The organism is Micromonospora sp. C81 (assembly GCF_018070425.1).
GTDB lineage: Bacteria > Actinomycetota > Actinomycetes > Mycobacteriales > Micromonosporaceae > Micromonospora > Micromonospora zamorensis.
Window position 1 is genome coordinate 113,245 of sequence record NZ_JAGPXS010000009.1, and the last position, 57,671, is coordinate 170,915.

Consider the following 57,671-nt stretch of genomic DNA (forward strand, 5'->3'; position numbering starts at 1 on the left):
CTCGGTGTCGAGTGCAGCGCCGCCGGAGTGGGCCGCCTGTACGGAGGCCGGCCGGACGGCGGCCTGCTGGACGGGTGGCTGGTGGCCGAGGAGGACGCCGGCGCGGTGGTGCCCGGGGTGACGGTCCGCGCGGTGCCGCTGCGGATGACCGACGAGGCGGCGACTGCGGCCATGGTCCGCGCCGCGGTGGAGTTGACGTGAGGCTGGAAATCCTGCCGGTGCTCGGCATCGGCCACGTGACCGAGGGTGACGATCTGGCGGCGGTGATCGCGACAGCGGCGCCGTGGCTGCGCAACGGCGACGTCCTGGTGGTGACCAGCAAGATCGTCTCCAAGGCGGAGGGGCGGCTGGTGGACGTCCCGGCGGACGGTCCGGAGCGGCTGACCGCGCGGGACGAGGTCCTGGCCGGTGAGACCGCCCGGGTGGTCGCCAGCCGGGGGCCGACCCGGATCGTGCAGACCCATCACGGCTTCGTGATGGCGTCCGCGGGGATCGACGCGTCGAACGTGGACAAGACCCAGCTGGTGCTGCTGCCTGTCGATCCGGACGCGTCGGCGCGGGCTCTGCGCGAGGCGCTGCGGGAGCGCTACGACCTGGATCTGGCCGTGATCATCAGCGACACCATGGGCCGGCCCTGGCGCAACGGGCTCACCGACGTGGCGCTCGGGGTGGCCGGAATGCCAGCCATCCGGGACCACCGTGGCGAGGTGGACCCGTACGGCAACGAGTTGCAGTTGACCCAGATGGCCGTGGTGGACGAGCTGGCGGGCGCCGGCGAGCTGATCAAGGGCAAGTGTGACCAGGTCCCGGTCGCGGTGGTCCGTGGCTACCTCTCCACGACCACCCCGGATGACGCCGGTGGTGCGCGGGCGCTGATCCGCGACGCCGCGCAGGACCTCTTCTCGCTCGGCACCGCCGAGGCCCGTGCCGCCGGGCTCACCGACGCCGCCACCCTGACCGACGCTCTCGGCTCGACGCCGGCCGACGTGACCGCGGTGCAGCGGGCGATCGACGCGGTCGCCGAGGTCGTCGCCCCCGGCACGGTCTTCACCCTGGTCGACGAGGCGGAGGTACGCGCCGGTCTGGTCGCCGAGATGCCGGGCTGGCCGGAGGGCGCCGCCCTGGTGCTGGGCTCGGCCCCGACGCCCGTCGAGCCGATCGGCCTCGTCCGCTTCGGCGCCGACCTGCACCGACTGCGCGTCGCCCTGGCCGCCGAGGGTGTCGGGTCGACCCTGTTGCCGCCACCGCCGGGCAGCCCGGCGAGCGCCGCGCTCGCGCTGTGAGAGACGGCCGGGTCAGGCGTCCAGCATGGCCCGGCCGAGCGGCGTCAGCGTGTGCAGCACGCTGTTGCGCTCCCGGTGGCTGACCAGCAGGCCAGCGTTGCGCAGCACCGTAGCGTGCTGGCTCGCTGCCGCCGGTGAGATGTTGAGCTGACGGGCGACCTCGCCGGTGGTGGAGCCCTCGTCGGTGGCCTGCAACACCGCCGCCCTGGTGCGGCCGAGCAGCGCGGCGAGCGAGTCGCGGGGAGCACCCGACGGGATCGCCGCGGCGCGGTCGGCCGGTGCCAGCCCGCCCAGCCGGTCGACCGGGTAGACCAGCACCGGTGGCAGCGCCGGGTCGAGCAGTGCGACCGGCGTGCTCGCGCAGAAGAACGACGGCACCAGCAGCAGCCCTCGGCCGTCGAGGTGCATCTCCCGGCTGTGCGGGTAGTGGCGGACCTCGAGCACCCTGTCCTCCCAGCGCATGGCCGGCCGGAGGCTGGTGAGCAGGCCCTCGACACCGCCGTCGAGCAGTGCCCGCGCGCGGCGGGCCCGGTCCGCCGCCACCGCGGCCTGGATCCTGCTCCAGTACGGGTTGATCGCCAGCGATCGGTACTGCTCCATCGACTCGGCGAGGTGGTGCAGCACCGCCACCTCGCCCCGGGCCAGCGCGGCGGCCGAGGAGGGCAGCTGGGTCTCGGTGGCCAGCACGCTCAGGTCCCGGTGCAACAGCTCGGTGGGGGTGCGGCGGAGCGCGTCCAGCCCGGCCTCGAAGCCGTCGACGCTGTCGTACGGGGTGAGGAAGTCCGGGAAGTAGCCGCGTGGCGGGTTCAGCGCGAACAGCAACCGGAGCTGCTCGGAGGCGACGTCCTGACGCAACGCCTGGGACACGGTGCGCCGCCAGTTGGCCGTCAACGGGTCGCGGTTGCGGCCCTGCAGCACGTGCAGGCTGAGGACCAGCTCCCAGATCGGGTCCGCAGCCGGCGCCAACCGGGTCCGGAGGATGTCCTCCCCAGAAAAGTGGATCTTCAGCATGGAGCACTCCTGAGTCCCCGGCAGGGGGATGCCGGATGACCGTTCGACTCTACCTGGACGGCACTAATCTCCATCTTTAAGCCTGGGATGAAAAACCTCGACGTCAACGGGGCGGGTTCGGCATGCTCTCAGTGCCCGAACAGGTGCCGGCGCGTCCTCGACGCTCCCGGCGCCAGGGCGCCGGGCCATGGGGAGGCCCCGGTGATCGGGCGGCACCACGAGGGTCTGCGGCCCTTGCTCCGCAGAGGTGCCGTCCGGTCATCCCGCCCCCGCATCATCCCGCTCAGCCGACCCAGAGCGCGACCCGGTGGTCCTCGTCCGTGACGTAGAACGGCCGCCCGTCCAGCTCGGCCACCCCCTCGACGTGGTGGAACGGCGCCAGGTCCGCCACCAGCTCCCCGCCGAGCCGGCACGCGTCGTCCGACCCACCGTCCGGGAGACGGAAGCGGACGTGTCGGGAGGTGACGTCACCCCCACCGGGGTGGTCATCGAGCAGCACCGATCCCTTGCCCAGCGCGTCGATCGAGCCGATCACGGCCGCGTACGCGCCGTCCGCCGTCGGGGTGATCGCCCGGAAGCCGGTCAGCTCCCCGGGCGGGGTGACCCCGGTCAACACGTACGTGCGCAACGCCCGTGGCCACGAAGGCTCCGCCGTGAACATGCCCGGCACGTCGGCCACCTCGACCAGGATCGGCTCACCGGCCTCGGTGACCGGGAAACGCAGACCGAGCAGCACCGTCCCGGCCGGGGTGAAGGCCGCCGCCTCCACGTTCAACGGCAGGTCGTCCGGGGTGAGGCGGCTCACCCAGCTCTTCTCCCGGGCGGTCCCCCTGGCCAGGGTTTCCACGATGAACCGGGCCCGCACCCGTTCCCCCGGAGGCAACAGGACCAGCGGCGACCCGGCCAGGGCGTCGTTCACCGCCCGGTGCAGCCGGAACGAGTTGCGCACCACGTGCACCGGGATCGGCCCGGCCGCAGCGTCGTCCTCGCGGAACCGGGCCACGAAGGCACGTCGGGGGCGCAGCGGGCCACCCTTCGAGCCGAAGTGGGAGCCGAAGACGTACACCCAGCCGTCGTGGTGGGCGAGCGCCTCACCGTCCTCGGTCCGCCCGTTCTCCGCACCGGCGTCCGCCAGCACGTGCCGGGCCGTCCACTCGCCGTCGTCCAGCTCCAGCAGCAGGGCGAGGCAGCGCTCCACCGGCCCCTCGTCCAGCACGGTCCAGAAGCCCCGCCGGGCGCCGTACGCGCGCAGCAGGGCCGCCGACCGCACCGGCAGGAGATCACTGGCCTCGTTGCCGGCCACCACGAATTCGACGAGTCGCAGGGTCACCGGGCCAGCGTACGAAGCACCCGCTCGTACAGTGACGGGGTGCCCGACACCGCGATCACCGGACCGACCGCCCACCCGACCGACCCCGAGACGTACGCGACGCTGCACGCCGACGCCACCGCGCTTCTCGAAGGCTGGCAGCCCACCAGCCCGGACGCGGCAGTAGCGCGGGACCGGACCCTCCGCCTGCTCGGCGCCGGCCCGATTGCGATGAGTCGGCAGCACCGACCCGGGCACGTCACCGCGAGCGCACTGGTCCTGGACGCCACCGGCTCGCGGGTGCTGCTCTGCCTGCACGTCAAGTTCGGGCTTTGGGTGCAGCTCGGCGGGCACTGTGAGCCGACCGACCAGACCCTGGTCGCCGCCGCGCTCCGCGAGGCCACCGAGGAGTCCGGGATCGCCGGCCTGCGCATCGACCCGGTGCCGATCGACGTGGACGTGCACCAGGTGCAGTGTCAGGGCGGGTCACTGCACCACGACGTCCGGTTCGCCGTGCTGGCCCCGCCCGCGGCCGTGGAGCAGGTCAGCGACGAGGCCGAGGAGCTGGGCTGGTTCCCGCTGGACCAACTGCCCGAGCCGCTGGCCGGCGGGACCGCGCAAATGGTCGCGCCGGCCCTCGCAGCCCTCAGACGTAGCCCTCTTCGCCTCGCGCCTTGAGCTCGTCGACCAGGGCCTTGACGTCCTGGGCCCGGTCGCGGGGGCAGACCATGACCGCGTCCGGGGTGTCCACGACGATGAGGTCGCGCAACCCGAGGACGGCCACCAACCGCCCCGACTGCGGCACGACCACCATGTTGGCGCTGTCGCGCAGCAGCACACCCGGCTTGGCGTCGGTGCCGAGCACCACGTTGCCCGCGTCGTCGGTCGGCAGCACCTCGCCGAGGGTGTGGAAGTCGCCGACGTCGTTCCAGCCGAAGTCGCCCGGCACTGTCGCGACGCGACCCGCCGTGGCCGCGCCCTCCATCACCGCATAGTCCACGGAGATCTTCGGCAGGGTCGGCCAGATCGCACCGAGGACCTCGTCCTGCTCCGGGGTGCCCCAGGCGGCGGCGATCGCTGCCACACCGGCGTGCAGCGCCGGCTGTTGGCGGGCCAGCTCGGCGAGGAAGACGTCCACCCGCCACACGAACATGCTCGCGTTCCAGAGGTACCGGCCCGAACGGACGTACGCCTCGGCGACCTCGGCGCCCGGCTTCTCCTTGAACTCGGCCACCGGCCGCCACGGCGTGCCCTCGGTCGGGTCGCCGGTCTCCAGGTAGCCGTAGCCGGTCTCCGCCCGCGTGGGGGTGATCCCGACGGTCATCAGCATGCCCTGCTCGGCCCCGCGAACCGCCTCCTGGACAGTGCGGACCCAGCTCTCCGGGTCGCGGATCAGGTGGTCGGCCGCGAAGCTGCCCATCACCGCGTCCGGGTCGCGTATCGCGATCACGGCAGCGGCCAACGCGATCGCCGCGCAGGAATCCCGGGGGGAGGGCTCGACCAGGATGTTCTCCTCCGGCAGACCGGTCAGTTGCCGAGCCACCGCCGCGACGTGCGCGGCACCGGTGACCACAAGGGTCCGATCCGGTGTGGTCAGCGGGGCGAGCCGTTCCACTGTCGCCTGGAGCAGCGAGGCGCTGGTGCCGGTGAGCGGGTGGAGGAACTTGGGGTGGCCGGCGCGGGACAACGGCCACAACCGCGTGCCGCTGCCACCTGCTGGAATGACCGCATAAAGCATCCGCACATCATGCCCGACGTGCCTGCCGGGAGTGGCATGGGTCACCAGCCGGGCTCCGGAGGGTCAGGAACTGGCGCGACTCCAGGCGGCGATGTGCACCTCGGCGCTGGACTCCCAGGTGAACTCCTTCGCCCGGTCGAACCCCGCCTTCGCCAGCGACAACCGCCGCTGCTCGTCGTCGAGAAGCGCGGCCAGGTCGGTGGCGATCTGCTCCGGGTCCTCGGAGGTGTAGGCGACCGCGTCGCCGCCCACCTCGGGCAGCGAGAGCCGAGGCGTGGTCAGCACCGGGGCGGCGCACGCCATCGCCTCCAGGATCGGCAGCCCGAAACCCTCGCCGTAGGACGGGTAGGCGGCGACCAACGCGCCACCGAGGAAGCCGGGCAGGTCGCCGTAGCGCAGGTAGCCGGGGCGCAGCAGGCGCAGGTGCGAGGGGACCTCGGCGACAGCGCGGTCGATGTCGTCGTCGTGCCCCTGACCACCGGCGATCACCAGGGCCGGCGGGTCGACGCGGTCGGCCACCGCGTGCGCCCAACCACGGATCAGGTTGGGGACGTTCTTCCGTGGCTCCTTGGCCCCGAGGAAGGCGACGTAGCTGCTGTTGCCCAGCCCCAGCCGGGCCCGCACACGGGCCTTCTCCTCCTCGGTGGGCGCGTGGAAGGCAGCCTGGTCGACACCGTGGTAGGCCACGTCGATGCGTGTCGGGTCGGCGTCGAGCAGCCGGATCAGCTCGTCCCGCGTGGCCTTGCTGGGCACGATCACCCGGTTGGCGCGGCGCAGCGAGGTCTTGATGGCACTGCGGAAGAACGTGCGGCGGGACTTGTCGTAATGCTCCGGCTCGGTGAAGAACGTCGCGTCGTGCACGGTGACCGTGACCGGGCACCCGGCCCGCAGCGGGCAGGTGTAGAAGGGCGAGTGCAGCACGTGCGCGCCCACCTGCTGCGCGAGCAGCGGCAGGCCGGTCTGCTCCCACGCGAGCCGGGCCGGGCGGTGCGCCACGGCGGCCGGAGCGGGGATGATCTCCGCGCCGGGCAGCATCCGGGTGTAACGCTCCAGGTCGGTGCGAAGACTGACCACCGCCAGGTCCACCCCCGACCCGCACACCTTGCCGAGGGCTCCGAGCAGACCGTCGACGTATCGACCGACACCACCACGGTCGGCGGGGACACTCGTGGCGTCGATGAGCACGCGGGGCGGGCGACCGGCGGTCACGGGGCGACTCCTTGCACTGGCGTCTGTGGGGAACAACACTCCGGGGGTCAAGCCTACGCCGGGGCGCGGCAGCGGCGCTGACTGCGACCCGACGGTACGCCGACTTGTCATCGTCAACGAGTACGGCCGGCGGGGGCGTATCGTTCGCGCCGATGGCCGACAACATTGCCCGGGTGTTCGCCGACGCGATCGCGACCGACCCGACCAGACCGCTGCTCACCTGGTACGACGATGCCAGTGGTGACCGCACCGAACTTTCCGGCACCACTCTGGCGAACTGGGTGGCGAAGACCGCCAATCTCCTCGTCGACGAGGTCGGCCTCGCTGCGGGCACCCCGGCCGGTGTGCTGCTGCCGCCGCACTGGCAGACCGCGGCGGTGCTGCTGGGTTGCTGGTCGGCCAAGTTGAACGTGGTGGACACACCGGGTGACGTGGACGTGCTCTTCGCCGCCGCCGACCAGCTCGACGAGGCGCAGTCCTGGTCCGCCGACGAGCGGTACGCCCTCGCGCTGGCCCCGCTCGCCGCCCCGCTGCGGCAGGTGCCGCCCGGGTTCGCCGACTACGTGGTGGAGGTCCGCCGACACGGCGACCACTTCACCCCGCAGCCCGGTCCGGGCCCCGCCGACGCGCGGCTGCTGACCCGCGCCGAGGCCCGTGCCGCGGAGTTGGGCATCGAGCCCGGCGCGCGGGTCCTGGTCGACGCCAGCCGCCACCCCGACCCGGTCGACTGGCTGCTGGCCCCCCTGACCCGGGCGGCCACCGTGGTCCTCTGCGCCAACCTCGACCCGGCCCGGCTGACCAGCCGCGAAGCCACCGAAAAGGTAACCCAAACCCTCCCGTAACCTGCCCGCCCGGCGGGCCGGGCTGTCAGGCGTGCGTGTTGTCTGTTGCTCGGCGTTGGGCCAGGGCGGCGAAGGCTGTCAGGGACTCGGGGTTGGCCAGGGCGCCCTTGGCCGCGGCCTGGTCGACCGGGACGCCGGTGAGGATCTTCTTGACCGGCACCTCCAGCTTCTTCGCCGACAGGGTGCGGGGCACCGAGCGCACCTGGTGGATCTCGTCGGGCACGTGCCGGGGTGAGAGCGCGGTCCGCAGTTCGCGACAGATCCTCGCGCGCATCGGGTCGTCCAGCTCCAGACCCTCGGCCAGCACCACGAAGAGCAGCAGCTCACCGGCGCCACCCTCGTCGTCCTCCAGGTGCACGACGACCGAGTCGAGCACCTCGTCGAGCCCCTCGACCACCGAGTAGAACTCGGCGGTGCCCAGCCGCACCCCACCGCGGTTGAGCGTGGCGTCGGAGCGGCCGGTGATCACGCAGCCGCCCCGCTCGTTGATGGTGATCCAGTCGCCGTGCCGCCAGACGCCCGGGTAGACGTCGAAGTACGCCTCGCGGTAGCGGGTGCCGTCCGGGTCGTTCCAGAAGCCCACCGGCATGCTCGGCATCGGCTCGGTGATGACCAGCTCACCCAGCTCGCCGATGACCGGGGTGCCGTCGGCGGAACGGGCCTCCACCTTGGCGCCCAACGCGCGGCAGGCGATCTCGCCGGCGTAGACCGGCAGCAGCGGCACACCGCCGACGAAGCCGGTGCACACGTCGGTGCCGCCGGAGAGCGACTGGAGCTGGAGGCGGTCGCCGACCGTCTCGTACACCCATTCGAAGCCCTCGGCGGGCAGCGGCGCACCGGTGGAACCCACCCCGCGCAGCGCCGACAGGTCGGCGATGTCCCGGGGCACCAGCCCGGCCTTGCGGCAGGCCAGCAGGAACGGCGCGGAGGTGCCGAAGTACGTGGTGCCGGTCTCCGCCGCCAGCCGCCACAGCCCACCCAGGTCGGGCTCGGCCGGCCGGCCGGGCTCCGCCCGGACCGCCGGGTTGCCGTCGAAGAGCACGATGGTCGCGCCCACCGCCGGCCCGGAGACCAGGAAGTTCCACATCATCCAGCCGGTGGTGGTGAACCAGAAGAACCGGTCGGCCGGGCCCAGGTCGTGGTGCAGGGCGAGCATCTTCAGGTGTTCCAGCAGGATGCCGCCGTGGCCGTGCACGATCGGCTTGGGCAACCCGGTGGTGCCCGAGGAGTAGAGCACGTAAAGCGGGTGGTCGAACGGCACCGGCGTGAACGTCGACGGCTCGTCGGTGGGCGCGGCCAGCTCGGCCCAGCCCAGCACGCCCTCGGGCACGGGGCCGGTCGGGTCGAGGTAACCGATGCTGACGGTGTGCCGCAGCGACGGCAGGGCCGCCCGGATCGCGGCGACCTCGGCGCGGCGGTCCACCGGCTTGTCGCCGTAGCGGTAGCCGTCCACGGCGACCAGCACCGTCGGCTCGATCTGCTGCCACCGGTCGGTGACACTGCGGGTGCCGAACTCGGGCGCGCAGGACGAGAAGATCGCGCCCAGGCTGGCGGTGGCCAGCAGCAGGACGTACGTCTCAGGGATGTTCGGGGCGTACGCCGCCACCCGGTCACCGGCGGTGACGCCGAGCCGGCGCAGCCCGGCCGACACCCGGCGGACCTGCTCGCGCAACTCCCCGGCGGTCAGCGTGACGGGCGCTCGGGTCTGCCCGTGTGCGATCACCACCGGGTCGTCGTCGAGCCGCCCCGGCATCCGCAACACGTTCTCGGCGTAGTTGAGCGTGGCGCCGGGGAACCAGCGTGCGCCGGGCATCCCCCGCTCGGCCAGGGTCGCGGTCGGCGGGGTATGCGCGACCACCTCGAAGTGGTCCCAGATCGAGCGCCAGAACGCGTCCAGATCGGTGGTCGACCAGCGCCACAACGCGTCGTAGTCGGCGAAGTCCAGCCCGCGGTGCTCCCGCAGCCAGCGCAGGTAGCCGCCGATCCGGGAATGCTCGCGTACGTCCGCCGGCGGCGCCCACAGCATGTCACCCACTGCTTCACCCTCCCCTGGCCCGGCACGACATTGTGAATGGGCCGTGGCGCCATCTTGCCCTACCTCGAAGCGCCATTCTGCGCACCGGGTGCGCCAACCGACGCGTGCCCGCCCCACACTGCACCCGCCCACCTCATGTGGGTCAGCCCGCGCGGTGTGCCTGGATGGCGCGACGGCGGGCGAGGCGGTGGGCCCGGCGGATCTCCGCCTCCTTGTACCGGCGCTCGTCCTCCGCCGTCTCCGGCAGCACCGGGCGGACCACCCGCGGCGCCCCGCCCACGTCCACACCGACGAACACCAGGTACGCGGTGGCCACCCGAACCGCCGCGTCCTCGGCCGAGTCCCAGCGTTCGGCGACCACCCGTACGCCCACCTCCATCGAGGTCTGGCCGGTCCAGTTCACCTGCGCGTGGGCGTGCACGAGGTCGCCGACCCGGACCGCCTCGGAGAAGACGATCTCGTCGATCGCCGCGGTGACGGCCGTTCCGCCGCTGTGCCGGGCCGCGGCGGCACCCGCCACGTCGTCGACGAACTTCATCAGAACCCCACCGTGCACGGTGCCGTACAGGTTCACGTCGACGGCAGTCATGATCTTGCTCAGCGTGACGCGCGAGTACGACGTCGGCTTGCCGATCGGTGCGGCGGAGAGGTGCTCAGTCATGTCGAAAACGGTACGGTGCGCGGATGCGACATCTCTGGAGCTTCCTCGCCGGGCTGGTGGTGGCGCCCATCACCTGGGTGCTGGTCACACTGGGGCAGGACGGGTCGAGCCGGACAGTCGACCGCTGGGTGGAGACTGGCACGTTCAACACCGCGAACCTGATCGAGCCGGCCGTGTACCTCGCCGTCGGCGGAGTCCTGCTGGGCCTGGTCGGCACGCTGCGCTTCTCGCCGCTGGGCCCGCTGGCGGCCGGGTTGCTGCTGGTCACGCCGTACGTCGGAATGTTCGTGGCGCCCTTCGCGGTGCGGGACGCGATCCCGCACGAGTGGAAGATGCTCGGCGATCCGTTGCCGCTGCGTCTGCCGGTGGAGAACGGCACGCTGTTCGTGATCGGTCTGCTGCTGCTGATGGCGACCTTCAGCGGGCAGCGGTGGCGGCAGTGGCCACGCCCGGCGACCGAGCCGGCCGCGACGCCGACCCCCGTGCCCGACGGAGGCCCCCGCAACGACGACTTCACATTGACCGACTGGCCGTCTCCCACGCCCGCTGAGCGCGACACCGCGCCCCTCACTCTCGGTTACCCGGGCGATTCGACACCGACCGAGCCGCTGCCGCGCCGGGTGGGCGGCGAGTCGCCCTGGTCCGCCCCGCCGCGCGGTCAGTCGCGCCCCGAGGACACCACCGAGATCCGCTGAAATCGTCGGGCGGGCCGGTCACCCGGCCCGCCCGCTGTCTGCCCGCGGCGAGCCCTAGTGCAGCGCGACCGCGAGGTCCGGGTCGACAGTGCCCAGGCTGGCGCGGGGCACGACGAAAAGCATGACGAGCAGCGAGGCGGCCATGCCGCCGGCGATGACGACCGCCATCGGCACGCTCCCGGTGCCGAACAGGCCCGCCAGTGGCGCCGACAACGCACCGATGCCGAACTGCACGGCGCCGAGCAGCGCAGCGGCGGTGCCTGCGGCCTCGCTGTGCCGGCTCATGGCCAGCGCCGGGGCGTTCGGCATTGCCAGGCCGGTGGCGGCCAGGACGAGCCACAGCGACGCGAGCAGGGTGCCCAGACCACCGAAGCCGGTCGCGGCGAACATGACCAGCAGCAGCCCCGCCGCTGTGCCGGCGATCAGAGCGCTGACCAGGATCTGCTGCGGGGTGAAGCGGCGCAGCAGCCGGACGTTGAACTGGGTGGCCGCGATCAGGCCCACCGCGCCGGCCCCGAAGGCCAGGCCGAACTCCTGCTCGTCGAGGCCGTACTCCCGCTGGAGAACGAACGACGACCCGGAGACGTACGCGAACAGGGCCGCCATAGCCAGCCCGGCGACCAGCACCAGGCCGACGAACGCCCGGTCGTTGAGCAGCCCCCGGTAGTCGCGCATGGTGGCGCCGATCCCTCCGTGTCGCCGACGCGCCACCGGAAGGGTCTCCGGGAGCTTCAGCGCGGCCACGACGATCAGCAACGCGCCCAGCACCGCCAGCGCCGCGAAGACGCCCCGCCAGTCGGTCCAGCTCAACAGGCCGCTGCCCAGGGTCGGCGCGAGGATGGGCGCCAGACCCATGACGAGCATCAGCCGGGAGAAGATCCGGGCGAAGGAGGCTCCGCTGAACAGGTCACGGACGACGGCCGTCGCGACCACTGTGGCGGCCGCCACGCCAAGACCCTGGAGTACGCGCAGCGCGCCGAGCACTTCGATGTTGGGCGCGAAGACGCACAGCACGGAGGCCACGATGTGCGCGACCAGCCCGGCCAGCAGCGGCACCCGTCGTCCGACCACGTCGGAGAGCGGCCCGATCAGCAACTGGCCCAACGCGAGGCCGACCAGCGTGCCGGTCAGGGTCAACTGAACCGCGGTCTCGGTGGTCTGCAGCCCGGTGGTGATGGCGGGCAGCGCCGGCAGGTACATGTCGATGGTCAACGGCCCGATCGCGATCAACGCACCGAGCACGAGGACGAGTTGTGCCCGTTGACGGTTGGTCATCAGGTCACCGGGCAGGACCTCCTCGGTGGGGTCTCCCACCTTGGTGCCGGGGCCGGTCTTGTCCACCAACTGCTTCATCATCTCGGTCTCTCTGCGGAAGCGGGTGCGTCGTCACGTGCGGTGCTGGGGCGTCACCGCGTCCACAGATCTCGGCGGGCGCGGTGCGGGGTGCCCGCCCATGGAGGCGAGGAAGTGACGAGGCAGGGGTCGTGGTGGGGGTGGCCGGGTGCGGCGCTCACCCGAAGGTGATTCTCTCGCTCGCCAACGCCCCGCAGGCGAACGACGTTCCCGGTGTGTGGGGTGTCACGCCGCGCCGGTCGGGCACGGACACGGCGGAACTGTGACGACGGCCACAGCCAGGACAGAACCGGAGCGGGGGTACGCGTCGTCTTGCCTGACGTGAGACGAAGTCTGGACGGACTCGACGAGGGCGAGCTGCTCCGCCGGGTCGCCCGGGGTGACCGGCGCGCGTTCGACGCGCTGTACCGGCGTACCTCCCCCTGGCTGACCACCCGACTGCGTCGGCGCTGCGCGGACGAGGACATGGTGGCCGAGGTGTTACAGGAGACGTACCTGGCGGTCTGGCGCTCGGCCGGCAGTCAGGCGCAGTCGTCCTCCACCTCCGGCAGCGCCGTCGGCTGGCTGTGGACGATCGCCGCACACCGGTTGATCGACGCGTTCCGCCACCGGGCCCGACGCGAGCGGATCCCGTCGGTGCAGACCTTCGAGACCGTGGCCCCGGCCGCCGAGGACGAGGCACTGGCCGGCGGGATGGACGCCAACCTCGAACGGGCCCTGCACGCGCTACCCCCGGAGCTACGCCAGGTGCTCCGCGCGATGGTCCTCGACGGGTTGACCGCCCGGGAGACGTCGCTGCTGCTCGGCATGCCGGAAGGGACCGTGAAGACCCGCGCGCGACGAGCCCGCATCGCACTCCGGGAGGCGCTGTCATGACCACTCATCCCACGCCCGCTCTCATCTCCCGGTACGCGTCGGGCGGCGCCGGCGTCGACGACGCGACCGTCTGGGCGGTGGAGGCACACCTGGAGGTCTGCGCCGAGTGCCGGGCGGTGCTGACCGGTGCCGTCGACCCGGGCACCCGGGACCTGCTGGACCGGGTGGCCGACGAGCTCGCCGCCGGGATCACCGCCGGCCCCGGCCCGGTGCGTCGTCGGCGGCGCAGGCGTACCGGGGTCGCCGCACGGGTCCTGCCCTGGCTGGCCACCGCCGCCGGGCTGATGCTGGCCGCGGTGCTGTTCGAGAAGACCTTCGCCAGCCTGCCGTCGCTGGTGCTGCTGATCGCGCCGGTCGCGCCGCTGGTGCCGGTGGCCGCCGTCTGGAGCCGGCGACTCGACCCGGCCTGGGAGCTGACGGCCACCACTCCGCGCACCGGCCTGCCGCTGCTGATGCGCCGCACGTTGGGGGTCTTGATCGCGGTCGTACCGGTGCTGGCGGTGGCCGGGTGGGGCACCGGGCACTCCGTCGGCCTCTGGTTGCTGCCGGCGCTGGGCTTCACCGCCGGGACGTTGGCGCTGGGCACCGTGGTGGGCGTCGACCGGGCCGCGCTCGCGCTGGCGGTCACCTGGTCCGCGGGTGTGGTGGCGCCGAGCCTGGCCGGCGGGCAGCTCCCGACCGTCCTCACGGGCAACAGCCTGCCCGGGTGGGCGGTCACCACCGTGGTGTTGACGGCCGTGCTGCTCGTCCGGGCCCGACGACGGCCACGGGAACTCACCAGGACCTTCCGATGACGACACCGAGCCAGGACCGAATGGAGACCTCATGATGCGTACGGTCAGCGTGGCGGAGACCAGGCCGTCGACCCATCCGTGGGCGGTGCACGCCGAGAAGTTGCAGGTCCGGGCCGGCCGACACCTGGCGGTCAACGAGCTGGACCTGACGTTGGGCACCGGTGTGCACGGGCTGCTCGGCCCCAACGGCGCCGGCAAGACGACGTTGATGCGCGCCCTGGCCACGGTGGTCAAACCGTCCGCCGGGCGACTGACCCTGCTCGGCGAGGACGTCACCGCCGGCGCGGACCTGCGCCGGGTCCGACGTGGCCTGGGTTACCTGCCGCAGCACTTCGGTTTCTACCCGCGCTTCACGGTCCGGGAGTTCGTCGAGTATCTGGCCTGGCTCAAGGAGATGCCGAAGACGGTCATCCCCGCTGCGGTGCAGCGGGCCATCGAACGGGTCGGCCTGGCCGACCGCGCCGACACCCGGATGAAGACGCTGTCCGGCGGGATGCTGCGCCGCGCCGGCATCGCCCAGGCGATCGTCAACGACCCGGAGGTGCTGCTGCTCGACGAGCCGACGGTCGGCCTGGACCCCGAGCAGCGCCTCGACTTCCGCGAGCTGTTGCGCGACATCGGTCTGGACAGCTGCGTGCTCGTCTCCACCCACCTGGTCGAGGACGTCGCGGTGGCCTGCACCGACGTGGTGCTGGTCAGCGAGGGTCGGCTGGTGTGGCAGGGCAGCGCCGGCGAACTGGCCCAGCAGGGCGGCACCGACGACGCCGGTGACAGCGCCACCGAACGCGGTTACTCGTCGCTGCTGCGCGCCCACCGGGGCCGGGTGTCGGCATGACGGGGCGCATCCTTCGCATCGAGCTGCGCCGTTCGGCGGCGCTGAGCATCGGCCTGCTGTCGCTGGTGGCCGGCACGGTGCTGCTGCTCACGTCCACCCAGTTCTTCGTCGGGCGGTGGATGCAACTGGCGATCTTCTCGCGGTCGATGCTCATGGTGTCGCTGCCCTTCGCGCTGGCCGGCGGAGCGTGGCTGGGTCAGCGTGACGCGCGTTACCGGGTCAACGAGTTGTTCGCCAGCACCGTCCGGCCGCGCTGGCAGCGCGTCGTCCCGACCGCCAGCGCGCTGGCCGTCGCGGTGGCGACCGCGTACGTCCTGGTGTTCCTCATCGCGGCCGGATGGGTGGTGCCGACGGCGGGATACTTCCCGGCCAGCGCGATCGTCGTCGCCGCGGTCGGCGTCCCGGCGCTGGTCGCCGCTGGTTGGCTCGGCATGGCCGCCGGCCGCGCCGTGCCCCGGGTGGTCACCGCGCCCATCCTCGCCGTGGTCGGCTTCGTCCTGGTGGGGTTGGTCCCGGACCTCGTCACGATGGCCCACACCGACGCGAGTTTCACCAGGGTCCGGCCGGAGCCGTCGGCGCTGCTGCTCATACCGACCTTCAACGGCCTGGACGACTTCCAGACGATCGCGACCCGGGTCAGCGTGCTCCAGACGCTGTGGCTGGTGTCCCTCGCCGCGACCGGGCTGCTGCTGCTCGGCGCGGTCCGCCGCCGCGCCATCGCGTTCGCCGTGCTTCCGGCGGTGCTCGGCGGCGCGGTCGCCGTTCCGCTCCTGCCCGTCGGCGGAACGCGCGGGGCGGCGGTCGTCGACCCGGTCGCCATCGAGCTGGTCTGTGACGACGACGGCCCGCAGGTCTGCGTGGCACGGGCGCACGCCGCGTTGCTGCCCGACGTCGTCGGCCCCGCCCGCCAGGCACTCGGAACTATGGCGGCGAAGCTGCCCAACGCACCCGTCCGGGCGGTGCAGTCCCGACAGATCGCCTACTGGGGGCGACTGGGCGCGAGCACGACACCGACCCGGCACGCCGACGACACGATCGTCTTCGACACTCCCGCGATCGACCCGGCCGGCCGCGCCGACCTGTCCGACGGCTACTTCCTGCCGTCACTGCTTGAGGCCGCCTGGCGGCAGGACTGCGGCGACCAGCCCGAGACCGACGAATTCCTGGCCCGGACAGTCGCCACGGCCTGGCTGAGCGGTCAGCCGCCAACCCCGCAGCGATGGTGGGAACCGGCGGACATCGAGCGGGTGCGGAGCGCCTACCAGGCGCTGGTGAGCCTGCCGCAGGCCGAGCAGCGAGATCGGATGGCGGCGGCCCGCGCGGCGGCGATGGGCTGTCGCAGCGACGGCCTCCTGGCGATCCTGGCGGAGAAGAAGCCATGAGATGGTTCCGGCTCCACCTACGGTCGCGCCGCGTCCCCCTCGCGCTCGGCAGCGCGGCGGCGCTGATCACGCTGGCCTGGGTGTTGTCGCTGGTCTACACGGACTCGACCACCATCAACGCCCGCACCGCGAGCCTCACCATCATGTTGGCGGTGGTCGCGTTCGGCGCCACCCTCAGCGGCGCGGACGACGCCCTCGACCACACCGCGTCGGTCAACTGGCCGCTGCGACGTGCCGTGCATCTGTTCCTCGCCGGTGCCGCGATCACCGCCCTGCTGTCGCTCAGCACGCTCACCGACGCGCGTTACGAGCCGCTCGCCCTCGTGCTGCGCAACACCGCCGGCCTGCTCGGGCTGACCGCCCTCGGCGCCGCCCTGGTCGGTGCCGCACTGTCGTGGGTCGCCCCGCTGATCTGGACCCTCATCGCGGTCCTGCCCGTCATGGGCCCCAGCAGGGACGTGCGGACGCAGGTCGCCAGTTGGCTCATCCAGCCCGCCGGCACCACCGCCGCCACCATCTGCGCCACCGTGCTGGCGGTGACGGGCCTGCTGGCGTACGCGCTGCGGGGCGGCCCGCTGCGACCCGTCACCGAGACGGCCCCCGACCGGTGAACGACGAACCCGTCGGTGGCCCGGCGCGCCGGACCACGGGTGGCGGTTGCCCGGTGGCCTGACCGGCGGTACGTCGCGTCCGTCGGCTGCCCGTAGCATCAGGGGATGGATGCCTCGCACGTTGCTGACGACGGGCGCCACAGGTCCGAGGACGACCAGCGCGACGTCCCTCTGCTGGGGTTGAGCCCGCTGTCCCGGGTGCGTCTGGACGAGTTGTTGCAGGAGATGCTCGTACGGGTCGGCGAGGTCGTCACCAGTCGTGAGCGGCTGCGTGCTCTGCTCGACGCGGTGGTGGCGATCGGCTCCGACCTCGATCTTCGCACCACATTGCGCCGCATCGTCGAGGCCGCGTGTGAGCTGCTCGACGCCCGCTACGGCGCGCTCGGTGTGATCGGCCCGGACCGGCTCCTGACGGAGTTCATCACGCACGGCATCGACGCCGAACTGCACGCCCGGATCGGCGACCTGCCGCACGGTCGAGGTGTGCTCGGCCTGCTGATCGCCGACCCGCGGCCGGTGCGGATGCCGGACATCACGAAGCATCCCCAGTCATACGGTTTTCCACCGAACCATCCTCCGATGCACAGTTTCCTCGGTGCTCCGATCCGCATCCGGGATCAGGTCTTCGGCAACCTCTACCTCGCGGAGAAGCGGGGAGCCGCCGAGTTCACCGAGGATGACGAAGAGATCGCCGTCGCGTTGGCGGCCGCCGCCGGCGTCGCGATCGAGAACGCCCGGCTGTACGCCGTCGCCAACCGTCGTGAGCGTTGGCTGGCCGCCACCGCCGAAATCACCAGTGTGCTGCTGGGCGAGGTCCGCCGCACCGACGCGCTGGGCCTCGTCGCCCGCCACGCCCGCGAGGTCGCGGACGCCGAACTGGTGCTGGTCCTGCTCTACGACGAGGAGGCCGGCCAGTTCACCATCGAGGTCGTCGACTCGATCGACGGCGCGGCTCCCCCGCTGGTCGGCACGGTGCTGCCGGCCGCCGAGACCACCTTCGCCGCCTCGGTGACGGACCGCCGGCACACTGTCGTCGAGAGTCTGGCCAAGGCGGCACCCTGGCTCGCCCCGGTCACCGACGGCCCGGCCGTCGTGTCCCCGCTGTCGGCGGGCGAGACCCTGCACGGCGTCCTGGTCGTGGCGTACCCGGCCGGTCAGGTGCGGCAGAGCGACGACGACGTGCCACTGCTGGCCAGCTTTGCCGCGCAGGCGGCCCTCGCCATGGAGCGCGCCCGGGCTCAGGAGGAACGGGAACTCCTCGTCGTCCTGGAGGACCGTGAGCGGATCGCCCGTGACCTGCACGACGTGGTGATCCAGCGGCTGTTCGCCACCGGGCTGCAGTTGCAGAGCAGCGCGCCACTGATCGCCCGGCCCGAGGTCAGCCAGCGGATCAACGCCGCAGTCGACGAGCTCGACTCCACGATCCGGGACATCCGGCGAGCCATCTTCGAACTACGGACCCCGATGAGCGCGGCCCTGCGGACCGAGATCCGCGACGCCGTGGACGCCGCCGCCAGGTCACTGAGGTTCCGCCCGGCACTAGAGATCTCCGGACCGATCGACAGTGCCGTGCCGGACGCCGTACGCCCGGACCTGCTCGCGGTACTCCGGGAAGCGTTGTCCAACACGATCCGACACGCGCACGCGAGCCAGGTCAAGGTGCTGGTCGAGGTCAGCGGACCACGGCTCACCCTCACCGTCGACGACGACGGGGTCGGCACGAGCCCCGACGCCGCCCGCGGCGGCCTGGTCAACCTGCGCGAGCGTGCCGCCGGCCTGGGTGGTGAATTCGCTGTGGAACCAGCGGAACCCCGCGGGACGCGCCTGTGTTGGAGCGTCCCGCTCGGCGACTGACGGTCAGGGGTGCGGGCGGAGGAGCCGGGTGGCCAACACCGCAGCCTGCGTACGCCGTTCCAGCCCCAGCTTCGCCAGCAGGCTCGACACGTAGTTCTTGACGGTCTTCTCAGCGAGGAACATCTTTCCGGCGATTTCCCGGTTGGTCAGCCCCTCGGCGACGTACCCCAGGATCCGGCGCTCCTGCTCGGTCAACATCTCCAGCTCGCGCGGCTGCTCGACGCCGTTGCGGATGCGCTCCAGCACCCGCTGGGTCACCGCCGGGTCGAGCAGCGACTGGCCGGCCGCCACCCGGCGGACCCCGTCGACGAGGTCGGTGCCGCGGATCTGCTTGAGCACATATCCGTCAGCTCCCGCCATGATCGCCGCGAACAGCGCCTCGTCGTCTTCGTACGAGGTGAGGATCAGACCCCGGATCGACGAGTCGACGGTGCGTACGTCCCGGCACACGTCGATGCCACTGCCGTCGGGCAAGCGTGCGTCGAGGATCGCCACGTCCGGCCGCAGTGCCGGGATGCGCGCCGTGGCCTCCCGTGCCGACCCTGACTCACCCACCACTTCGATGTCGCCGGCGGCGTGCAGCAGGTCGGTCAGACCACGGCGGACGACCTCGTGGTCGTCGAGGAGGAACACACGGATCATCTCCCCTTTCTACAGGTGCGGCTCCGGTGGACACAGGGCCGAAGGTCCCGTCACCCGCGGGTGGACAGGGACCGGGGGCCCGCACCCTTGGGACGTCCGGCCCTGCCGGTCCGGCCCCGGCTGACGCGATGGTGAGGGCTGGTCCCACACCGGGACCTGGCCGGGCTGACCTGCATCTCTGCGCCGTGAAGGATGTGCCGCGATGATCAGCACCACGTTCACACCTGCCGGGCTTCGCGCTGCGGTGGCCGCAGCGATTCGGGCGCCGTCGCTGCACAACAGTCAGCCCTGGCGTTTCCGACTCTCCGACGGTGGCATCGAGGTGCGGATCGATCCGGACCGGCTGCCGCAGGTCGGTGACCCCAACCGCTGGGCGGCACGGCTCAGTTGCGGCGCCGCCGTGTTCAACCTTCGCCTGGCGCTCGCCGTCGCTGGCACTCCGGCGGAGGTGCGGCTCCGTCCGCATCCACATGATCTGGATACCGTGGCCCTGCTGGTCCCCGCCCGGCCACGGCCCGCGACTCCGGCCGAGCAGGACCTGTATTCCGCGATCCCCCGACGGCACAGCAACCGCAGGCCGTTCTGGCCGAACCCGGTAGCGGCGGACGCACGGTGGCGTCTGATCGAGGCCGCCCGGGCCGAGGGCGCATGGCTGGAGATGGTCATTGGAGCGGGCGCGGTCCAGACGGTCGCCGAGATCGCCCGCAGCGCCAACCGGGTGCTGGAACGCGACTGTGCCTACCGGGCGGAGCTGACGCGGTGGATCCGCACCTCGCCCGCCGTTGACGGCATCCCGGTCGAGGCCGGCGGGCCGGTCCCCGAACCGCAGGACCTGCTACCCCAACGGGCCTTCGGGGTACGCACCCGCGCGCCCGGCCGGGACTTCGAACCTGAACCACTCGTCGCTGTGCTCGGTGTCCAGGGCGACAGCGCCACCGACCAGATCACCGCCGGCCAGGCGCTGCAACGCGTGCTCCTCACCGCCACCGACAGCCGCCTCGCCGTCTCCATGCTGTCCCAGCCCATCGAGGTACCCCGAGCCCGCGAGCAGCTGCGACTGGCCCTCGGCAGGTACGGCACGCCTCAGATGGTCATGCGGATCGGGTACGGGCAACCGGGTGGGCCTTCCGCCCCTCGCCGCGACGTCGACGAGACGATCGACCTCGCCTGACCGCAGGACCCCGATCTCGTGGGAGCAGGACAGAGGTCCCACCGGACAGGGATTTGGTCCCGTCGCATCGATGCCCTGTGGTCCTACTGGCACCGCGCCGGTTGCCGTGAACTGTAGTTGAGCGCCGGTCGACCAGGCTGGCGGCAAAGATGGAGGATGCCATGAACGCCATCGTCCCCCCGCGTCTCGACCGGACTCCCCGCAGCGCGTCGGGGACCGAGCCGGCGGCAGGCACCACCGACACGCCGGCCACCGGTGGCGGCACCACCGCCCGGACAGTGGCCAGGTACGCCTGGTTCGCCGCCCGAATCGGGATGGGCTTCACCTTCCTGTGGGCATTCGTCGACAAGCTGTTCGGCCTGGGCTACGCGACCCCGGACGGTAAGGGCTGGGTCGACGGCGGCCACCCCACGAAGGGCTTCCTCGCTGGAGCGGAAGGGCCTTTCGCCGGCTTCTACCACAACCTCGCCGGCACCACGTTCGCCGACATCGCCTTCATGGTCGGCCTGGCCGCCATCGGCGTCGCCCTGCTGCTGGGCATCGGGATGCGAATCGCCGCCGGAGCCGGCGCGCTGATGCTCATCATGATGTACACCGTCGTGCTGCCTCCCAAGACCAACCCGATCATCGACGACCACCTCATCCTGGCCGCGCTGCTCATCGGGATCGCCGCCGCCGGAGCCGGCGCCACCTTCGGCCTCGGCCGCTGGTGGGCCAACACTCCCCTGGTCCGGAGACTGCCCTGGCTCACGTAGTCACCACGGACGAAGGCCGGCACCGCCAAGGCGGTGCCGGCCTTCGTCATGTCACGTCAGTCTGGGCGGAGCCAGGCGGGAGAAGAACCTAGACGAGACCGTTGAGCAGCTGCCGAGCCATGACGATGCGCTGCACCTGGTTGGTGCCCTCGTAGATCTGCGTGATCTTGGCGTCGCGCATCATCCGCTCGACCGGATAGTCCCGCGTGTAGCCGTAGCCGCCCAGCAGTTGCACCGCGTCGGTGGTGATCTCCATGGCGGCGTCCGAGGCGAAGCACTTGGCTGCCGCGCCAAAGTAGGTCAGATCCGCGTCGCCGCGCTCCGACTTGCCGGCCGCCGCGTACGTGAGCTGCCGGGCAGCCTCCAGCTTCATGCCCATGTCGGCGAGCATGAACTGGATGCCCTGGAACTCGGCGACGGCCTTGCCGAACTGCCGGCGCTCAGCCACGTACCCCTTGGCGTAGTCGAGCGCGCCCTGCGCGATCCCGACGGCCTGCGCGGCGATGGTGACCCGGGTGTGGTCCAGGGTCTTCATCGCGGTCGCGAAGCCGGTGCCCTCCGCGCCGATCATCCGGTCGGCGGGGATCCGCACGTTGTCGAGGTAGACCTCGCGGGTCGGCGAGCCCTTGATGCCGAGCTTCTTCTCCGGCGCGCCGAAGCTCACCCCGGCATCGGACTTCTCGACCACGAAGGCCGAGATGCCCCGGGACCGCGCGGACGGGTCGGTGACGGCGAAGACGGTGTAGAACTCCGACACGCCGGCGTTCGTGATCCAGCGCTTCACCCCGTTGAGCACCCAGTGATCCCCGTCACGCACCGCCCGGGTGGTCATCGACACCGCGTCGCTGCCCGCCTCCGGCTCGGAGAGGCAGTACGAGAACATGGCCTCACCCGCCGCCACCGGCGTCAGGTAGCGGCGCTTGAGCTCCTCGGAACCGGACAACAACAGCGGCATCGTGCCAAGTTTATTCACCGCCGGGATCAGCGAGGAGGACGCGCACGCCCGGGCGACCTCCTCGATCACGATGGCGGTGGCCAGCGCGTCAGCGCCCGCGCCGCCGTACTCCTCGGGAATGTGCGGTGCGTGGAAGTCGGCCCCCCTCAGCGCGTCGTAGGACGCCTTGGGGAACTCTCCGGTCTCGTCGGCCTCGGCGGCGTGCGGCGCCACCTTCGCCGTGCAGACCTCCCGGACCGCGTCCCGGATCGCCACGTGCTCCTCGGGCAACCGGTAGACGTCGAACGACTCGCCTGCGGCCATGTCGGCCCCTCCCCTTCACCGCTATCATGCGCAGTCTGTGACGACTCCTGACCGCCGACCGCGCAGACTGAAGACTAGCGACTGCAGTTCAGGTGATGTTACCGGCGCGTAGGCATGGGCCATGCGGGTGCACCCACGCCGCTGGGCGATGATGGAGGACAGACAGTGAGCCACCCCTTCGGTGCCCCGCTTAGGCGCCCCGGCAGAATGCGACGCGACGACGCGCCGCCAGTGCGAGCGGAGATACAGGCGTGACGATCCCCTATCCCACCATCCAGCCGACCCCCGCCATCGCCGCGGTGACACCGCCCTCGGGCGCTCCTCGGCCGCGGGTGACGTTCCTGGGGACTGGCTACCTCGGTGCGACGTACGCCATCTGCTACGCCGAGCTGGGCTACGACGTGCTCGGTTTCGACGTCGACGCGGACAAGATCGCGATGTTGAACGCCGGCCAGGTGCCCATCCACGAACCCGGCCTGGACGAGCTGCTGCGGCGCAACCTCGCCGCCGGACGCCTCCGGTTCAGCACCGACATCGCCGAGACCGCCGAGTTCGGTGACGTGCACTTCATCTGCGTGGGCACCCCCCAGCGGGCCGACGGGATGGGCGCCGACCTGTCGTACGTCGAGGCGTCGGTCACCAGCCTCGCGCAGCACCTGACCCGCAAGGCACTGATCGTCGGCAAGTCCACAGTGCCGGTCGGCACCGCGGACTGGGTGGAGCAGCTCGTCGGCAAGCACACCCCCGGCGACCTTGACGTCGAGGTGGCGTGGAGCCCCGAGTTCCTCCAGGAGGGCTTCGCCGTCGACGACGTCCTGCGCCCCAACCGCATCGTCGTCGGCGTGAAGAGCGAGTGGGCCAACGGCATGCTCTACGCCGCGCACAAGGGCGTGTTCGACCTGGCCGCCACGGAGGACCGCGAGGTGCCCCTGGTGGTCACCGACTTCGCCACCGCCGAGCTGGTCAAGGTCGCCGCGAACGCCTTCCTGGCCACCAAGATCTCCTTCATCAACGCGATGGCCGAGGTCTGCGAGGCGTCCGGTGGCGACGTCACCCAACTGGCCCGCGCGATCGGGTACGACCCGCGGATCGGCAACCGGTTCCTCCAGGCCGGCCTCGGCTTCGGCGGCGCCTGCCTGCCCAAGGACATCCGCGCCTTCCAGGCCCGGGCCCAGGAGTTGGGCGCCGGCGAGGCGCTGCGCTTCCTGCACGAGGTCGACCTGATCAACCTCCGCCGCCGTACCCGCGTGCTCAACCTCGCCGCCGATCTGCTCGGCCGCCGCTCCGGGCCGGCCGGCCCGGACTTCTCCGGCACCCGGATCGCCGTGCTCGGTGCCACGTTCAAGCCCAACACCGACGACGTCCGGGACGCCCCGGCGCTCGCCGTCGCGGCGCTGCTGCACAAGGCCGGCGCGGAAGTGCACGTGTACGACCCGCAGGGCACCGAGAACGCCCGCCGCGCGGTCCCCGAGCTGACCTACGAGGCCGGCATCAACGAGGCGGTCGCCGGCGCCGACCTGGTCTGCGTCCTCACCGAGTGGGCCGACTTCCGCAACGCCGACCCGGTCGCCCTTGGCGAGCTGGTCAACGGCCGCATGGTGGTCGACGGCCGGAACTGTCTCGATTCGGCACTGTGGACCCAGGCCGGCTGGGAATACCGGGGCATGGGCCGCCCCTGACCGCACGACCCCAACCGGCCGGCCACCGAGCATTCGGTGGCCGGCCGGTGTCGTTGTTTGCCCCGGACCCGCCGACAAGAGTCGAAATCCGCGCCAGCTTTGGGCATGCTGCGACAGTGGAAGTCCACAGTGCGGGTGGAGGGGTGTGTCGTGGCGACCTTTCAATGCTCCTCGTGCGGCCGGGAGATCAAGCCGGCCGTGCGATGCCCGCACTGTGGGGCTGATCAGCCGCAGTGGGTCGAGCACCTGGCGGACATCGAGCGTTCGATCGCGGAGATGAAGGCCCGCGACGCCGCCATCGCCCGCGAGCAACGGCAGATCGCCGCCAAGATGCAGGCTGCGCTCTTCCAGCGCGACATCCTCGCCCACGCCGGCGAGGAGCGACTCAAGCAGGCCACCCGGCCACGTCGTGTGCTGCGCCGCCGTGCCGGCCGGCGGCCACCGACCGCCACCAACGGAGCGCCACCCCGGGTGCCCCGGCAGAACACCCCGCCCACCCCGGAGGACCCGCCGCCGCCCCCGCCCCGGGCGAGGTGGCTGGACGCGGACGACCCGGAGCACCCGCCGGAGGCGTCGTCGCGCGAGGTGCAGAACATCCCCCTCGGGCTGGGCGCGCTGCTGCTCGGGGTGGCCGCGGTGGTCTTCGCCGCGGTGGCGACCAGCTCGATGGACGCGGTGGCGCGGCTCGGCATCCTGCTCCTGGCCACCGTGCTGATGCTGCTCGCCCCGCCGGCACTGGCCCGGCGCGGGCTCACCTCGACCGCCGAGACCATCGCCGCGGTCGGCCTGCTGCTGGTGCCGCTCGCCGGCAACGCCCTCTGGGCGGTGGACCGGATCGGCACCGGCGGCGGCTCCGCCACGGTCTTCAGCGGGGTGATCTTCGCGGTCACGGCAGCCGTCGCATTCGGCTACGCCCGTTTGACGGGCCTGCGGGCACCCCGTTTCGCCACCGTCCTCGCCGCGCAGCCGGTGCTGCCGCTGCTGGCGTACGACCGGATCACCGGGCCGGGCGGCTGGGCGCTGGTGCTGACTCTGGTCGCCCTCGTCGACCTCTGGCTGGCCCGCTCCGGCGTGGCCCTGGAACGCCCCGTCCGGCAGGACCTGCCGGTGCCGGGCACCCCGTCGGCGCCCCGCCAGCGCAGCGCTGAGAGCCGACCGGAGGGCGACCCGGAGGAGGCCGGCGAGCTGATCGACGCCAGCGCGGGTTCCGCCGACACCCTGCCGCTGCGCCCGGTGCCCGGGCTACGCGAGCTGACCTGGTTGCTGCACGCGGTGGCGGTCGCCGTCGCCCTGGCGTACGCGGTCACCGCCCTGCTGCGGGCACAGACCGTGCCGACCGCGACCGGCGCCGGGATGGTGCTGCTGCTGGCCGCCGCGGTTGGGCTGGCCGGCGCGCTGGTGCTGCGTCGACCACCGCTGCCCGACGTCGCGGCCGGCATCGTCACCCTGGCCGTGATCGGCGCACTCAGCCGAATCGCCTCGGTGGCGCTGCCCGACCGGGCGTTGCTGCTGATCGCTGTGGTCATCACGGTGACCGGGCTGGCAGTGCGCGCCGTCCCCGAGACCGCCCGGCGTGGCCCACAGATCGCCTCGGCGGTGGCGCTGACCGTCAGCGGTGTGGTGGTCGCCGGAGGCGCGCTACGCGCCGGGGTGGCGCCGGTCCGGGCGTCGCTGCCCGCCTGGGGTGCCGACCTCAGCCGGTACCCGGCCGAGCTGGCCGCCGCGGTCGGGCCGAACACGTGGCAGCTCGCGGGCGCCGCATTCCTGCTCACCATCGCGGCGGTGCTGGCGCTGCCCCCGGAGATCCGCCGCGAGTTCGCGGTCGCCGGCGCGGCGCTGACCGCACTCGCCGTTCCCGCCTCGTTCGGTCTCGGCTGGGCGGCGGCACCCTGGCCGATGGTGGCCACCTCGATCGGCATCGGCGTCATCGGGCTCTCCGCCCGCACCGACCGAGCCGCGGTGGCACACGCCGTCGGTGCGGCCGTGGTGGGCCTGTTCGGCGCTGGCGCCAGCCTCGCCAGCCCCACCCTCACCGCCGCGGTCCTGCTCACCCTGTTCGCGGCCGGCACGCTGGTCGCCCTGGCACCCCGGGTCCGGATCGCCTCGGCCGCCTCCGACACCGTCACCGCCTGGGCGGCCGGAGGCGCCGCGTTCGCGCTACCCGGGGCCGTGGCCGCGTTCGTGGCCGCCACCATGCCGACCGACCCGACCCCCACCCCGGCCAGCCTCCGGGAGGTGACCGTCCCGGTCCTGGCCGCCAGCTTCCTGGCGGTCTGCGTGACCCTCGGCTACGCCGCCGTCGTGCAGGTCTCCCAGCGCCGCATCCCCGCGCCGCTGTCGGTCGGCACCGGGCTGGGCGCCCTGGTGGTCACCGCCGCCGCGTTCGGCGCACCCGGTGCGACCGTCGCCGACGCCTGGGTCGGCGCGCTGCTGCTGGTCGCGGCGGTGTTGCTCTTCCTGGCCCCGTCGATCGACGCCGGCCGACGCGCCGACCTCACCCTGGACGGCTCGGACCTGGCCGCCGCCGCGGTCACCACCGCCCTGATCGCCACCCTGGTGCGGATCGGTGCGGTGCTCGCCCCGGGCGGGCAGTTGGCGGTGGCCGCCGCACTGGTCCTGGTGGTCGCCGTGGGTGCACGCACCATGCCGGAGGAGTGGCGACGCGGGCCGATCCTCGGCCTCGCCGTCGGCGGTGCCCTCATCGGCGTACTCGCCGGCTGGTCCGCGGTGCGCGGTGGCGTCGGTGTGCTCGCCACACCCGGTCCGATCTGGAAGGGCGACCTGATCGGTTGGCCCGCCGCGCCGGTCGGCGGCTCCACCTGGCAGGCTCCGGTCGCGCTGGCGCTGTTGGCCGTCGCGGCAGGCATCCTGCTCCCGCCGCCCTGGCGGTGGGACGTGTCCGGCGTGGCGGCGGTGCTCGCCACGATCGGCGCGCCGGCCGCGTTCGACCTGGCCTGGTGGTCGCCGGTCCTGATCGGCGGGATGGTCGCCACCGTGTACGGCATCGCCGCGGTTGCCACCGAGGAGGCCCGCGCGGCCCTGTCCCGGGCCACCGTCGCCGGGGTGGTCGCGTTGCACGCCGCCGGAGCCGGCCTCGTCCGACCCTGGACCACAGCGTTGGCCCTGGGCAGCATCGCGCTGATCGGCGTGGTGGTGGCCGCGCTGGCCCGTGTGCTGGCTGGCCCGCAGGTGACCGACATCGAGACCGAGGGGATGCCACCGCACCTGGCGCAGATCGGCGGTGCGGCGATCGGTGCCGCATTGCTGGCCCTCCCCGGCTCGGTGGCGGCGCTGGCCGCAGAGTTCGACCACTCGGCGGAGGTGGTGCTGACCGCCGCGCTGGCCGCGTCCAGCCTCGGCCTGGCCGCCGTGGCCGCGGTCCGCCGGGAGGTGCCGCAATATCTGCCCTGGGTCAGCGCGGCGGTGGTCGGCGGTGCCAGCATCAGCGCCCTCGCCGCCATCCCCACCGGCCTCCCCGCGGGCGTCTACGCGGCCGCCGCCGCCCTGCTCGGCGTGCTGGCCGAGCTGATCCGCGCGGCCACCGTGCCGCCCACCGGCGCCGCCCAGCCGGTCCGGCGTTGGGCGGTACGGCTCGACGGGGCACTCCGTCGACTGCCGGACGACCCCGAGCGACGGCGGTGGCGGTTCAACCCGGCCGCCGGCGCGTTGGCCGCGGCGGCCCTTCCGACCGCCCTGGCACTCGCCTCGATCACGCCCGCGCTGGTCACCGCACTGGTCGAGCCGCACCGCACACTGACCCGGATCTGGCAGGGCCCGCCACCGGAGCTGCTCACCCCACCGCCGGACGTGGTCAACCCGACCCACGTGCTGACGGCCCTGCTGCTCACCGCGACCGCCGCGCTGGCCGCCACCGGGTTCAGCGGTGGGCGTCGTTCCCGGGCCGTCCCGGTGGTGCTGCCCGGAGCAGCCGTCACCCTGCTGATCGCGCCCACCGCGCTGGGCCGGGGCTGGCCGGCCAGCAGCGTCGCCGCGCTCTCCGTCTTCACCATCGCGATGCTCGGTCTCGCGCTGACCCCACCGCCGCCGCTGGCCGAGCGGGCCCGCTCACTGCGGCTGGCCCGGGTGCTGGTGTTCGCCATCGGTCTTGCCGGTGGCAGCGCCGGGCTCGCCGGCAGCCTGGCCGACCGGCAGTTGACCCTGTTCACCCTCGGCAGCGCCGTCGGGGTGGGCGCGGTCGGTGCTTTCTTCGGCACCACCCAGCGGGCACGCATCCTCGGCTGGCTCTTCGCCTCGCTCATGGCGCAGCTCTTCGTGCTCACCGCCGGCCTGGTCGCCGGGCTGGCAGCGGTCTGGTCCGCGTTCGGGGTGCTCGCCGTCGGAGCGGTCCTGCAGGTGCTCGCCGCGACCCTGCCCCGGCTGCGCCGCCCCGAGGCGCAGCGCGAGGCCTCCACAGTCGAATGGAGCGGCTACGCTGCCGCGCTGATCGCCCTGGCCCTCGCCTTCGACTCGCCCCGACACATCGCCGCCCTGCTGGCGGCCTGGGGTGCGGTCCTCGGGGTGGCGGCGACCCGACCCGGTCGCCGGCCGGTGGAACGCCGCATCCTGTTCTGGGCCGTGGTGGTCTGCGAGATCACCGCGTGGTGGATCCTGATGCGGGTCGCCGACGTGGCGCTGCCCGAGGCGTACACGCTGCCGTTCGCCGCCCTGGCCCTGCTCGTCGGGGTGTTGGAGCTGCGCCACCGAGCGGACCTGAGCAGCTGGGTGGCGTACGGGCCGGCGCTGGTCGCCGCCTTCGTACCGACGCTGGCCATCGTGCTGGCCACCGAGTCCAGCACGCTGCGGCAGATGCTGTTGTTGCTCGGCGCGGTCGCGGTGCTGATCTTCGGCTCGTCCACCCAACAGCAGGCACCGGTGATCGTCGGCGCGTCGGTGACCGCGATCACCGCGATCCACGCCCTGTTCAGCCTCGGCCCGTGGCTCGCGCTCATCCCGGTCGGCATCCTGCTGCTCGTGCTCGGCGCGAGCAACGAGCGCCGACGCCGCGCCCAGGAACGCCTCCAGACCGCGCTACGCGGCATGAGGTGAATCGGAGGGGCCCTGCGGCGTGGGTGAGTGGGCGCGGTGAGTGGCCCGGGGTTCGCGGCTGGGGTCGATCATGGAGTTGTGGTGGGTGACAAAAGCCCCCAAGGTGCCTTCTTATCGGCACCACAACTGCATGATCGACGAGGCTGGGGTCTGACGCGAGCTACGGGAGGGTTGCCTGGAGGGCGGCTTCCTTGCTCGCCACCAGCTTCTCCAGGTCCTCCTGGTAAGTCGTCATCCTGGCGCGCAGGCCGTCGTCGCTCGCGCCGAGGATCCGTACGGCGAGCAGGCCGGCGTTGCGGGCATTGCCGATCGACACGGTGGCCACCGGGATCCCGGCCGGCATCTGCACGATGGACAGCAGCGAGTCCATGCCGTCCAGGTGCTTCAGCGGCACCGGCACACCGATCACCGGCAGTGGCGTCACCGAGGCGACCATGCCCGGCAGCGCGGCGGCACCTCCAGCCCCGGCAATGATCACCTTCAGGCCCCGGTCTGCGGCGTCCCGCCCGTACTCGATCATCGCGACCGGGGTCCGGTGCGCCGAGATCACCCGCACCTCGTACGCCACGCCGAAGTCGTCCAGCACCTCGGCGGCGGCCCGCATGGTCGGCCAGTCCGAGTCGCTGCCCATGATCAGCCCGACCGTGGTCACTGGGGTCTCCTTCTCGACCGAGGTGGTCACTCGTGCCCCTCACGCAGCCAGCGCGCGGCCCGCGCCGCGCGTGCCCGTACGTCATCCAGGTCGTCGCCGAGCACCGTGACGTGCCCGACCTTCCGGCCGGGTCGCACCTGCTTGCCGTACAGGTGCACCTTGGCGCCCGGCTCGGCGGCGAAGAGGTGGTGCAGCCGCTCGTCGATCGACATTCCGCCCGGCTCTCCGCCGAGCACGTTCGCCATCACCACCACCGGCGCGGTCAGCGAGGTGTCGCCCATCGGGTAGTCCAGCACCGCCCGCAGGTGCTGCTCGAACTGCGAGGTGCGGGAGCCCTCGATGGTCCAGTGCCCGGAGTTGTGCGGCCGCATGGCCAGCTCGTTGACCACGATCGCGGGCCGACCGGCCTCGTCGCGCACCTCGAACAGCTCCACGGCCAGCAGGCCGATCACGCCGAGCGCGGTGGCCAGGTCGATGGCGAGCTGCTGGGCGGAGACCGCCAGCTCCTCGTCCAGGCCGGGCGCCGGGGCCAGCACCTCCACGTTGATGCCGTCCCGCTGCACCGTCTCGACCACCGGGTACGCGGCCACCTGGCCGAACGGCGACCGGGCGACCTGCACGGCCAGCTCCCGACGCAGCGGCACCCGCTCCTCGACGATCAGCCGGGTGCCGCCGGCGAGCAGCGTTGCTGCCAGCTCGCCGGCCTGGGTCGCGTCGTCGACCATCCACACGCCCCGGCCGTCGTAGCCGCCGCGCGCCGCCTTGAGCACCACCGGCCAGCCGACCTGCTCACCGAAGTCGACCAGGTCGGCGGGCTCGCCGACCGGCCGCCACAGCGGGTTGGGGGCGCCCAGCTCCGTCAGGCGTTCCCGCATGACCTGCTTGTCCTGGGCGTGCAGCAGCGCGTCCGCCGGCGGGTAGAGGGTCACCCCTTCCGCCGCCAGCGTGCGGATGTGCTCCGAGGGCACGTGCTCGTGGTCGAAGGTGACGACGTCGCAGCCCTTGGCGAAGGTGCGCAGGGCGGCCAGGTCGGTGTGGTCGCCGTACTGGACGTCGGCGGCGACCAGCGCCGCGCCGTCGTCGGGGGCGGTCGCGAGCACACGCAGTGACTGGCCGAGGGCGATCGCGGCCTGGTGGGTCATCCGGGCCAACTGGCCGCCACCCACCATGCCGACAACAGGCAGACCGGTACGGGAATCCATAGCGCGGCCAGCCTATCCGGGCCATCGGCACGCCCACCCGGAGGGCCGGCACCCGCGCCGCCGGCCCGGTCCGGAGACGGGCGGCGCCGGGAGCGCGGGCACTACAGGGCGTGGCGGGGCGCTCAGCTGAGCTCGGCGACCAGCTCCTCGACCGAGGTCACCGGCCGCTGGCAGACGAACCCCCGGCAGACGTACGCGGCGGACCGCCCGTCGACCAGCGGACGGTCGGCGAGCAGCGGCACGCCGGGCTGGTCCGGTTGCCCGGCGACGACCACGGCCCCGGGCGGGGCGTGCCGTCGAGCCGCGGCCACCAGGGGATCGCCAGCCGGATCGTCGGTCACCACGGCGATCTCGTACGGCCCGGAGAGCAACGCCTCACCGACCATGGCGGCGTAGCCGGTGAATCGGGGGTGCTTACCGACGATCGGCGCGACAGTGGCGAGCGCCGCCTCGGCGGCCTCCCGGTAGCGCGTCTCCCCGGTCAGCGCCGAGTACGCGACCAGCCCGGCGATCAACGCCGACCGGCCGGACGGGGTGGCGTTGTCGGTCGGGTCAGCGGGCCGGGCCACCAGCCGTTCCGCGTCGTCGGCGGTGTCGTAGAAGGCACCACCGGGCGCGGCGAAGTGCGCCAACGCGGTGTCCAGCAGCTCGCCGGCCAGCGTGAGCCAACGGCCCTCGCCGGTGAGCTGGTGCAGCGAGCAGAAGGCCTCGGCAACGCAGCCGTAGTCCTCCAGGACGCCGGCCGGCTCGCCGACCTTGCCGTCCCGGGAGACCCGGCGCAGCCGGCCGTCCACCAGGTGCACGGCAGCCAGGTGCTCGGCCGCGTCGCGCATCGCGCCGTCGGCGACGATCGTCACGCCGTCCATCAGGTTGGCGTCCTCGTCCTGCGGAGACGCGTACAACGCGGCCACCTGGAGGAATTCGACGATGGCGGTGATCGCCAGGCCGTTCCAGGCGGCCACCACCTTGTCGTCGCGGGCCGGCTGCGGCCGGGTGTCCCGGGCACTGAGCAGCTGCCCGACGACCTGCTGCCAGCGGGCCCGCACCTCGGGTGCGGCGTCGTCGACGTCCCGGGCGAGCTTGAGCACGCTCATGCCGTGCTCGACGCCCTTCTTTCCGTCCGGAGTGCCGTCTTGCGGCGCGGAGGCGGAATGAGGGGCGAAGGTCCCCTCGTCGGTGACGGCGAAGAGGTCGGTGGCCCAGCGGCCGTCCTCCTCACCCAGCGCCTCGACGAGCTGCGCGGGTGTCCAGGCGTAGGTGAGCCCCTCGACGCCTTCGGTGTCGGCGTCCAGCGCTGACGCGAAGCCCTCGCCCGGCCGGTGCAGCTCGTCGGCGAGGAAGCGGGCGGTGTCCCGCGCCACCCGCCGGGCCAGCGGGTCACCGGTGAGCCGCCACAGCTGGGTGTAGAGCCGCAGCAGCAACGCGTTGTCGTAGAGCATCTTCTCGAAGTGCGGAACCGTCCAGTGCGCGTCCACCGAGTATCGGGCGAAGCCGCTGGCGAGCTGGTCGTAGATGCCGCCACGGGCCATCGCCTCGGCGGTGTGCCGGGTGATCTCCAGGCTGCGCGGGTCGCCGGTGCGCTGGTGGTGGCGCAGCAGGAAGAGCAGGTTCATGTGCGGTGGGAACTTCGGGGCGCCCCCGAAGCCGCCGTTCGTGGCGTCGTACTCGCTGGCCAGCCTGCCGGCCGCGGCGTCGAGCAGCGGCGCGTCCAGCGGGGCGGTGGGGCCACCCACGGCCTGCGCGCCGCCGATCGCCTCGACCACCGCGGCGCCCTGGCGCACGACCTCCTCGCGCTGCTCCCGCCAGGCGGTGGTGACCGACTGGAGCAACTGGACGAAGTTGGGCCGCGGGAAGTAGGTGCCGCAGAAGAACGGGGTGCCGTCCGGGGTGGCGAAGACAGTCATCGGCCAGCCACCCTGGCCGGTCATCGCCTGCGTCGCGGTCATGTAGACCGCGTCCACGTCCGGGCGCTCCTCACGATCCACCTTGATCGACACGAATTTGTCGTTCATCAGGGCGCCGACCTGCTCGTTCTCGAACGACTCGTGCGCCATGACGTGACACCAGTGGCAGGCCGCGTAGCCGACCGAGATGAGCACCGGGACGTCCCGCCGTTTCGCCTCGGCGAACGCCTCGTCCGACCAGGGCCACCAGTCGACCGGGTTGTCCGCGTGCTGGAGCAGGTACGGGCTGGTGGCGTCGACGAGTCGGTTCACGCCCACGACCATAACCAGCCCTGGCGCGGACCGCGCGGGCTCCACCCGGATGGTCCGGCGGCCGGAGCCTCAGGACCGGGTTGCGGCGGCCCGGGCCTCCGGCCCGGGCCGGGACCCGTCAGCCCTTCTTCAGCCGGACCACCACGGTGTCGGCGTCGGGACCGACTAGTGCGGGAGGGTCAGGAGGCACCGTCGGCGCGCAGCCGGAACACGTTCGACTCCGCCGAGTCGCGCAGCGTACCGAGCACCGCGCCGATCTTGTCGGCCGGCATCGGCTTGAAGAAGTGGTAGCCCTGCGCGGAGGTGCATCCCAGCTCGGCCAGGGCCATCCGCTGCTCGGCGGTCTCGACCCCTTCGGCGACCACCCGCAGGCCCAACTCGTGGGCGAGCCCCACTGTCGTCCGTACGATCGCCGCCGCCTCCGGCGAGTCCGTCATCCGGATCACGAACGAGCGGTCCACCTTCAACTCGTCCACGGCGATCCGGGTGAGGAAGGTCAGTGACGAGAAGCCGGTGCCGAAGTCGTCGACCGCGAGCTGCACGCCCATCGACCGGAGCGTGGCCAGCACCTCGTCGATGACCTCCAGCTCACTCATCACCACCGTCTCGGTGATCTCCAGAACGAGCCGGTGCGGCGGCACCTGGTGGCGGCGCAGCGCGTCGGCGATCTCCGCCGGCAGCCGGGGGTCGAGCAGGCTGCGGGCCGACAGGTTGACCGAGATCGGGACGTCCAGCCCCTCACGCGCCCAACTGGCGGCCACGCTGAGCGCCTTGTCCAGCACGTACCGGGTGAAGGTGCCGAGCTGCTCGCTGTTTTCCACCGGCCGGATGAAGTCGGCCGGGCTCAGCCACCCGCGCCGGGGATGCTGCCAGCGGATCAGCGCCTCCACGCCGGTGGGCGCACCCGTGGCCAGGTCGACCGCCGGTTGCAACGCCAACACCAGCTGGTCGTCGACCAGGAGCGCCTCGCGAAGCTCGGCCAGCAGGGCGAGCTGGTCGGTGCTGGCCGCGTCCCGGGTGCCGTCGTACACGGCGACGTTGCCGCCGCCCTCCTTGGCCTGGTACATCGCGATGTCGGCCCGGCGCAGCAGCTCGGTCAGGTCGGCGGTGCCGGCGTCGGCCACCACCACCCCGACGGAAACCTCGATCGACATCCGTACGCCGGCCACCTCGGTCGGCGCGGCAAGCCGTTCGGCGATCTCGCGGGCCTGGCGCAGTGCATGGGCCATCGGCGCGGCCCGGTCACCGAGCACCGGCACCGCCGTGAGCAGCATGGCGAACTCGTCGCCACCGAGCCGACCGAGCAGGTCACCGGGGCGGACCAGCGCGTCGAGCCGGTTCGCGGTCAGCCGCAGCAACTGGTCGCCCGCGGCGTGGCCGAGGGTGTCGTTGCCTTCCTTGAACTGGTTGATGTCCAGCAGGAGCAGCGCCACCGGGTGATCGTGCGCGAGTTGCCGCAGCGACTGGTCGCCCTTGCCGAGCATCGCCGCCCGGTTGGCCAGCCCGGTGAGCGGGTCGTGCACCGCCTCGTACGACGAACGGGCGGTCACCAGCCGCAGCTCGCGGTGGGTCGCGGCGTCGTGCAGCGCGGCGGCGAGCGCGTCGCCGAACGCGGCCACCGCGTCGCGCTCCCGCGCGGTGGGCGGGGCCGAGCGGGGGAACCGCACCCGCAGCCGACCGACCGGCGCGGCGCCGACCGACAGTGCCCGGCTCAGCTCGTGCTCGTCGGGCTCCGACTGGTCCGGTGGGTCCGTCTCGCGGTCGACCAGTTGACCGCCGGCGTCGCCCCGGTACCGGTGCCACCGGCCGTCGGCCCGCGCCACGTCGACGTCCACCAGCTCGGCGTTGAACAGCGTCAGCCCTCCGGTGACCGCCGCGGTGGCCACGCCGCGCTCGTCGAGCTGGTTGAGGGCCGCGGTGGCCTCGGCGAACGCTCTCCAGGTGCGGCGCTCCTGATCGGAGCGCAGCCGGTAACCGTAGGTCTGTTGCAGCAGCCAGAGCAGCGGCGGCAGCAACAGCAACCAGCGCGGGTCGAGTTCCAGGAGGGCGACCACGACGAGGCCGACCGCCACGTTGCCGACGAACATCAACAGCTTGCCGCGCAGCGCGGCGAGCAGCGGCGGCCCGATCGGCAGGCCGTGCCGCAGGCCCAGCGTCACCCCGCCCAGCCAGGCGGTCACCAGGAGATAGGTCACCGACCCGGCGATCAGGGCCAGCGCGAGCTTCGGGGTGGGCGGGGCGAGCAGCGGTCGCCCGAGTGCGGTGGTCACGGAGACGGCCAGTGCCGACGCGGCGGCCAGCGACGCGGCGATCCGGACGAGCTCCAGGACCGGGCGGCGGTCGTTGTGCAGCGAGAGCATCGTCCAGGCCAGCCCGGTGCCGAGCAGCGTGGCGGACGGGAGCCAGCCGGCGGGAGCCAGGTAGAGGCAGACGATCAGCGCGGCCTCGCCCCAGGTGATGCTGACCATGCCCGCGGACGAACGGAACCGCAGTCGGGCGAGCTGGGCGAGAGCGAGGACGGCGACGGCGATGCCGAAGCGGGCCGGACCGCCGAGGGGGTCGTCGACCGGCAGCTTGACCGGCAGGGTCAGCCCGACTGCGGCGGCGGCCACGGCGGTCAGCGCGACGGCGGCGGTGAGCACGAGCAACCGGACCGGTGTGCCCCGCACACCGAGCCGGTCGAACGAGCCACCGGCTGGACCGGAGGTCATCGACCTCCCCCGTCAGCCGACCGACCGAGGTTACGGTGGGCGGCCGCTGCTGTGCTGGTCATCGGCGCCCCCTCCCGCACACGGCTCGGGGACTTTTGGTCCCCCCGGCGGAAGGCTAAGCCAAACCGGGTGGCCGCAACAGGGGGCGACCAACCGGTTCGGCGTGATTCATGCGCGGACTACCCGTTCCGCTGCTGCTGGTGCCCATTGGGAGTGGGCGTGGATGAATCACGCCCCCCGGTCCCGTCTGTCGGATCGACGACTGCCGCATCGGCCCTGGTCGGGTCGGTCGGCCCCGCCTGCTGCGGAAACCGGTCGGGCAGGCGGCGCAGCCGAGCGTTCATGTTGCGGATCAGCAGGATGGTCGCGGTGGCCAGCAGCAGGATGAGGAACAGGCCCATCGGCCCGGCCAGACCACCCGTGCGGGTGTCCCCGAAGTTGTTCTCCGCGAGCACCTGGGCAGCGGTCAGCATGGCGTTCCTCCGATGTGCGGTTGGTAACCAGGGTAGACCCGACGGAAATCAGCGTGCGTGGGCCGTCTCCCGCACCCCGGCGAAGAGATCCGACTCGGGCAGTGGGCTGTCGACCATCGAGCGGGCCAGCTCGTAGTCCTCGGTCGGCCAGGCGCGCTGCTGCAGCTCCATCGGAACCTGGAACCAGAAGCCGTCCGGGTCGACCTGGGTGGCGTGGGCGCGCAGCGCGTCGGCGCGAACCGTGAAGTAGTCAGCGCACTCCACCCGCGTGGTGATCCGAGGGCCCTTGTCGGGCCGGTCTTCCCACCGCTTGAGCCACTCCTCGTAGGGCGACTCCAGACCGGCGGCCAGCATGCCCTCGTGCAGGGCCATGATCTTGCCCTTGGAGAAGCCGATGTCGTAGTAGAGCTTCAACGGCTGCCAGGGCGCGCCCAGCTCCGGGTAGCGCTCCGGGTCACCGGCGGCCTCGAAGGCGGCCATGCTCACCTTGTGGCACATGATGTGGTCCGGGTGCGGGTAGCCGCCCTCTTCGTCGTACGTGGTGACGACGTGCGGACGGAACTCGCGCATCAGCCGCACCAGCGGCCCGGCGGCCACCTCGACGTCCTGCAGGGCGAAACAACCCTCGGGCAGCGGCGGCAGCGGGTCACCCTCGGGCAGGCCGGAGTCGACGAAGCCGAGCCACGCCTGGTCGACGCCGAGGATCGCCCGTGCGGCGTCCATCTCGGCACGCCGGATCTCGGCGATGTTGGCCCACACGTCCGGCCGGTCGAGCTTGGGGTTGAGCACACTCCCGCGCTCGCCGCCCGTGCACGTCACGACCAGGACGTCCACCCCCTCCGCGACGTACTTCGCCATCGTCGCTGCGCCCTTGCTCGACTCGTCGTCCGGGTGCGCGTGCACGGCCATGAGACGCAGTTGCTCTGCCAACGTCGGCGCTCCTCGTCTGTGCCGGACGGTGGACCCGACCGGGCTCGACCGGCTGACCTGCCGGGATCTTTCCTCACCGCACCCCAGTCGTCGGTCAGCAGCGCGGGCATGACCTGCCATTCCTGCCGCTGGACCGGGTGGGAGGATGGGACTCTGTCATTCTTGCTGATGCCGCCGACAACAACGCCAGGAGATACCCGCCGGTGACCGAGACGCACGCCACAATTTCACGAGGTGCTCCGGTTTTCCCGGCCGGGCGCTACGGCCGCCGCCGCGCACCGGGCGGACGGCGGCGACGCACGTTGCTGGCGGCGGTGGTGCTGCTGGCGCTCGTGGCCACGCTGACCGTGATCTCCGTCCGGCTCTACCGCCAGTACGGTGACCCGGTCTATGACGCCCAGGTGATCACCTACACCGACATCACGGACAATCAGGTGCTGGTCGACTTTCGGGTGACAGTGCCGTCGGGCGGATCGGCGGTCTGCCTGCTGCGTGCCCGGGACCGCGCGGGCGCCGAGGTGGCTCGCGAACAGGTCACGGTGACCGCCGAGCCCGGCAGCCGGCACGTGACGACCCGGCACCGCCTGGCCACCACCGCACGGCCGTTCATCGGCGAGGTCATGCGCTGCCGACCGGTGTCCTGACCTGCCATAACAGCCCCGGCCACGAGGGCCGGGAAGCACCTACGCGCGGTGTCGGATCCGGGCACCGGCGGTGATGGCCGACACCCTGTGTCGTACTGCACTGGTAACTTGGTAGTTCACCTGTCAGCCAGCCACGCACAACTGAGGAGAACGCCTGTGTCCACTGGCAACGAGGCGCCCGCCACCTGGCTGTCGCAGGACGCGCACGACCGCCTCCAGGCCGAGCTCGACGAGCACATCGCCAACCGCCCGGCCATCGCAGCCGAGATCAACGCTCGGCGCGAGGAGGGCGACCTGCGGGAGAACGGCGGCTACCACGCCGCCCGCGAGGAGCAGGGCAAGGCCGAAGGTCGCATCCGCTACCTCCAGGAGCTGCTGCGCACTGCGAAGGTCGGCGAGGCGCCGACGGCGGACGCGGTCTCGCCCGGCATGGTCGTGACGATCTACTTCGATGACGACGCCGACGACACCGAGACCTTCCTGCTCGGTTCGCGGGAGATCGCGGCCACCACCGACCTGACCGTCTACAGCCCCGAGTCGGCGCTCGGCAAGGCCATCCTGGGCGGTCGGCCCGGGCAGACCTGCACCTACACGGCGCCGAGCGGCGCCGACATCAAGGTGACAGTGGTCAGCTTCGAGCCGTTCTCCGGCTGATCGGCGGCGGCCCTACGAGCCGCTCCCCAGCACCGCTTCCGAGGCGTGGCACCCACCGGTGTCACGCCTCGGCGGCGAAAACCACCTGGTAGCCGCTGGCCCGCAGGGCGCTGATCAGCGTGTCCGAGTGCTCCACGCCCCGGGTCTCGACCGACAGCGCCACCTCCACCTCGCCGAGGCCGAGGTGTGGGTTGGCCCGCTGGTGCTCCACGTCCACGACGTTGGCCCGGTGCTCGGCGATCTGGCTGAGCAGCGACGCGAGTTGTCCCGGCCGGTCCGAGCAGCGCACTGTCACCCGCAGGTAGCGACCCGCGGCGGCCAACCCGTGCTCGATCACCCGCAGCATCAGCAACGGGTCGATGTTGCCGCCGGACAGCACCGCGACCACCGGCGTCTCCACCTCGACCACGCCCGCCAGCAACGCGGCGACGCCGACCGCCCCGGCCGGCTCGACGACCTGCTTACCGCGTTCCAACAGCATCAGCAGGGCCCGGGAGATGTCCTCCTCGGAGACCGTGACGATCTCGTCGACGAGTTTCCGCACGTGGTTGAAGGTGATCTCCCCCGGCCGACCGACCGCGATGCCGTCGGCGATGGTGGAGAAGGTGGGCAGCCGGACCGGCTCCCCGGCCACCAGCGAGGGCGGGAACGCCGCCGCACCGGCGGCCTGGACGCCGATGATCCGGACGTCCGGTCGCAAGGCCTTCGCGGCCACCGCCATGCCCGAGATCAGCCCGCCACCACCCACCCCGGTGATGATCGTCTTCACTTCCGGGCACTGTTCGAGGATCTCCAGCGCCACCGTCCCCTGACCGGCGATCACGTCGGCGTGGTCGAACGGGTGGATCAGCACCGCGCCGGTGCGCTCGGCGTACGTGTGCGCGGCGACCAGCGACTCGTCGACGGTGTTGCCGGCCAACTCGACCTGCGCGCCGTACCCCTTGGTGGCGGCCACCTTCGGCAGCGGCGCGTTGACCGGCATGAAGACGGTGGCGTGCGTGCCGACCAGGCCGGCGGCGAGGGCCACGCCCTGCGCGTGGTTGCCCGCGCTGGCCGCGACCACGCCCCGCTCCCGCTCCTCGGCCGACAGCCGGGAGATCCGCACGTACGCGCCCCGCACCTTGTACGAGCCGGCACGCTGCACGTTCTCGCACTTGAGCCAGGTCGGCCCGCCCAGTGCCGCGCTGAGCGGACGGGAGGGCTCCAGCGGAGTGGTCCGGATGACGCCGGCGAGCAACTCCCGTGCGGCCCGCACGTCGTCGAGACTGACCAGTTCCGTCATGCCCCGATCGTGCCACCCGCCTCCGGAGTCCTTTGCGGCGCACCGACCGGGCCCGGCCCCGGGGCGAAACCAGGCGGGACCGACCCGGCCGGCCAGACCGGGGCGTTCGGCCAGACCGGGGCGTTCGGCCACGCTGGCACCGCGCGGGCGACGCGGGCCTCCTGGGCTGCGGAGATCCGCTGGATCAGCAGGTACAGCGCCACCGCGGCGATCACGCAGGCCACCGCGGGCACGGCGTTGCGCAGGAGCGAGTCGCGGTAGTAGTCGCCGTACGCCTGGTAGTCGCCGTTGGTGGATGGTGTCTCCGGCAGCTTGTCGTACGCCCGGCTGTCGAGGCGGCTGACCACCCGCTCGCCAATGCTGAAGACCAGCCAGGCACTCCACCAGACGGTCACCAGGTCCGGGGTGAAGCGCCGCCAGAGGCTGTCCCGCGCCACGTTGGCGATCACCCGGACCGGCATCACGAGGTTCGCGAAGGGCACCAGCCAACCGGCGATCGCCCACCCTGCACCGAGCGTCGGCAGCGCGCCTGGGAACGCCTCGATGTTCTTCCGCGCCCGCCACGTCCAGATGATCACGAGCACGGCGGCGGTGAGGTACGCGGCCACCATGGGCAGCGACAGCACCACCTGCACGATCAACGCGGCGAGCAGCAGCTCATGCTCGTTGTCGACCCGGGCCTGCCGAGCCAGGGCCATCCCCACCAGCGGGGAGAGCGCCACCGCCAGGTACAGCACGGTGGTCGCGCCGACCGCGATGCGGGCGGCCAGACCGAGCCCGCGCACCCGGTAGGTCGGCAGCCCGGGAGTGACGGCGGGCTGGCCCAGCGGTGTGTAGCACCGCTGGCATTCGTTGTGCTCGGGGGACGTGGCGCCCCCACAGGTCTGGCAGTGCATGAGAGCCCCCGGTCCGCGCGTTGATGCGCGCACACCGTAGACGATCATGCGGTGGCCGGCGACCCCGTTCCGACGCGGGGATAGCCCGGGGCGTGGCGCGCCCACGGGGCGGCCATCTCGAACTGGCCGGCCACACCGAGCAGCAGCAGCTCCGAGCCGGGCGGACCGACCAGTTGCACGGCGACCGGCAGGCCGTCCGGGCGCCGACCCACCGGCACCACGACCGCCGGCAGGCCGGCGATGTTCCACGGAGCGGCGTACGGGGCGTACCGGATGTTGGCTGTCATGTTCGCCCGCCAGGACCTCTCCGACCAGCGGGCCGCCTCGGGCGGCGCGGTGGCCAGCGCCGGGGTGAGCAGCAGGTCGACCGAGTGGTCGGTGAAGAAGTCGACCGACCGTTGCCGCCACGCGGCACGGTCGGCCTCCCGCACGTAGCCGCGGCGCTGCGCCCACTCACCCAGCGCGACGTGCCGCCGGGTACGCCGTTGCAGGCCACGCCGGTCCAGCCCGGAGGCTCGGACGTCGGTGGCGGCGGCGGCGAACCAGGTGGCGATGCCCTGCAGGCCGAGCGCGGTGGGGTAGACCGGGTCGGCGGGGACCGTGTCGTGCCCGGCGGCGGCGAGAAGCCGGCCGGCGGCGGCGACCGCGTCCCGGTTCGGCGCGTCGGGTGCGACACCGCGCACTGGCGAGCGCAGCGAGACGCCCACCCGCAGCCGCTGCGGCGGGACCAGCTTCTCGGGACGCCGACCGGCGAGCACCGAGAAGCCAACCGCCGCGTCGGCGACGGTGCTGGTCAGCATGCCGTGCTCGGTCAGACCGAACCAGTCGTCCGCGCCGAGCTGGCAGGGAACCACGCCGCGACCGGGCTTGAGCCCGACCAGGCCGCAACAGGCCGCGGGGATCCGGATCGAACCGAGGCCGTCGTTGCCGTGCGCGATCGGCACCAGCCCGGCCGCCACCGCGGCGGCCGCGCCACCGGAGGACCCCCCGGGGGTACGCGTGCTGTCCCACGGGTTACGGGTCACCGCGCTGTCGTCGTCGGTGAGTGCCCACAGCCCCAGCTCCGGCATGCGGGTCACGCCGAGGATGACCGCGCCGGCACCGCGCAGCCGACGCACCACCTCGTGGTCGGCCTCGGCGACGTCGCTGCGAGCGGCCGCCGACCCGTTCCAGGTGGGCAGGCCGGCTACCGGAGTGTTCTCCTTGACCGCCACCGGCACCCCGGCCAGCGGCAGGTTGGCCAGGTCCTCCTGCTCGTCGACCTTCTCCGCCTCGGTGATCGCCTCGCCGCCGCGAACGGCGCGGAACGCTGCCAGTTCGCGGTCGGCTCGGGAGATGTACTCGAGGTGGTCGGCGACGACCTGGGTGGCCGAGACGTCACCCCGGCGTACGCCCCGGGCGATCTGCTTGGCGGTCGTCCCGACCCAGGTCGCCTTGATGTCCTGCACGGCCATCCTCCCCAGCGGTCAGCCCAGCGCCTGCTCCAGATCGGCGAGCAGGTCGTCGACCGTCTCGATGCCGACAGACAGTCGCACGAGATCGCCGGGAACTTCAAGCGGCGAGCCGGCAGCACTTGCATGTGTCATCCGACCCGGGTGCTCGATCAGGGACTCCACGCCGCCCAGCGACTCGGCGAGCACGAAGAGCTTGGTGCGGTTGCAGATCTCGACGGCGTGGTCCTCACCGCCGGCGGCGCGGAACGAGATCATGCCGCCGAACCGGCGCATCTGCTTCGCGGCCACCTCGTGACCGGGGTGCGAGGGCAGCCCCGGGTAGATCACCTGGGCCACCTTGGCGTGCCCGTCGAGGTACGCGGCGAGCCGCTCGGCGTTGTCGCAGTGCCGGTCCATCCGTACCCCGAGGGTCTTGATGCCGCGCAGCGTGAGCCAGGCGTCGAACGGGCCGTTGATCGCGCCCATCGCGTTCTGGTGGTAGCGCAGCTCCTCGCCGAGTGCGGCGTCGGCGACGACGAGCGCGCCACCGACGACGTCGGAGTGCCCGCCGATGTACTTGGTGGTGGAGTGCACCACCACGTCCGCGCCGTGCGCGATCGGCTGCTGGAGGTACGGCGAGGCGAAGGTGTTGTCGACCACCAGCAGCGCGCCCGCGTCGTGCGCGACACCGGCCAGGGCGGCGATGTCGGCGATGCCGAGCAGCGGGTTGGTCGGCGTCTCCAGCCAGACGATCTTCGTGCGGCCGGGCTGCACCGCCGCCCGGATCGCGTCCGGGTCGGAGACCTTGGCCGGGGTGAACTCCAGGCCCCAGCGCTGGGCGATCCGGGCGAAGAGCCGGTACGTGCCGCCGTACGCGTCGTCCGGGATCACCACGTGGTCGCCCGGCTGGCACACGGCGCGCAGCAGGGTGTCCTCCGCCGCCAGGCCGCTGGCGAAGGCGAGGCCGACCGGCCCGCCCTCCAGCGCTGCCAGGCACTCCTGGAGCGCGTCGCGGGTCGGGTTGCCCGAGCGGCTGTACTCGTAGCCGAGCCGGGGCGCGCCGACGGCGTCCTGCGCGTACGTGCTGGTCTGGTAGATCGGTGGGATCACCGCGCCGGTACGGGCCTCAGGGTCCTGGCCGGCATGGATGGCGAGCGTCTCGAAGCCGTGGTTCATGCTCGTGAGGCTAATCCCCCGTCCCGAGGACTGGAACGGAACCCGCGCTCCCAGGCGGGGGCCGGACCAACCGGCCCGGCCCCCGTGCTTCCGGGGCCCGGTCAGGTGGCCGGGACGGGCAGGACGTGCAGGGTGGCCGGGTTGGCCCCGGTCCAGTCGTAGGAGACCGCATAGACCCGGGCTCCGTTGGGCGCCCAGGCCAACGCGCCCGGGCTGAGTTCGTCGCCCAGCTCGAACTGGGCCAACGCGGTGCCGTCCGACCGGAAGAGGAACACGTCCGGCGCGTACGTGGCGTCCGCTCCGGCGGCGATCCGGCTGCCGTCGCGGGACACCTCGACGGCATTCGGGTACGCACCGGTCTGGTAGGTCGCCGAGGGGATGCTGATGTCGGCGAACGGGAACGCCTGCACCTCGTACGGGGCACCGGAGGCGGTGTAGAGGGTGGTACCGGTCGGGTCGAGGGCGATGTCCTGCAGGTTGCTGCCGATCGCCGTCCAGTCGTTCGCCCGTAGCAGGGTCAGTGCTCCCCCCGCTCCGATCGCGTACGCGTAGACCGACGCCGGGCTCAACCCCGCCTGCCCGGCCAGCAGCACCGAACGGTTCTGGCTGGCAGCGGCCAGCAGCGGAGCGCCGTAGAAGTCCTGGGTGGTGGCCATCCCCGTGGTCACCCGGGCCGGCTGGCGTCCCAGGTCGATCCGGCCGATGTTGCCACCCCACTGGTCGCAGCCGTAGCCGAACCACAGGTACCGGCCGGTCAACGCCAGTGACGACGGGCACTCGCCCACGCCGGTGTCGTAGCGGGCCGACTCGATCAGGGAGCCGGTGTCGAAGGCGGCGATGGCGTTGGCGCTGGGCAGCGCCACGTAGAGGGTCTGCCGGTCGGCGCTGAGCAGCAGGTCGGTGGGGCCGGGCAGGTCGGCCAGGGTGCCGACGAGAGCGCCGGTCGCGCTGGTCACCACGACGTCGGTGGAGGAGCGGCCACCGCTGACGAAGACCCGGTCGCCGGCGGACACCACGTCGGCCACCTGGGTCAGCGGCAGCGGGGTGGCGGTCGGCGTGGCAGCCGCCACGGCGGGGCCCGGGAACGCGCCGGTGAGCAGCCCGGCGGTCAGTGCCGCCAGGGCCACGGTGGCGCCTCTTCTGATCTGCAAGGTTCGTCCTTTCGGAGCGCAGGTCACACCTGCACTGATTTATTTCGATAGATGAGTACCACAGGCGGTGCGGGCGTGGGGGGCCCGCGTCCCTCCGGGCCGCCGCCTAGCCTGGGCGGATGAGCGGGTGCGTGTTCTGCGGGATCGTGGCGGGTGAGGTGCCGGCCTTCAAGGTCGCCGACACCCCGGACGGGGTGGCGTTCCTGGACACTCGGCCGGTGTTCAAGGGGCATGTGCTGGTGGTCCCCCGGGTTCACCTGGTGACCCTGGCCGAGTTGCGGTCCGACCTGCTGCCCGGCTACTTCGCGCTGGTCCAGCGCCTGGCGGTGGCAGTGGAGACCGGTCTGGGGGCCGGTGGGACGTTCGTGGCGATGAACAACAAGGTGTCCCAGTCCGTCCCGCACCTGCACACCCACGTGGTTCCACGGACCAAGGGCGACGGACTGCGGGGCTTCTTCTGGCCGCGTACCCGCTACGAGGACGACGCCGACGCCCGGACGCACGCGGACCGGGTCGCCGCCGCACTCCCGGGCGGGGCCTGACTCACACCGGCGCGGGTAAGGAAGGTGGACCCACCGGTGTTACACGCTGGGAGAGGTACGAGAGGAGATCCCCACGTGTTTTTGCGCCGTATGAACGCCGAGATGGTTTCGCCCGACCAGGCCCTGCCGGGCCGTCCGATCGCCATGCCGGTCGCCGACCGCCACGAGGTGCTGGGCACCCCGCTGAAGGGCCCGTTCCCGGAGGGCCTGCAGGTCGCGGTCTTCGGCATGGGCTGTTTCTGGGGCGCCGAGCGGCTGTTCTGGACGCTGCCCGGTGTCTACACCACCTCCGCCGGCTACGCGGGTGGCGTCACCAAGAACCCGACGTACGAGGAGACGTGTTCCGGCCGGACCGGGCACGCCGAGGTCGTCCAGGTGGTGTACGACCCCAGCAAGATCACTTATGAGGACCTGCTGAAGGTCTTCTGGGAGAACCACGACCCGACCCAGGGCATGCGCCAGGGCAACGACGTGGGCACCCAGTACCGGTCGGCGATCTACACGACCACCGACGAGCAGCGGGCCATCGCGGAGTCGTCCCGGGACGCGTTCCAGCCGATCGTGACGCGCGCCGGCAAGGGTGAGATCACCACCGAGATCGCCCCGCTCGGCAGCTACTACTTCGCCGAGGACTACCACCAGCAGTATCTGGCGCCGACCAAGAACCCGAACGGCTACTGCAACCACGGCCCGAACGGGCTGAGCTGCCCGGTCGGCGTGGCCCGAGTCGCCGGCTGACCACCGCCACCTGCACCAGCGTGATGCCCGGCCGCCGATGAGGCGGCCGGGCATTCCCATCTGACCGTGTGATCGAAATCCGTTGCCGAGCCCGCCGGGAACTCGATAACGTGGCCGTACACGTGAAGGGAGGTGGTCCAGACTTGTATAGCAATCGGACTCGTGAGGTGGCTGTCAGCTAGCCGCTGTCCTCGACAGTGATCGGCCCGCCGCAAGGTGGGCAACAGCACCATCGTCGAGACCGTGTGGCAGCGGTGCGGCGAATCCACGACAGCCACCCGACCCCCGGGGTGCCGGCCAAGTCCAGCCGGCCCGCGCAACAGCGCGGAGCGCCCCGGGGGTCGCTCCATATCCGGAGGACCGGCGATATATCCGGAGGACCGGCGATGTCCATGCGCGAGCTGGTGGTGCTCGGGACGGCCAGCCAGGCGCCGACCCGTCAGCGCAACCACAACGGGTACGTGTTGCGCTGGGACGACGAGGTGATCCTCTTCGACCCGGGTGAGGGCAGCCAGCGTCAGCTCCTGCACACCAGTGTCACCGCCACCGACCTGACCCGGATCTGCATCACCCACTTCCACGGCGACCACTGCCTCGGCCTGCCCGGCACCATCCAGCGACTCTCCCTGGACCGGGTGCCACACCCGGTCGCCGTGCACTTCCCGGCCGGCGGGGCCGAATACTTCGCCCGGCTCCGGCACGCGACCTCCTTCTACGAGACCGCCGAACTCCAGGTGACCCCGATCGAGACGGACGGGCAACGGATCGCGCTGAGCTGCGGCACGTTGGAGGCACGCCGACTGCGGCACCCCATCGAGACGTACGGCTACCGGCTGGTCGAGCCGGACGGCCACCGGATGCTGCCGGAGAAGCTGACCGCGTACGGCATCGCCGGGCCGGCTGTCGGCGAGCTGATCCGCGTCGGGCACCTGGACCTCGACGGACGTCGCGTCACTCGCGACGAGGTGAGCGAGCCCCGGCCGGGGCAGCGGTTCGCGTTCGTGATGGACACCGGCCTCTGCGACGGGGTGTACGCCCTCGCCGAGCACGCCGACCTGCTGGTCATCGAGTCGACGTTCCTGGAGTCGGAGGCCGCGCTCGCCGCCGAGGTCGGCCACCTGACCGCGGCGCAGGCCGCCCGGGTGGCGACCGAGTCCGGTGTACGCCGGCTCGTGCTCACCCACTTCTCCCAGCGCTACTCCGACCCGCGCCGGTTCCACGACGAGGCACGCGCGCACTTCGACGGTGACCTGATCATCGCCGAGGACCTGACCGTGGTGCAGCTCCCACCCCGCCGGGTAGCCTCGGCCGGATGACCGTCACGCTCCGCCCAGCAACCGGTGACGACCTGATGGCGGTGGGCGCCCTGCACCAACGCTCCCGGGTCGCCACATACTCCTCGTTCCTGCCGGCCGAGGCGCTGGCCGACCCGACGCAAGAGGCGATGGGGCGCTACTGGGTCGAGCGGTGGCAATGGGAGCGGGACACCCACCGGATGTTCGTGGCCGAACGGGCCGGGACGCTGGCCGGGTTCAGCTACCTGGGCCCGGACGACGAGGACGACCCGGCCACCGGGCTGCTCAACGCGATCCATCTCGACCCGGTCGAGCAGGGCCGGGGCGTCGGCCGCGCGCTGATGGTGGACGCGCTGGACGCCATGCGGGCGCGAGGATGGCAGCGGGCGGTGCTCTGGGTGCTCCGGGACAACTCCCACGCCCGCGCCTTCTACCAACGCGGCGGCTGGACCCCGACCGGAGCGGAGCGTGAGGAGCAGATCGGCCTTGCCCCCACACTTCAACTGCGCTACGCCCGCCCTCTCTGAGCAGTCCTCGCCCGCGCCTTTGCTCTGCTTACCAATAAGCACCAGCGGTGGCCGTGACCGTGACCGTGGCCGTGATCGTGGGTGGTGCGTATGCGTATGCAGAGCAAAGGGCGCGACAGGGCGCCCGGCGCCCCGCCCGCAGGCGGGGCACCGGGACGGGACTCAGTGGGCGCCGAGGTGGGCCAGGAGGTCCTGGCGGGTGAGGACGCCCTTGGGCTTGCCGTCGACCAGGACGAGCGCGGCGTCGGACTTCTCCAGCAGGCCGACGGCCTCGCTGACCGGCTGACCGCCACCGATCATCGGCAGCGGGTCGCCCATGTGCCGCTCGATGGTGTCGTGCAGGTGGGCCTGGCCGGTGAAGAGCGCGTCGAGCAGGTCCCGCTCGGCGATCGAGCCGGCGACCTCACCGGTCACCACCGGCGGCTCGGCCTTGAGCACCGGCAGCTGCGAGACGCCGTACTCCCGCATGTAGTCGATCGCGTCACGGACCGTCTCGGTCGGGTGCACGTGCACCAGCTCGGGCAGCGCGCCCGGCTTGCTGGCCAGCGCGTCGGCCACTGTCGGCTCGGCGCCGGAGTTGTCGAGGAAGCCGTACCGGGCCATCCACGAGTCGTTGAAGATCTTCGAGAGGTAGCCCCGGCCGCCGTCCGGCAGCAGCACCACCACCACGTCGTCCGGGCCGGCCTTGCGGGCGACCTCCAGCGCGGCGACCACCGCCATCCCGCAGGAGCCACCGACCAGCAGCCCTTCCTCACGGGCCAACCGCCGGGTCATCTCGAAGGACGCCTTGTCGGACACCTCGACGATCTCGTCGGCGACACCCTGGTCGTACGTCTCCGGCCAGAAGTCCTCGCCGACGCCCTCCACCAGGTACGGACGGCCGGTGCCCCCGGAGTAGACCGAACCTTCCGGGTCGGCTCCGATGATGCGCACCCGACCCTCGGAGGCCTCCTTGAGGTAGCGCCCGATGCCGGAGATCGTGCCGCCGGTGCCCACGCCGGTCACGAAGTGGGTGAGCCCGCCCTCGGTCTGCTTCCACAGCTCCGGGCCGGTGGTCTCGTAGTGCGAGCGCGGGTTGGCCGGGTTGCTGTACTGGTTGGGCTTCCAGGCGCCGGGGATCTCCCGGGTCAGCCGGTCGGAGACGTTGTAGTACGAGCGCGGGTCCTCCGGAGCGACAGCGGTCGGGCAGACCACCACCTCGGCGCCGTATGCCCGGAGCACGTCCTGCTTGTCCTGGCTGACCTTGTCGGGGCAGACGAAGACGCACTTGTAGCCCTTGAGCTGGGCCACCAGGGCCAGCCCGACGCCGGTGTTGCCGCTGGTCGGCTCGACGATGGTGCCGCCGGGCTTGAGCAGGCCGGCGGCCTCGGCGTCCTCCACCATCCGCAGCGCGATCCGGTCCTTCACCGAGCCGCCCGGGTTGACGTACTCCACCTTGGCCAGCACGGTGGCCTGGATGCCCTCGGTGACGTTACGCAGACGTACCAGCGGGGTGTTGCCGATCATGTCGACGACGTTGTCGTAGTACTGCACGGTGTGCCCTTCGTTGCGGCGCCGGCGACCGCGGCCGGGCAGACGTTTCCTCGCGTCCAGCGTACGTGCCGTCAGGGCACCAGCCCCCCGGGGATGACCGAGCTGCGGCGGGCTTCCCACTCCAGGAAGCGATCGGTCTCGGCGAGCACGCTGCCCGCCAGCCAGGTGATCATGACCGCGTCGTCGGCGAGCCCGAAGATCGCCAGCGGGATCTCCGGCAGCAGGTCGATCGGCGAGACGATGTACGCCGTGGCGGCGGTCATCAGGGCCAGTCGCAGGCCGCCGTCGTACTCCCCCTTGGTGGTGGCCCGGATCATCCGGGGCAGCGCGGCCAACCGCGTGCCCAACGACGGCCCACCACGGGCCCCAGCCGCCAGTGCCCGCGCGAGGGCCGTGAACGCCGCGCTGCGCTTCAGTGTCTTCCCCATCGTCGCGCTCCTCTCCGCCGGATCAGCGTGGCGGGTCGGCGCAAGTCGGCCGGCCTCTCCTGGACAGATACCCCGTCGCGTCGGTTTCCAGGCACCTGAGTGGCGTCGCGACGACAGCGGCGTGTCGGACCGGCGCGATAATGTCGTGGTATGGGGGTGGCTGATTCCGTCGTACCCGGCGGAGAGCACTGGCGGCAGGCCCGGCGGTTCGCCCGCCTGGCGGCCATCGGGACGGGTGCCACCGCGGCGGCCGCGGTGGCGACCGGCGGCGTGCTGCTCGGCCAGGCCCGGCAGGCCCGACGCACCATCCCGATGGCCGAGGCACCGCCGCCACGCTGCGACGGGACGTACGGCGCAAAGTTCCCCGGTCCCGCGCTCACCATGGTCGTGCTCGGTGACTCCTCGGCGGCCGGCTACGGGGTGCACCGTCGCCGGGAGACACCTGGCGCGCTGCTCGCCACCGGCCTGTCCCGTCGGCTGCACCGACCAGTGCGACTGCACCGCTTCGCGGTGGTCGGTGCCATCTCCTCGGCGCTGCGGCACCAGGTGGAGGCGGCGCTGGAGTGCCGACCCGACATCGCGGTGATCCTCATCGGCGGCAACGACATCACCAACCGCACCCCCCGTGGGCTGGCGGTGCGCTACCTGGTCGAGGCGGTGCACACGCTGCGCGACGCCGGCTGCGAGGTGGTCGTCGGCACCTGCCCTGACCTGGGCGCGATCCGCCCGATCCAACCGCCGCTGCGGTGGCTGGCGCACCGGTGGAGCCGCCAACTCGCCGCGGCCCAGACGGTCGCGGTGGTCGAGGCCGGCGGTTGGACGGTCTCCCTCGGTGATCTGCTCGGCCCCCGGTTCACCGCCGAGCCGACCCGGATGTTCGCCTGGGACCGGTTCCATCCCTCCGCCGAGGGGTACGCGATGGCCGCTGCAGCGCTCCTGCCGACGATGCTCTCCGCGCTCGGCGCTGGGCAGGAACGACGGGCCACACCGACCCGGGGCGAGGGCGTACGGTCGCTGCCGGAGGCCGCGCAGCAGGCGGCCCGGCACGCCGGCACGGAGGTCAGCGGCACCCAGGTCCGGGGCCGCGACCGAGGGCCGGCGGGCCGGTGGGCGCAGTTGCGCCGGCGGGCGTTCTTCGGTGTCGGTGCGGTGCCGCACGGGTCCGCCTCGGACACCTCGACAGTGGAGGGACTGGCATGAACGAGCGCAGCGAGCGGGGCGTGATCTCCGGCCTCGCCGGCCGACTGGGTCGGGCAGCGGCGTTCTCGCTGCTCACCGGCACCGTCGGCGGTGCCGCCGTCCTGGCCGGCGAGGCGTTCGTGGCCCGGCACCGGCGGTACGCCCAACCGGAGCTGGGGCTGGCCCTGCGGGCCACGATCGGCCGGGCTGGCGCTCCGCCGTTGCGGCTGGTGCTGCTCGGTGACTCGTCAGCGCTGGGCGTGGGTGTCGACCGGCTTGAGGACACCATCGGCGGGCAGTTGGCCAACCTGCTCGCCGAGGGCCCGACGGGCCGGCGGGTGCACCTGTCCAGCGTCGGCGTCTCCGGGTCCCGTTCGACCGACCTGGCCACCCAGGTGGCCCGGGCCCTGCTCGGTGAGCGGCCCGACGTGGCGCTGATCCTGATCGGCGCGAACGACGCCACCGGGCTGCGCCGGCCGGTCGACTCCGCGGCCTATCTCGCTGCCGCGGTGCACCGCCTGCGGGAGGCGCGGGTCGAGGTGGTGGTGGGCACGTGCCCCGACCTCGGCGCGGTGCGTGCCATCGCGCCTCCGCTGCGCCAGGTGGTCGGCTGGTCCGGGCGGCGGATGGCCCGTGCGCAGACCACGGCCGTGCTGGACGCTGGCGGCTCGGTGGTCGACCTGGGCACCGAGACCGGGCCGGTGTTCCGGGCCGATGCGGGGACGCTCTGCCACGACGGCTTCCACCCCTCCGCCGACGGTTACCGGGTGTGGGCGCACGCGCTGCTGCCCGCCGTCGCCGCCGCCGCGACGGTCGCCACCCGGCGCTAGATCGTTCCCGGTCAGGGTGACATTTCCCGCCGCGCCGGCTTCTTCCGCGCATGTTACCGGCGGGTTAACGTTGGTCCATGCCGATTGAGTCGTCCCGCGACGCCGTCATCGTCGCCACCGCCCGCTCCCCCATCGGCCGGGCGCACAAGGGGTCCCTGCGCGACGTCCGTTCCGACGACCTCGCCGCGACCATCGTCCAGGCCGCCCTGGACAAGATCCCCCAGCTCGACCCGACCACGATCGACGACCTCTACCTCGGGTGTGGCCTGCCCGGTGGCGAGCAGGGCTTCAACATGGCCCGGGTGGTGTCCACACTGCTCGGTCTGGACACTGTGCCCGGCGCCACGCTGACCCGCTACTGCGCCTCGTCGTTGCAGACCACCCGGATGGCGATGCACGCGATCCGGGCCGGCGAGGGCGACGTGTTCGTCTCCGCCGGCGTGGAGATGGTCTCCAGCTACGCCCGGGGCAGCTCCGACGGGCTGCCTCCCGATGCGCAGGCCCTCGTCGGCGGCGGCTGGGAAAACCCGCGCTTCGGCGCGGCGGCCGAGCGCTCGAAGCGCCGTGCACAGGGCGGCGCCGAGGTGTGGACCGACCCGCGCGAGGCCGGTGAGCTGCCCGACATCTACCTGACCATGGGGCAGACCGCGGAAAACCTGGCCCAGGTGCACGACGTGAGCCGCGCCGACATGGACGAGTTCGGCGTACGCAGCCAGAACCTCGCCGAGAAGGCCATCGCCGACGGCTTCTGGGCCCGGGAGATCACCCCGGTCACCACGCCGAACGGCACCGTGGTGAGCACCGACGACGGTCCCCGTGCCGGCGTCACGCTCGACGCGGTCTCCGGTCTCAAGCCGGTGTTCCGCCCGGACGGCCGGATCACCGCGGGCAACTGCTGCCCGCTCAACGACGGCGCGGCCGCCGTGGTGGTGATGAGCGCCCAGCGGGCCGAGGAGCTCGGGCTCACCCCGCTGGCCCGGATCGTCTCCACCGGTGTGACCGCCCTGTCGCCGGAGATCATGGGCCTCGGCCCCGTCGAGGCGTCCCGGCAGGCCCTGAAGCGGGCCGGCATGACCATCGACGACGTCGACCTCGTGGAGATCAACGAGGCGTTCGCCGCTCAGGTCATCCCCTCCTACCGCCAGTTGGGCATCCCGGAGGAGAAGCTGAACGTGATGGGCGGCGCGATCGCGGTCGGTCACCCGTTCGGCATGACCGGCGCACGGATCACCGGCACCCTGCTCAACGCCCTCGAGTGGCACGACAAGACCATCGGTCTGGAGACCATGTGCGTCGGCGGCGGCCAGGGCATGGCCATGGTGCTCGAACGGTTGAACTGACCTCAGAGCGCGCTGCGGGTCGCCGCCACCTCGGCGGCGGCCCGGGCCAACGCCTCGGCCCCCGGGTCGGCGGCCAGCAGGTCCGCTGTCACCACCCTTAGCTGATCGGGCAGGGCAAGGTCGTTGTCGAGCCGGGGCACGACCCGACGCGGCTCTGCCTCGGCGTCGGCGTCCAGGTTGGCGATCTCCTGCACCAGACGGTGCACCAGGTCGGCGCGGGACACGTTGCCGGCGGTCGCGATGGCCGACCAGCGCGGCTGCTGCCAGTGCACGATCTGACGGACCAGCAACTGCATGGCCTTGTCCAACTCCGCTGCGCTCATCGCCGCCGAGTCTACGGCCGACACCGACCGCGCCTGGTCGGCCCGGTCAGCGGCGCAGGTAACTGAGCAGCCGCAGCAGCTGCCAGTAGAGGAACACCAACCCGGTGAGCAGGCCGAACGCGCTCAGCCACGCGTACCGGCGGGGTCGACCGTCGAGCACCGAACGCTCGACGAGGTCGAAGTCGAGGATGAAGCTGAACGCCCCGGCGATGATGGCCACCACCGAGAAGGCGTACGGCAGCCAGCCGACCTCCCCGCTGACGCTGTAGACCTCCAGCCCCGGTCGCCCGGAGATCAGGTACGACACCAGGTTGACGACACTGAGCACGGCGATGCCGAGCAACGTGCCGATCACCAGACGAGCCAGCCGGGGCGTCGCCCGGATCACCCGGGCCCGGTAGAGCGCCGCCATGCCGAGGAAGACGCCGAAGGTGCCGGCCACCGCCTGCACCACGATGCCCGGATAGACCTGCTCGAACGCGCGGCTCGCCACCCCCAGCAGCAGGCCCTGGAGCAGGGCGTAGCCGACGATCGGCACCGGGTTGGTGATCCCCCGCAGCGAGATGACCAGGACCAGCGCGATCGAGGCGAGGGCGCTGCCGGCCAGCGCGGCACCCAGCCAGGCCACGTCGGGGATCACCACCCAGGACACCGCCGCGGTCGCGCCGGTGACGACCAGCAGTCCGACGGTACGGACCACCACGTCGTCGACAGTCATCGGCTCGACGTCGCGGGAGCCGAGCACCCGGGCCTCCACCCGGCCGGTCTCGTCCAGCCGGTTGAGCACCGGGTTGTTGCTGCGCACCGCCGCCTCCTTCGCCCGCGTACCCCAGGGCGTGTGTCAAAGCCCCTGGCCGGCCTGCGACGGGCCCAGACGACGACCGGCCGCGTTGGGAATTGGCGGACCGCCGCCTGGACTCCGCCTCGGCTCGACCGAGGCTTTGACACACGCCCTTGCAGTCACTCTGCCCCGGGCGGCCCGGCGCTGGCGGCGAAACGGCGGGCCCGGTGCGAACGACGGCGCCCGCCCCCGCCAAAGCGGGAGCGGGCGCCGGTCGGCAGAGCGGACGAGGTCAGTCGTCGCCCTGGAAGTAGCTCAGCATGCGCAGGATCTCGATGTAGAGCCAGACCAGGCTGACCAGGATGCCGAACGCGGCCACCCAGGAGTAGCGCTGCGGCAGGCCCATCCGGACGCCGTCCTCGATCTCCTTGAAGCTGAGCACGAAGCTCAACGAGGCGACCACGATGCAGACGAGGCTGAAACCGATCGCCAGCGGGCTGCCGTCACGCAGGCCCGTGTTGACGCCGAACATGGCCAGCACGAAGTTGATCAGCATGACGGCGAAGAGGCCGACCATCACCGCGATCATGCCCTTGACGAAGGCCGGGGTGGCCCGGATGACCTTCGCCTTGTAGAGCATCGCCATCAGGAAGAAGATGCCGAAGCTGGCCACGGCGGCCTGGAGCACGATGCCGTCGTAGCGCGTCTCGAACGCCTTGCTCACCATGCCGACGAAAACGCCCTCGACGAGCGCGTACGCGATGACGAGTGCCGGGTTGGCCATCCGGGAGAACGAGATGATCAGGCCAAGGACCAGGCCGACCACCGCCGCGCCGATCCAGGCGGTGCTGACCAGCGAGTCGGGCACGAGCACCCAGGCGGCCGCGGCGGTGATGCCGAGGATGCCGAGCAGAGCGACCGTCTTGACGACCACGTCGTCGACGGTCATGGGCGCCACGGTGGGCGGCGCAGCCGGGTAACCGGCCTGGGACGGGTACTGCTGGGGAATGCCGGGCTGTCCGTACGGCCCGGCCGGGGCGTACCCGGCGGAGCGCTCCCGCTCGGCCGCTTGGCCGAGCCGGGCGAGCACCGGGTTCGAGGTCTTCACTGTCTGGCCTCCCTCAGGGGGTCGTTTGCACGTGAACGTGCCCTCCAAGAGTAAACGGCGCAGCCAAGTCCTGGTGATCACGAATGAGAATGCGTGGGAGCCGACCGGTGCCCGGGGCGGGGGTCGAACCCGCACGCCTTTCGGCAGCCGCTTTTAAGGCGGCCGTGTCTGCCTTTCCACCACCCGGGCGGGTGGCACCGGCGCGCCGACACGCACGATGCAATGTCACCGTAGCGGGTCTGCGGCGACCCGACGTACCCCGTGGGGCCGGTCACATTAGGGTCGATGCCGTGAGCAGCGCAGCCCCCACGGCCCCCGACGCCGCCCCTGAGCAGGCCTTCCGCCTCGCCGATCAGGTCAACCGCCGGCCCCGGGCCGTTCGGCTCCTGGCCGCCGTCCGTCGGCACCGGCTGGATCTGCTGGCCGCTCTGGTCTGCGCGGTGCTGGCCGGCTGGGTCACCCACGGGTTGTGGCCCAACCCGGCTGGCCGCACGCTGGCCCTCAATCCGGAGGACCAGGCCCTCTACGAGTGGTTCCTTGCCGTCGACGCCCGCGCGCTGCTCGGCGACTTCGGCCTGCTCACCGACCGTCTCAACGCCCCCGACGGCGTCAACCTGATGGCCAACACCACGGTGATCGCGCTGGGCATCGTCTTCGCGCCGGTCACCGTACTGCTGGGCGCGCCGGTCACCTTCGCGCTGCTCGCCGCCGCCAACCTAGCTGGTACGGCCTTCGCCTGGTACCTGCTGTTCCACCGGACGCTGCGCGCCCGCCGGCTCGCGGCCGCGCTCGGCGGAGGGCTCTGCGGGTTCGGCCCGGGCATGATCTCGCAGACCAACAGCCACCTGCACATGACCGCCCAGTGGCTGGTGCCGGTGATCGTCTGGCTGGTGGCCCGACTGCTGCGGGCATCCGACCCGGGGCCCACGACTCTCGACCGGACCGGTCGCGACCGGTCGCCCGGGCCGGATCGCCGGCGGATGCTCACCTCGGCGGCGGGACTGGCGGCCGCAGTCACCGCGCAGGTCTTCATCGGCGAGGAGGTGCTCTTCCTCGCCGCCGTCACGCTGCTGGTGATGGCGATCAGCTACGCCGTGGCGGACCGGGACCTGGCCCGGCGGGCGCTGCCCGGCTTCGCCGGCGGGCTGGCGATCGCCGCCGGGCTCGCCCTACTGGTGCTCGGCTACCCGCTGTGGTTCCAGTTCGCCGGCCCGCAGGGGGTCGCCGACGGGATGTTCACGCCGGCCTACTTCTCCGCCGACCTGAGCAGCTGGTGGACGATCTCCCCCCTGTCGGTGGCCGGCAGCGACCAGTCCGCCCGGCTGACCACCGGCCCGGCCGAGTACAACACCTTCCTCGGCTGGCCGCTGCTGCTGGTCGCCGCGATCTGCGCGATCTGGGCCGGGCGACGCCGACTGGTCCTCGCCTGCGTCGTGGCGGGCCTCGTGATGGGTGCACTCTCGCTCGGCCCGGAGGTGGTGCTCGGCGGCACCAGGACAGCGCTGCCCGGCCCGTACGCCCTGATCGGCGGGCTGCCGGTGGTGGACGGCGCGTTGCCGATGCGATTCGCGCTGGCGTTGCTGCCGATCATCGCGACGCTGGTGGTGCTGGCGGTCGACCGGGCTCTACGCGGCACCGGCCGGGCACGGCGGCTCGTGCCCCTGGCCGTCGGCGCGGCACTGCTGCCGATCTTCCCGACCCCGCTGCCGACCGCCGAACGGCCCGCCGTGCCGGAATTCGTCAGCGGCGGCCACTGGCGGCAGTGCGTACGCCCCGGCGGGGTGCTCGTCCCGGTGCCGCTTCCGACGCCGAAGGAGCCCTGGCCGATGCGCTGGGCGACCGCTGCCGACGCCGCCTTCGGTCTGCCGGAAGGGTTCTTCATCGGCCCGTACGGGCGGGGTGGCACCGCGGCGATGGGCACCTTCAAGCAGCCCACCTCCGCGCTGCTGGCGGACGTCGCCCGGCGCGGTGACCAACCGGCCATCGGCGACGAGCAGCGCCGCCAGGCCGCACGGGACGCCCAGTTCTGGGGTGCCTCCTGCATCGCGTTGGCCGACGACGCCCCGCACGCCGAGAGTCTGCGCGCGACCCTGGAGCAGCTCTACGGCCCCGCCACCCGGATCGCCGACGCCTGGATCTGGCGCGTCTGACGCCACCCACCCCGCCCCACCCCACCCCGCCCGGGTCGATCATGCAGTTGTGGTGGGTGACAAAGCGCCCGCTGTGGAACCAAACCGGCACCACAACTCCATGATCGGCTGGGTGCTGCCGGCACCGCAGCACGAAAGGGCCCCTCCCGACCGGGAGGGGCCCTTTCGCAGACCTGAGATCAGACGCGCGGCGCGCCGACCGGCTGGGACGCCTCGACGAACTCCTCGCGCGGGTCGTGCAGCTGCCCGAGGGCCACCACCTCACGCTTGAGGAAGAACGCCAACGACCAGTCCACGACCACCCGGACCTTGCGGTTGAACGACGGGATCCGGCTCATGTGGTACGTCCGGTGCATGACCCACGCTGGCCAGCCGGTCATCTTGATCCCGTACACCTGGGCGACGCCCTTGTGCAGCCCGAGGCTCGCGACGCTGCCG

The 57,671-nt window shown here is 72.3% G+C and carries 50 protein-coding genes, 1 tRNA gene and 1 pseudogene (2 of these 52 only partly in view); 25 read left to right on the forward strand and 27 right to left on the reverse strand.

Features of this window, described 5'->3' with window-relative positions:
- Together cofD and KBX46_RS17065 are read left to right on the forward strand one after the other, a co-directional pair.
- Nucleotides 1-201, forward strand: the end of a protein-coding gene (gene cofD, locus KBX46_RS17060) for a 2-phospho-L-lactate transferase (protein WP_210793210.1). Its footprint begins 747 nt before the window's first position; the window shows 201 of its 948 coding nt (coding positions 748-948); the start codon falls outside the window, past its left edge; the stop codon is at nt 199-201.
- On the forward strand, nt 198-1,283 hold the full coding sequence (locus KBX46_RS17065) for a coenzyme F420-0:L-glutamate ligase (protein WP_210793211.1): 1,086 nt from the start codon (nt 198-200) through the stop codon (nt 1,281-1,283). Before cofD ends, KBX46_RS17065 begins: the two co-directional genes overlap by 4 nt.
- Before the next feature lie 12 nt (nt 1,284-1,295).
- Here the strand turns inward: KBX46_RS17065 and KBX46_RS17070 are convergent, their stop codons facing one another.
- The gene (locus KBX46_RS17070) at nt 1,296-2,294 is read right to left on the reverse strand and encodes a winged helix-turn-helix domain-containing protein (protein WP_210793212.1); all 999 of its coding nucleotides are present in this window, start codon (nt 2,292-2,294) and stop codon (nt 1,296-1,298) included.
- A 283-nt stretch (nt 2,295-2,577) separates the two neighbouring features.
- Nucleotides 2,578-3,624, reverse strand: a complete 1,047-nt coding sequence (locus tag KBX46_RS17075; RefSeq protein ID WP_210793213.1) for a hypothetical protein — start codon at nt 3,622-3,624, stop codon at nt 2,578-2,580.
- Between the two features lie 54 nt (nt 3,625-3,678).
- Here KBX46_RS17075 and KBX46_RS17080 point away from each other — a divergent pair, with 54 nt between their 5' ends.
- Complete coding sequence (locus KBX46_RS17080; protein ID WP_308159569.1) at nt 3,679-4,281, forward strand: NUDIX domain-containing protein; 603 nt, start codon at nt 3,679-3,681, stop codon at nt 4,279-4,281.
- On the opposite strand, the gene KBX46_RS17085 is transcribed toward KBX46_RS17080, so the two are convergent.
- Nucleotides 4,250-5,341 (reverse strand): mannose-1-phosphate guanylyltransferase, encoded by a 1,092-nt coding sequence (locus tag KBX46_RS17085; protein WP_141907941.1) that lies wholly within the window; start codon nt 5,339-5,341, stop codon nt 4,250-4,252. The genes KBX46_RS17080 and KBX46_RS17085 overlap by 32 nt on opposite strands.
- Before the next feature lie 63 nt (nt 5,342-5,404).
- Nucleotides 5,405-6,550: a glycosyltransferase family 1 protein gene (locus KBX46_RS17090; RefSeq protein WP_088946285.1), complete on the reverse strand. Its 1,146-nt coding sequence runs from the start codon at nt 6,548-6,550 to the stop codon at nt 5,405-5,407.
- Nucleotides 6,551-6,702: 152 nt separating this feature from the next.
- On the opposite strand from KBX46_RS17090, the gene KBX46_RS17095 reads away from it, so the two are divergent.
- The gene (locus KBX46_RS17095; RefSeq protein WP_210793215.1) at nt 6,703-7,392 is read left to right on the forward strand and encodes a TIGR03089 family protein; all 690 of its coding nucleotides are present in this window, start codon (nt 6,703-6,705) and stop codon (nt 7,390-7,392) included.
- A 25-nt stretch (nt 7,393-7,417) separates the two neighbouring features.
- On the opposite strand, the gene KBX46_RS17100 is transcribed toward KBX46_RS17095, so the two are convergent.
- Nucleotides 7,418-9,427, reverse strand: coding sequence for an acetoacetate--CoA ligase (locus KBX46_RS17100; RefSeq protein WP_210793216.1), 2,010 nt, complete (start codon nt 9,425-9,427; stop codon nt 7,418-7,420).
- Nucleotides 9,428-9,569: 142 nt separating this feature from the next.
- Nucleotides 9,570-10,088: an acyl-CoA thioesterase gene (locus KBX46_RS17105; protein WP_088946282.1), complete on the reverse strand. Its 519-nt coding sequence runs from the start codon at nt 10,086-10,088 to the stop codon at nt 9,570-9,572.
- 23 nt (nt 10,089-10,111) lie between these two features.
- Between KBX46_RS17105 and KBX46_RS17110 the strand changes: the two genes are divergently transcribed.
- A complete protein-coding gene (locus KBX46_RS17110; RefSeq protein ID WP_210793217.1) occupies nt 10,112-10,783 on the forward strand; it encodes a hypothetical protein in 672 nt (223 codons plus the stop codon).
- 54 nt (nt 10,784-10,837) lie between these two features.
- On the opposite strand, the gene KBX46_RS17115 is transcribed toward KBX46_RS17110, so the two are convergent.
- Nucleotides 10,838-12,136 (reverse strand): multidrug effflux MFS transporter, encoded by a 1,299-nt coding sequence (locus KBX46_RS17115; RefSeq protein WP_370453072.1) that lies wholly within the window; start codon nt 12,134-12,136, stop codon nt 10,838-10,840.
- A gap of 321 nt (nt 12,137-12,457) precedes the next feature.
- Between KBX46_RS17115 and KBX46_RS17120 the strand changes: the two genes are divergently transcribed.
- The 6 genes from KBX46_RS17120 to KBX46_RS17145 all read left to right on the forward strand — a co-directional run bounded on the left by KBX46_RS17120 (nt 12,458) and on the right by KBX46_RS17145 (nt 18,488).
- Complete coding sequence (locus KBX46_RS17120) at nt 12,458-13,012, forward strand: RNA polymerase sigma factor (RefSeq protein ID WP_197699583.1); 555 nt, start codon at nt 12,458-12,460, stop codon at nt 13,010-13,012.
- Nucleotides 13,009-13,806, forward strand: coding sequence for a zf-HC2 domain-containing protein (locus KBX46_RS17125; RefSeq protein ID WP_210793218.1), 798 nt, complete (start codon nt 13,009-13,011; stop codon nt 13,804-13,806). The genes KBX46_RS17120 and KBX46_RS17125 overlap by 4 nt, the downstream gene beginning before the upstream one ends.
- Before the next feature lie 34 nt (nt 13,807-13,840).
- On the forward strand, nt 13,841-14,641 hold the full coding sequence (locus KBX46_RS17130; protein ID WP_210793284.1) for an ABC transporter ATP-binding protein: 801 nt from the start codon (nt 13,841-13,843) through the stop codon (nt 14,639-14,641).
- Nucleotides 14,638-16,023 carry a hypothetical protein gene (locus tag KBX46_RS17135; protein WP_210793219.1) on the forward strand — a complete coding sequence of 462 codons (1,386 nt, stop codon included), beginning with the start codon at nt 14,638-14,640 and terminating at the stop codon, nt 16,021-16,023. Before KBX46_RS17130 ends, KBX46_RS17135 begins: the two co-directional genes overlap by 4 nt.
- Nucleotides 16,020-16,634 (forward strand): hypothetical protein, encoded by a 615-nt coding sequence (locus tag KBX46_RS17140; protein ID WP_210793220.1) that lies wholly within the window; start codon nt 16,020-16,022, stop codon nt 16,632-16,634. Before KBX46_RS17135 ends, KBX46_RS17140 begins: the two co-directional genes overlap by 4 nt.
- Nucleotides 16,635-16,859: 225 nt before the next feature.
- Nucleotides 16,860-18,488, forward strand: a complete 1,629-nt coding sequence (locus tag KBX46_RS17145) for a GAF domain-containing sensor histidine kinase (protein WP_247667708.1) — start codon at nt 16,860-16,862, stop codon at nt 18,486-18,488.
- Nucleotides 18,489-18,491: 3 nt separating this feature from the next.
- Here the strand turns inward: KBX46_RS17145 and KBX46_RS17150 are convergent, their stop codons facing one another.
- Entirely contained in the window at nt 18,492-19,130 is a 639-nt protein-coding gene (locus KBX46_RS17150; protein ID WP_088946276.1) for a response regulator transcription factor, read from the reverse strand.
- 202 nt (nt 19,131-19,332) lie between these two features.
- Here KBX46_RS17150 and KBX46_RS17155 point away from each other — a divergent pair, with 202 nt between their 5' ends.
- Nucleotides 19,333-20,301 carry a nitroreductase gene (locus tag KBX46_RS17155; protein WP_247667668.1) on the forward strand — a complete coding sequence of 323 codons (969 nt, stop codon included), beginning with the start codon at nt 19,333-19,335 and terminating at the stop codon, nt 20,299-20,301.
- A 161-nt stretch (nt 20,302-20,462) separates the two neighbouring features.
- Nucleotides 20,463-21,056 (forward strand): DoxX family membrane protein, encoded by a 594-nt coding sequence (locus KBX46_RS17160; protein ID WP_088946275.1) that lies wholly within the window; start codon nt 20,463-20,465, stop codon nt 21,054-21,056.
- An 88-nt stretch (nt 21,057-21,144) separates the two neighbouring features.
- Here the strand turns inward: KBX46_RS17160 and KBX46_RS17165 are convergent, their stop codons facing one another.
- A complete protein-coding gene (locus KBX46_RS17165) occupies nt 21,145-22,314 on the reverse strand; it encodes an acyl-CoA dehydrogenase family protein (RefSeq protein ID WP_088946274.1) in 1,170 nt (389 codons plus the stop codon).
- A gap of 251 nt (nt 22,315-22,565) precedes the next feature.
- Here KBX46_RS17165 and KBX46_RS17170 point away from each other — a divergent pair, with 251 nt between their 5' ends.
- Both KBX46_RS17170 and KBX46_RS17175 read left to right on the forward strand, forming a co-directional pair.
- Nucleotides 22,566-23,993, forward strand: coding sequence for a UDP-glucose/GDP-mannose dehydrogenase family protein (locus KBX46_RS17170; protein WP_099850637.1), 1,428 nt, complete (start codon nt 22,566-22,568; stop codon nt 23,991-23,993).
- Nucleotides 23,994-24,143: 150 nt separating this feature from the next.
- On the forward strand, nt 24,144-29,039 hold the full coding sequence (locus tag KBX46_RS17175; RefSeq protein WP_210793221.1) for an SCO7613 C-terminal domain-containing membrane protein: 4,896 nt from the start codon (nt 24,144-24,146) through the stop codon (nt 29,037-29,039).
- Between the two features lie 160 nt (nt 29,040-29,199).
- Here KBX46_RS17175 and purE read toward each other — a convergent pair whose 3' ends face one another.
- From purE to mca, 6 genes are all read right to left on the reverse strand, one after another.
- Complete coding sequence (gene purE / locus KBX46_RS17180; RefSeq protein ID WP_088951467.1) at nt 29,200-29,691, reverse strand: 5-(carboxyamino)imidazole ribonucleotide mutase; 492 nt, start codon at nt 29,689-29,691, stop codon at nt 29,200-29,202.
- Between the two features lie 26 nt (nt 29,692-29,717).
- Complete coding sequence (locus KBX46_RS17185) at nt 29,718-30,893, reverse strand: 5-(carboxyamino)imidazole ribonucleotide synthase (protein WP_088946271.1); 1,176 nt, start codon at nt 30,891-30,893, stop codon at nt 29,718-29,720.
- A gap of 122 nt (nt 30,894-31,015) precedes the next feature.
- On the reverse strand, nt 31,016-33,109 hold the full coding sequence (locus KBX46_RS17190; RefSeq protein ID WP_210793222.1) for a thioredoxin domain-containing protein: 2,094 nt from the start codon (nt 33,107-33,109) through the stop codon (nt 31,016-31,018).
- A 179-nt stretch (nt 33,110-33,288) separates the two neighbouring features.
- Nucleotides 33,289-35,820: a bifunctional diguanylate cyclase/phosphodiesterase gene (locus KBX46_RS17195; RefSeq protein WP_210793223.1), complete on the reverse strand. Its 2,532-nt coding sequence runs from the start codon at nt 35,818-35,820 to the stop codon at nt 33,289-33,291.
- 179 nt (nt 35,821-35,999) lie between these two features.
- Entirely contained in the window at nt 36,000-36,293 is a 294-nt protein-coding gene (locus KBX46_RS17200) for a hypothetical protein (RefSeq protein WP_210793224.1), read from the reverse strand.
- Between the two features lie 48 nt (nt 36,294-36,341).
- A complete protein-coding gene (gene mca / locus KBX46_RS17205) occupies nt 36,342-37,223 on the reverse strand; it encodes a mycothiol conjugate amidase Mca (protein WP_141907931.1) in 882 nt (293 codons plus the stop codon).
- Nucleotides 37,224-37,426: 203 nt separating this feature from the next.
- Here mca and KBX46_RS17210 point away from each other — a divergent pair, with 203 nt between their 5' ends.
- Nucleotides 37,427-37,867 carry a DUF4307 domain-containing protein gene (locus tag KBX46_RS17210; protein ID WP_088946267.1) on the forward strand — a complete coding sequence of 147 codons (441 nt, stop codon included), beginning with the start codon at nt 37,427-37,429 and terminating at the stop codon, nt 37,865-37,867.
- A gap of 156 nt (nt 37,868-38,023) precedes the next feature.
- Entirely contained in the window at nt 38,024-38,521 is a 498-nt protein-coding gene (gene greA, locus KBX46_RS17215; RefSeq protein ID WP_099850624.1) for a transcription elongation factor GreA, read from the forward strand.
- 61 nt (nt 38,522-38,582) lie between these two features.
- Here the strand turns inward: greA and ilvA are convergent, their stop codons facing one another.
- The 5 genes from ilvA to KBX46_RS17240 all read right to left on the reverse strand — a co-directional run bounded on the left by ilvA (nt 38,583) and on the right by KBX46_RS17240 (nt 44,459).
- A complete protein-coding gene (gene ilvA, locus KBX46_RS17220; protein WP_088946265.1) occupies nt 38,583-39,803 on the reverse strand; it encodes a threonine ammonia-lyase in 1,221 nt (406 codons plus the stop codon).
- Nucleotides 39,800-40,699 (reverse strand): DUF4328 domain-containing protein, encoded by a 900-nt coding sequence (locus KBX46_RS33020; protein WP_210793225.1) that lies wholly within the window; start codon nt 40,697-40,699, stop codon nt 39,800-39,802. The genes ilvA and KBX46_RS33020 overlap by 4 nt, the downstream gene beginning before the upstream one ends.
- A 44-nt stretch (nt 40,700-40,743) precedes the next feature.
- The gene (locus KBX46_RS17230) at nt 40,744-42,153 is read right to left on the reverse strand and encodes an amidase (RefSeq protein ID WP_088946263.1); all 1,410 of its coding nucleotides are present in this window, start codon (nt 42,151-42,153) and stop codon (nt 40,744-40,746) included.
- A 12-nt stretch (nt 42,154-42,165) separates the two neighbouring features.
- Complete coding sequence (locus KBX46_RS17235) at nt 42,166-43,308, reverse strand: cystathionine gamma-synthase (protein WP_210793226.1); 1,143 nt, start codon at nt 43,306-43,308, stop codon at nt 42,166-42,168.
- Nucleotides 43,309-43,409: 101 nt separating this feature from the next.
- Nucleotides 43,410-44,459, reverse strand: a complete 1,050-nt coding sequence (locus KBX46_RS17240) for a hypothetical protein (RefSeq protein WP_210793227.1) — start codon at nt 44,457-44,459, stop codon at nt 43,410-43,412.
- A 119-nt stretch (nt 44,460-44,578) separates the two neighbouring features.
- Between KBX46_RS17240 and KBX46_RS17245 the strand changes: the two genes are divergently transcribed.
- The 4 genes from KBX46_RS17245 (at nt 44,579) to KBX46_RS17260 (ending at nt 47,561) form a co-directional block, all read left to right on the forward strand.
- Complete coding sequence (locus KBX46_RS17245) at nt 44,579-45,001, forward strand: HIT family protein (RefSeq protein ID WP_210793228.1); 423 nt, start codon at nt 44,579-44,581, stop codon at nt 44,999-45,001.
- Between the two features lie 75 nt (nt 45,002-45,076).
- Entirely contained in the window at nt 45,077-45,739 is a 663-nt protein-coding gene (gene msrA, locus KBX46_RS17250; RefSeq protein WP_088946259.1) for a peptide-methionine (S)-S-oxide reductase MsrA, read from the forward strand.
- A 386-nt stretch (nt 45,740-46,125) separates the two neighbouring features.
- Complete coding sequence (locus KBX46_RS17255; protein ID WP_210793229.1) at nt 46,126-47,055, forward strand: ribonuclease Z; 930 nt, start codon at nt 46,126-46,128, stop codon at nt 47,053-47,055.
- Nucleotides 47,052-47,561: a GNAT family N-acetyltransferase gene (locus KBX46_RS17260; protein ID WP_210793230.1), complete on the forward strand. Its 510-nt coding sequence runs from the start codon at nt 47,052-47,054 to the stop codon at nt 47,559-47,561. The genes KBX46_RS17255 and KBX46_RS17260 overlap by 4 nt, the downstream gene beginning before the upstream one ends.
- 162 nt (nt 47,562-47,723) lie before the next feature.
- Here KBX46_RS17260 and KBX46_RS17265 read toward each other — a convergent pair whose 3' ends face one another.
- Nucleotides 47,724-49,094: a cystathionine beta-synthase gene (locus tag KBX46_RS17265; RefSeq protein WP_210793231.1), complete on the reverse strand. Its 1,371-nt coding sequence runs from the start codon at nt 49,092-49,094 to the stop codon at nt 47,724-47,726.
- Nucleotides 49,095-49,165: 71 nt separating this feature from the next.
- On the reverse strand, nt 49,166-49,522 hold the full coding sequence (locus KBX46_RS17270; RefSeq protein ID WP_088946255.1) for a YkvA family protein: 357 nt from the start codon (nt 49,520-49,522) through the stop codon (nt 49,166-49,168).
- Nucleotides 49,523-49,672: 150 nt separating this feature from the next.
- Between KBX46_RS17270 and KBX46_RS17275 the strand changes: the two are divergent.
- From KBX46_RS17275 to KBX46_RS17285, 3 genes and pseudogenes are all read left to right on the forward strand, one after another.
- Nucleotides 49,673-50,751 (forward strand): annotated as a pseudogene (locus KBX46_RS17275) (SGNH/GDSL hydrolase family protein); the annotation flags it as partial.
- The gene (locus KBX46_RS17280) at nt 50,743-51,531 is read left to right on the forward strand and encodes an SGNH/GDSL hydrolase family protein (protein WP_370453071.1); all 789 of its coding nucleotides are present in this window, start codon (nt 50,743-50,745) and stop codon (nt 51,529-51,531) included. The pseudogene KBX46_RS17275 and the gene KBX46_RS17280, both read left to right, overlap by 9 nt.
- 77 nt (nt 51,532-51,608) lie before the next feature.
- Nucleotides 51,609-52,871: an acetyl-CoA C-acetyltransferase gene (locus tag KBX46_RS17285; RefSeq protein WP_210793232.1), complete on the forward strand. Its 1,263-nt coding sequence runs from the start codon at nt 51,609-51,611 to the stop codon at nt 52,869-52,871.
- Between the two features lie 2 nt (nt 52,872-52,873).
- On the opposite strand, the gene KBX46_RS17290 is transcribed toward KBX46_RS17285, so the two are convergent.
- From KBX46_RS17290 to KBX46_RS17305, 4 genes are all read right to left on the reverse strand, one after another.
- Nucleotides 52,874-53,194: a hypothetical protein gene (locus KBX46_RS17290; protein WP_247667671.1), complete on the reverse strand. Its 321-nt coding sequence runs from the start codon at nt 53,192-53,194 to the stop codon at nt 52,874-52,876.
- Between the two features lie 46 nt (nt 53,195-53,240).
- On the reverse strand, nt 53,241-53,999 hold the full coding sequence (locus KBX46_RS17295) for a Bax inhibitor-1/YccA family protein (RefSeq protein WP_141907922.1): 759 nt from the start codon (nt 53,997-53,999) through the stop codon (nt 53,241-53,243).
- A gap of 268 nt (nt 54,000-54,267) precedes the next feature.
- Nucleotides 54,268-55,083: a Bax inhibitor-1/YccA family protein gene (locus KBX46_RS17300; protein ID WP_099850598.1), complete on the reverse strand. Its 816-nt coding sequence runs from the start codon at nt 55,081-55,083 to the stop codon at nt 54,268-54,270.
- A 108-nt stretch (nt 55,084-55,191) separates the two neighbouring features.
- Nucleotides 55,192-55,272: transfer RNA gene (locus tag KBX46_RS17305), tRNA-Leu, on the reverse strand.
- A 101-nt stretch (nt 55,273-55,373) separates the two neighbouring features.
- Here KBX46_RS17305 and KBX46_RS17310 point away from each other — a divergent pair.
- A complete protein-coding gene (locus KBX46_RS17310; protein ID WP_210793233.1) occupies nt 55,374-57,233 on the forward strand; it encodes a hypothetical protein in 1,860 nt (619 codons plus the stop codon).
- A gap of 179 nt (nt 57,234-57,412) precedes the next feature.
- Here the strand turns inward: KBX46_RS17310 and KBX46_RS17315 are convergent, their stop codons facing one another.
- A protein-coding gene (locus KBX46_RS17315) for an NAD(P)/FAD-dependent oxidoreductase (protein ID WP_088946248.1) crosses the window boundary here: on the reverse strand, nt 57,413-57,671 show its end. 1,073 nt of this gene lie beyond the right edge of the window; 259 of the gene's 1,332 nt are visible here — the last part of the coding sequence; the start codon falls outside the window, past its right edge; its stop codon occupies nt 57,413-57,415.

Bases quoted from the DNA above. Each gene is read 5' to 3' on its own strand.
- KBX46_RS17070 (WP_210793212.1), bottom strand. From the start codon at position 2,294: ATGCTGAAGATCCACTTTTCTGGGGAGGACATCCTCCGGACCCGGTTG.
- KBX46_RS17085 (WP_141907941.1), bottom strand. From the start codon at position 5,341: ATGCTTTATGCGGTCATTCCAGCAGGTGGCAGCGGCACGCGGTTGTGG.
- KBX46_RS17095 (WP_210793215.1), top strand. From the start codon at position 6,703: ATGGCCGACAACATTGCCCGGGTGTTCGCCGACGCGATCGCGACCGAC.
- KBX46_RS17105 (WP_088946282.1), bottom strand. From the start codon at position 10,088: ATGACTGAGCACCTCTCCGCCGCACCGATCGGCAAGCCGACGTCGTAC.
- KBX46_RS17110 (WP_210793217.1), top strand. From the start codon at position 10,112: ATGCGACATCTCTGGAGCTTCCTCGCCGGGCTGGTGGTGGCGCCCATC.
- KBX46_RS17115 (WP_370453072.1), bottom strand. From the start codon at position 12,136: ATGAAGCAGTTGGTGGACAAGACCGGCCCCGGCACCAAGGTGGGAGAC.
- KBX46_RS17125 (WP_210793218.1), top strand. From the start codon at position 13,009: ATGACCACTCATCCCACGCCCGCTCTCATCTCCCGGTACGCGTCGGGC.
- KBX46_RS17130 (WP_210793284.1), top strand. From the start codon at position 13,841: ATGCGTACGGTCAGCGTGGCGGAGACCAGGCCGTCGACCCATCCGTGG.
- KBX46_RS17135 (WP_210793219.1), top strand. From the start codon at position 14,638: ATGACGGGGCGCATCCTTCGCATCGAGCTGCGCCGTTCGGCGGCGCTG.
- KBX46_RS17140 (WP_210793220.1), top strand. From the start codon at position 16,020: ATGAGATGGTTCCGGCTCCACCTACGGTCGCGCCGCGTCCCCCTCGCG.
- KBX46_RS17145 (WP_247667708.1), top strand. From the start codon at position 16,860: ATGCTCGTACGGGTCGGCGAGGTCGTCACCAGTCGTGAGCGGCTGCGT.
- KBX46_RS17150 (WP_088946276.1), bottom strand. From the start codon at position 19,130: ATGATCCGTGTGTTCCTCCTCGACGACCACGAGGTCGTCCGCCGTGGT.
- KBX46_RS17155 (WP_247667668.1), top strand. From the start codon at position 19,333: ATGATCAGCACCACGTTCACACCTGCCGGGCTTCGCGCTGCGGTGGCC.
- KBX46_RS17160 (WP_088946275.1), top strand. From the start codon at position 20,463: ATGAACGCCATCGTCCCCCCGCGTCTCGACCGGACTCCCCGCAGCGCG.
- KBX46_RS17165 (WP_088946274.1), bottom strand. From the start codon at position 22,314: ATGGCCGCAGGCGAGTCGTTCGACGTCTACCGGTTGCCCGAGGAGCAC.
- KBX46_RS17185 (WP_088946271.1), bottom strand. From the start codon at position 30,893: ATGGATTCCCGTACCGGTCTGCCTGTTGTCGGCATGGTGGGTGGCGGC.
- KBX46_RS17195 (WP_210793223.1), bottom strand. From the start codon at position 35,820: ATGACCTCCGGTCCAGCCGGTGGCTCGTTCGACCGGCTCGGTGTGCGG.
- KBX46_RS17200 (WP_210793224.1), bottom strand. From the start codon at position 36,293: ATGCTGACCGCTGCCCAGGTGCTCGCGGAGAACAACTTCGGGGACACC.
- ilvA (WP_088946265.1), bottom strand. From the start codon at position 39,803: ATGACGGAACTGGTCAGTCTCGACGACGTGCGGGCCGCACGGGAGTTG.
- KBX46_RS33020 (WP_210793225.1), bottom strand. From the start codon at position 40,699: ATGCACTGCCAGACCTGTGGGGGCGCCACGTCCCCCGAGCACAACGAA.
- KBX46_RS17230 (WP_088946263.1), bottom strand. From the start codon at position 42,153: ATGGCCGTGCAGGACATCAAGGCGACCTGGGTCGGGACGACCGCCAAG.
- KBX46_RS17235 (WP_210793226.1), bottom strand. From the start codon at position 43,308: ATGAACCACGGCTTCGAGACGCTCGCCATCCATGCCGGCCAGGACCCT.
- KBX46_RS17245 (WP_210793228.1), top strand. From the start codon at position 44,579: ATGAGCGGGTGCGTGTTCTGCGGGATCGTGGCGGGTGAGGTGCCGGCC.
- KBX46_RS17255 (WP_210793229.1), top strand. From the start codon at position 46,126: ATGTCCATGCGCGAGCTGGTGGTGCTCGGGACGGCCAGCCAGGCGCCG.
- KBX46_RS17260 (WP_210793230.1), top strand. From the start codon at position 47,052: ATGACCGTCACGCTCCGCCCAGCAACCGGTGACGACCTGATGGCGGTG.
- KBX46_RS17270 (WP_088946255.1), bottom strand. From the start codon at position 49,522: ATGGGGAAGACACTGAAGCGCAGCGCGGCGTTCACGGCCCTCGCGCGG.
- KBX46_RS17285 (WP_210793232.1), top strand. From the start codon at position 51,609: ATGCCGATTGAGTCGTCCCGCGACGCCGTCATCGTCGCCACCGCCCGC.
- KBX46_RS17290 (WP_247667671.1), bottom strand. From the start codon at position 53,194: ATGAGCGCAGCGGAGTTGGACAAGGCCATGCAGTTGCTGGTCCGTCAG.